Source organism: Actinacidiphila sp. bgisy167 (assembly GCF_057707665.1).
The window spans coordinates 112,237-162,516 of record NZ_JBYIQP010000002.1 but is presented as its reverse complement, the minus strand read 5'-3'; the positions used below and the strand labels follow the sequence as shown (position 1 = coordinate 162,516).

At 72.2% G+C, this 50,280-nt stretch carries 45 protein-coding genes (1 of these 45 only partly in view); 16 read left to right on the top strand and 29 right to left on the bottom strand.

The window, feature by feature from the left end:
- The first annotated feature begins 106 nt into the window (after positions 1-106).
- The 7 genes from AC3ET4_RS01785 to pssA all read left to right on the top strand — a co-directional run bounded on the left by AC3ET4_RS01785 (position 107) and on the right by pssA (position 8,299).
- On the top strand, positions 107-865 hold the full coding sequence (locus tag AC3ET4_RS01785; protein WP_431945069.1) for a TetR family transcriptional regulator: 759 nt from the start codon (positions 107-109) through the stop codon (positions 863-865).
- Between the two features lie 592 nt (positions 866-1,457).
- Positions 1,458-2,795 (top strand): crotonyl-CoA carboxylase/reductase, encoded by a 1,338-nt coding sequence (gene ccrA / locus AC3ET4_RS01780; protein ID WP_431945067.1) that lies wholly within the window; start codon positions 1,458-1,460, stop codon positions 2,793-2,795.
- 14 nt (positions 2,796-2,809) lie between these two features.
- Complete coding sequence (locus tag AC3ET4_RS01775; RefSeq protein ID WP_431945065.1) at positions 2,810-4,822, top strand: protein meaA; 2,013 nt, start codon at positions 2,810-2,812, stop codon at positions 4,820-4,822.
- 65 nt (positions 4,823-4,887) lie between these two features.
- Complete coding sequence (locus tag AC3ET4_RS01770) at positions 4,888-5,409, top strand: MaoC family dehydratase (RefSeq protein ID WP_431945063.1); 522 nt, start codon at positions 4,888-4,890, stop codon at positions 5,407-5,409.
- Between the two features lie 12 nt (positions 5,410-5,421).
- A complete protein-coding gene (locus AC3ET4_RS01765; protein WP_431945061.1) occupies positions 5,422-6,633 on the top strand; it encodes an acyl-CoA dehydrogenase family protein in 1,212 nt (403 codons plus the stop codon).
- Positions 6,634-6,804: 171 nt separating this feature from the next.
- Complete coding sequence (locus tag AC3ET4_RS01760) at positions 6,805-7,461, top strand: phosphatidylserine decarboxylase (RefSeq protein WP_431945059.1); 657 nt, start codon at positions 6,805-6,807, stop codon at positions 7,459-7,461.
- A complete protein-coding gene (gene pssA, locus AC3ET4_RS01755; RefSeq protein ID WP_431945058.1) occupies positions 7,448-8,299 on the top strand; it encodes a CDP-diacylglycerol--serine O-phosphatidyltransferase in 852 nt (283 codons plus the stop codon). Before AC3ET4_RS01760 ends, pssA begins: the two co-directional genes overlap by 14 nt.
- A gap of 71 nt (positions 8,300-8,370) precedes the next feature.
- Here pssA and AC3ET4_RS01750 read toward each other — a convergent pair whose 3' ends face one another.
- Positions 8,371-9,474 carry a glycerate kinase gene (locus AC3ET4_RS01750; protein WP_431945087.1) on the bottom strand — a complete coding sequence of 368 codons (1,104 nt, stop codon included), beginning with the start codon at positions 9,472-9,474 and terminating at the stop codon, positions 8,371-8,373.
- Positions 9,475-9,788: 314 nt separating this feature from the next.
- Between AC3ET4_RS01750 and AC3ET4_RS01745 the strand changes: the two genes are divergently transcribed.
- The gene (locus tag AC3ET4_RS01745) at positions 9,789-10,784 is read left to right on the top strand and encodes a ketopantoate reductase family protein (RefSeq protein ID WP_431945056.1); all 996 of its coding nucleotides are present in this window, start codon (positions 9,789-9,791) and stop codon (positions 10,782-10,784) included.
- A complete protein-coding gene (locus AC3ET4_RS01740; RefSeq protein ID WP_431945054.1) occupies positions 10,781-11,302 on the top strand; it encodes an NUDIX domain-containing protein in 522 nt (173 codons plus the stop codon). Before AC3ET4_RS01745 ends, AC3ET4_RS01740 begins: the two co-directional genes overlap by 4 nt.
- Before the next feature lie 98 nt (positions 11,303-11,400).
- Here AC3ET4_RS01740 and AC3ET4_RS01735 read toward each other — a convergent pair whose 3' ends face one another.
- Positions 11,401-13,200 carry a gamma-glutamyltransferase family protein gene (locus AC3ET4_RS01735; RefSeq protein WP_431945052.1) on the bottom strand — a complete coding sequence of 600 codons (1,800 nt, stop codon included), beginning with the start codon at positions 13,198-13,200 and terminating at the stop codon, positions 11,401-11,403.
- Between the two features lie 902 nt (positions 13,201-14,102).
- Here AC3ET4_RS01735 and AC3ET4_RS01730 point away from each other — a divergent pair.
- Entirely contained in the window at positions 14,103-14,849 is a 747-nt protein-coding gene (locus AC3ET4_RS01730; protein ID WP_431945050.1) for an SIR2 family NAD-dependent protein deacylase, read from the top strand.
- A gap of 61 nt (positions 14,850-14,910) precedes the next feature.
- On the opposite strand, the gene AC3ET4_RS01725 is transcribed toward AC3ET4_RS01730, so the two are convergent.
- The 6 genes from AC3ET4_RS01725 to hydA are packed head-to-tail and all read right to left on the bottom strand — an operon-like array spanning position 14,911 to position 22,263.
- Positions 14,911-15,894 carry an aldo/keto reductase gene (locus tag AC3ET4_RS01725; protein ID WP_431945048.1) on the bottom strand — a complete coding sequence of 328 codons (984 nt, stop codon included), beginning with the start codon at positions 15,892-15,894 and terminating at the stop codon, positions 14,911-14,913.
- Between the two features lie 50 nt (positions 15,895-15,944).
- Positions 15,945-17,375 carry a phytoene desaturase family protein gene (locus AC3ET4_RS01720; protein WP_431945046.1) on the bottom strand — a complete coding sequence of 477 codons (1,431 nt, stop codon included), beginning with the start codon at positions 17,373-17,375 and terminating at the stop codon, positions 15,945-15,947.
- Positions 17,372-18,208 (bottom strand): inositol monophosphatase family protein, encoded by an 837-nt coding sequence (locus tag AC3ET4_RS01715; RefSeq protein WP_431945044.1) that lies wholly within the window; start codon positions 18,206-18,208, stop codon positions 17,372-17,374. The genes AC3ET4_RS01720 and AC3ET4_RS01715 overlap by 4 nt, the downstream gene beginning before the upstream one ends.
- A 57-nt stretch (positions 18,209-18,265) precedes the next feature.
- Positions 18,266-19,804: an NCS1 family nucleobase:cation symporter-1 gene (locus tag AC3ET4_RS01710; RefSeq protein ID WP_431945042.1), complete on the bottom strand. Its 1,539-nt coding sequence runs from the start codon at positions 19,802-19,804 to the stop codon at positions 18,266-18,268.
- A 16-nt stretch (positions 19,805-19,820) separates the two neighbouring features.
- A complete protein-coding gene (locus tag AC3ET4_RS01705) occupies positions 19,821-20,840 on the bottom strand; it encodes a TIGR03842 family LLM class F420-dependent oxidoreductase (RefSeq protein ID WP_431945040.1) in 1,020 nt (339 codons plus the stop codon).
- Positions 20,841-20,856: 16 nt separating this feature from the next.
- Positions 20,857-22,263: a dihydropyrimidinase gene (gene hydA / locus AC3ET4_RS01700; protein WP_431945038.1), complete on the bottom strand. Its 1,407-nt coding sequence runs from the start codon at positions 22,261-22,263 to the stop codon at positions 20,857-20,859.
- Between the two features lie 318 nt (positions 22,264-22,581).
- Between hydA and AC3ET4_RS01695 the strand changes: the two genes are divergently transcribed.
- Positions 22,582-23,334, top strand: a complete 753-nt coding sequence (locus AC3ET4_RS01695; protein WP_431945037.1) for a hypothetical protein — start codon at positions 22,582-22,584, stop codon at positions 23,332-23,334.
- Between the two features lie 99 nt (positions 23,335-23,433).
- Here AC3ET4_RS01695 and AC3ET4_RS01690 read toward each other — a convergent pair whose 3' ends face one another.
- The 3 genes from AC3ET4_RS01690 to AC3ET4_RS01680 form a co-directional block, all read right to left on the bottom strand.
- Positions 23,434-24,741, bottom strand: a complete 1,308-nt coding sequence (locus tag AC3ET4_RS01690; RefSeq protein WP_431945035.1) for an aspartate aminotransferase family protein — start codon at positions 24,739-24,741, stop codon at positions 23,434-23,436.
- 7 nt (positions 24,742-24,748) lie between these two features.
- On the bottom strand, positions 24,749-25,594 hold the full coding sequence (locus tag AC3ET4_RS01685; RefSeq protein WP_431945033.1) for a nitrilase-related carbon-nitrogen hydrolase: 846 nt from the start codon (positions 25,592-25,594) through the stop codon (positions 24,749-24,751).
- A 424-nt stretch (positions 25,595-26,018) separates the two neighbouring features.
- Positions 26,019-26,633, bottom strand: coding sequence for an ABATE domain-containing protein (locus AC3ET4_RS01680; protein WP_431945031.1), 615 nt, complete (start codon positions 26,631-26,633; stop codon positions 26,019-26,021).
- 105 nt (positions 26,634-26,738) lie between these two features.
- Here AC3ET4_RS01680 and AC3ET4_RS01675 point away from each other — a divergent pair, with 105 nt between their 5' ends.
- A complete protein-coding gene (locus AC3ET4_RS01675) occupies positions 26,739-27,485 on the top strand; it encodes a metallophosphoesterase (RefSeq protein WP_431945029.1) in 747 nt (248 codons plus the stop codon).
- On the opposite strand, the gene ggt is transcribed toward AC3ET4_RS01675, so the two are convergent.
- Positions 27,467-29,278 (bottom strand): gamma-glutamyltransferase, encoded by a 1,812-nt coding sequence (gene ggt / locus AC3ET4_RS01670; RefSeq protein WP_431945027.1) that lies wholly within the window; start codon positions 29,276-29,278, stop codon positions 27,467-27,469. The genes AC3ET4_RS01675 and ggt overlap by 19 nt on opposite strands.
- An 88-nt stretch (positions 29,279-29,366) precedes the next feature.
- On the opposite strand from ggt, the gene AC3ET4_RS01665 reads away from it, so the two are divergent.
- Positions 29,367-30,122 carry a hypothetical protein gene (locus tag AC3ET4_RS01665; protein ID WP_431945025.1) on the top strand — a complete coding sequence of 252 codons (756 nt, stop codon included), beginning with the start codon at positions 29,367-29,369 and terminating at the stop codon, positions 30,120-30,122.
- Here the strand turns inward: AC3ET4_RS01665 and AC3ET4_RS01660 are convergent.
- From AC3ET4_RS01660 to AC3ET4_RS01650, 3 genes are all read right to left on the bottom strand, one after another.
- Positions 30,032-31,096 carry an SGNH/GDSL hydrolase family protein gene (locus AC3ET4_RS01660; protein WP_431945023.1) on the bottom strand — a complete coding sequence of 355 codons (1,065 nt, stop codon included), beginning with the start codon at positions 31,094-31,096 and terminating at the stop codon, positions 30,032-30,034. The genes AC3ET4_RS01665 and AC3ET4_RS01660 overlap by 91 nt on opposite strands.
- 792 nt (positions 31,097-31,888) lie before the next feature.
- The gene (locus tag AC3ET4_RS01655) at positions 31,889-32,173 is read right to left on the bottom strand and encodes a TfoX/Sxy family DNA transformation protein (protein ID WP_431945021.1); all 285 of its coding nucleotides are present in this window, start codon (positions 32,171-32,173) and stop codon (positions 31,889-31,891) included.
- Between the two features lie 302 nt (positions 32,174-32,475).
- Positions 32,476-32,916 (bottom strand): DUF6278 family protein, encoded by a 441-nt coding sequence (locus AC3ET4_RS01650; protein ID WP_431945019.1) that lies wholly within the window; start codon positions 32,914-32,916, stop codon positions 32,476-32,478.
- Positions 32,917-33,188: 272 nt separating this feature from the next.
- Between AC3ET4_RS01650 and AC3ET4_RS01645 the strand changes: the two genes are divergently transcribed.
- Positions 33,189-34,058 (top strand): hypothetical protein, encoded by an 870-nt coding sequence (locus AC3ET4_RS01645; protein WP_431945017.1) that lies wholly within the window; start codon positions 33,189-33,191, stop codon positions 34,056-34,058.
- Here AC3ET4_RS01645 and AC3ET4_RS01640 read toward each other — a convergent pair.
- The 10 genes from AC3ET4_RS01640 to AC3ET4_RS01595 all read right to left on the bottom strand — a co-directional run bounded on the left by AC3ET4_RS01640 (position 33,974) and on the right by AC3ET4_RS01595 (position 43,604).
- Entirely contained in the window at positions 33,974-34,762 is a 789-nt protein-coding gene (locus AC3ET4_RS01640) for an exodeoxyribonuclease III (RefSeq protein WP_431945015.1), read from the bottom strand. The two genes, AC3ET4_RS01645 and AC3ET4_RS01640, sit on opposite strands and share 85 nt — an antisense overlap.
- A gap of 81 nt (positions 34,763-34,843) precedes the next feature.
- A complete protein-coding gene (locus AC3ET4_RS01635) occupies positions 34,844-35,491 on the bottom strand; it encodes an MBL fold metallo-hydrolase (RefSeq protein ID WP_431945013.1) in 648 nt (215 codons plus the stop codon).
- A gap of 133 nt (positions 35,492-35,624) precedes the next feature.
- The gene (gene pcaDC, locus AC3ET4_RS01630; protein ID WP_431945011.1) at positions 35,625-36,923 is read right to left on the bottom strand and encodes a bifunctional 3-oxoadipate enol-lactonase/4-carboxymuconolactone decarboxylase PcaDC; all 1,299 of its coding nucleotides are present in this window, start codon (positions 36,921-36,923) and stop codon (positions 35,625-35,627) included.
- 83 nt (positions 36,924-37,006) lie between these two features.
- Positions 37,007-37,501, bottom strand: a complete 495-nt coding sequence (locus AC3ET4_RS01625; protein WP_431945009.1) for a hypothetical protein — start codon at positions 37,499-37,501, stop codon at positions 37,007-37,009.
- Positions 37,502-37,533: 32 nt separating this feature from the next.
- Entirely contained in the window at positions 37,534-38,652 is a 1,119-nt protein-coding gene (locus AC3ET4_RS01620) for an ROK family glucokinase (protein ID WP_431945007.1), read from the bottom strand.
- A 195-nt stretch (positions 38,653-38,847) separates the two neighbouring features.
- Entirely contained in the window at positions 38,848-39,627 is a 780-nt protein-coding gene (locus AC3ET4_RS01615) for an ATP-binding cassette domain-containing protein (protein ID WP_431945005.1), read from the bottom strand.
- Positions 39,624-40,646, bottom strand: a complete 1,023-nt coding sequence (locus AC3ET4_RS01610; protein ID WP_431945003.1) for an ABC transporter permease — start codon at positions 40,644-40,646, stop codon at positions 39,624-39,626. The genes AC3ET4_RS01615 and AC3ET4_RS01610 overlap by 4 nt, the downstream gene beginning before the upstream one ends.
- Positions 40,643-41,605, bottom strand: coding sequence for a sugar ABC transporter substrate-binding protein (locus AC3ET4_RS01605; protein ID WP_431945001.1), 963 nt, complete (start codon positions 41,603-41,605; stop codon positions 40,643-40,645). Before AC3ET4_RS01605 ends, AC3ET4_RS01610 begins: the two co-directional genes overlap by 4 nt.
- A gap of 133 nt (positions 41,606-41,738) precedes the next feature.
- The gene (locus AC3ET4_RS01600) at positions 41,739-42,539 is read right to left on the bottom strand and encodes a GntR family transcriptional regulator (RefSeq protein ID WP_431944999.1); all 801 of its coding nucleotides are present in this window, start codon (positions 42,537-42,539) and stop codon (positions 41,739-41,741) included.
- Positions 42,540-42,998: 459 nt separating this feature from the next.
- Positions 42,999-43,604: a helix-turn-helix domain-containing protein gene (locus AC3ET4_RS01595; protein WP_431944997.1), complete on the bottom strand. Its 606-nt coding sequence runs from the start codon at positions 43,602-43,604 to the stop codon at positions 42,999-43,001.
- A gap of 142 nt (positions 43,605-43,746) precedes the next feature.
- Here AC3ET4_RS01595 and AC3ET4_RS01590 point away from each other — a divergent pair, with 142 nt between their 5' ends.
- Positions 43,747-44,733 (top strand): alpha/beta fold hydrolase, encoded by a 987-nt coding sequence (locus AC3ET4_RS01590; RefSeq protein WP_431944995.1) that lies wholly within the window; start codon positions 43,747-43,749, stop codon positions 44,731-44,733.
- A gap of 176 nt (positions 44,734-44,909) precedes the next feature.
- Here the strand turns inward: AC3ET4_RS01590 and iolD are convergent, their stop codons facing one another.
- The 4 genes from iolD to iolC form a co-directional block, all read right to left on the bottom strand.
- Positions 44,910-46,781 carry a 3D-(3,5/4)-trihydroxycyclohexane-1,2-dione acylhydrolase (decyclizing) gene (iolD, locus tag AC3ET4_RS01585; protein WP_431944993.1) on the bottom strand — a complete coding sequence of 624 codons (1,872 nt, stop codon included), beginning with the start codon at positions 46,779-46,781 and terminating at the stop codon, positions 44,910-44,912.
- Positions 46,781-47,737 carry a 5-deoxy-glucuronate isomerase gene (gene iolB / locus AC3ET4_RS01580; protein WP_431944991.1) on the bottom strand — a complete coding sequence of 319 codons (957 nt, stop codon included), beginning with the start codon at positions 47,735-47,737 and terminating at the stop codon, positions 46,781-46,783. Before iolB ends, iolD begins: the two co-directional genes overlap by 1 nt.
- Before the next feature lie 76 nt (positions 47,738-47,813).
- Complete coding sequence (locus AC3ET4_RS01575; protein WP_431944989.1) at positions 47,814-48,692, bottom strand: Cgl0159 family (beta/alpha)8-fold protein; 879 nt, start codon at positions 48,690-48,692, stop codon at positions 47,814-47,816.
- Positions 48,693-48,724: 32 nt separating this feature from the next.
- Entirely contained in the window at positions 48,725-49,672 is a 948-nt protein-coding gene (gene iolC / locus AC3ET4_RS01570; RefSeq protein ID WP_431944987.1) for a 5-dehydro-2-deoxygluconokinase, read from the bottom strand.
- A gap of 295 nt (positions 49,673-49,967) precedes the next feature.
- Here iolC and AC3ET4_RS01565 point away from each other — a divergent pair, with 295 nt between their 5' ends.
- A protein-coding gene (locus AC3ET4_RS01565) for a sugar ABC transporter substrate-binding protein (RefSeq protein ID WP_431945085.1) crosses the window boundary here: on the top strand, positions 49,968-50,280 show its start. The gene runs 692 nt beyond the window's last position; 313 of the gene's 1,005 nt are visible here — the first part of the coding sequence; the start codon lies at positions 49,968-49,970; the stop codon falls past the right edge of the window.

The window sequence follows — 50,280 nt, the reverse complement described above, 5'->3', positions numbered from 1 at the left end:
AGGCGGGGTTGTTTTGGGGGGGGGGGGGTTCCTCTGGATCCCCCCCCAGCGCACCGGGAAACCGGGCCCGTCCCAACGTCCGGCGGGAATGCAGTACGTTCGCGGTATGCCCCAGCCCGTGAAGCCCGCCCGCGCGTCCTCCACCACCGCCCAGCGCCGTCGAGTTCGCCAGGAACTGGCCGCCGCGGCTATGCACCTCTTCGCAACCCAGGGGTACGACGAGACCACCGTCGACGAGATCGCCGGTGCCGCCGGGGTCGCGCGCCGGACGTTCTTCCGGCACTTCCGCTCCAAGGAGGAGGCGATCTTCCCCGACCACGACGACACCTTGGTGCGCGTGGGTCAGGTGCTGGACTCCGCCGAGCCCCACGAGCATCCGCTCGACACGGTGTGCCGCGGCATCACCGAAGTGCTGCGCATGTACGCCGAGGCTCCGGAGGTCTCGGTGGAGCGCTACCGCCTGACCCGCGAGATCCCGATCCTGCGGGAGCGCGAGATCGCCTCGGTGGCCCGCTACGAGCGACTGTTCACCCGCTATCTGCTGGGCCACTTCGACGAGGGCGCCCACCGCGACGGTGACGACGACCCGCTGCTGGCGGAGGTCGCCGCGTCCGCCGTCGTCGCCGCCCACAACCATGTGCTGCGGCGCTGGCTGCGCGCCGGAGGCAAGGGCGACGTCGAGGCGCAGCTGGAGCACGCCTTCGAGGTGATCAAGCAGACCTTCGGCACCGGCATCGGCCGGCGCCCCTCCCCCGCCCCGGTGATCGCCTCCACCCAGGGCGAGGTCGTCGTCGCCGTGGCGCGCACGGACGCCTCGCCGGCCGAGGTGATGCGGACGATCGAGAAGGCCCTGAAGGGCGCGTAGCCGCCCGCACCCACGCCCCGAGCACGAACCGCCGAGGCCGCACGTCCCTGGCCGCCGGTGTCGGCGGTGGGCAGCCGGCCCGTACCTCCGGAATCGCGCAGCACGGCCGCCCGGTCCCCCTCACCCAGGGCCGCAGACCCCGGGCGGGCCTGAGGCCGGCCGCGTGCCTGAGCGGCGCCCCGGCACCCCTCGGCGCCCCAGGGCCCGCCACAGCAGCACCCCGGCCCCGCACCCCGGGTCCGTCGTACCGCGCCCCTGGCCACAGCGTCGGGACGCCTTTTTGTGATGCTCAAATGTGCGGCCGTGATGTCATCTGAGAAGAATTGTTGGCACGCAGTGTCTTGCGGGATGGCACGCGGTGCCATACTGTGAGTTAAGTCCGGGCGGGCGGCGTGCCGGCTTGGTCGTTCGCCGTCTGTCCCCAAGGCCCGGGCGCCTGCGTCACAGGCACCGACCGCGTCACTCGCGCTCCGCACCATCCGCCGCAACCGCCACGGACAGCCGCAGCACCGCCGAACCGACGGCGCCACCCCCAGCACTCCTCCCGACGTCCCCCAAGCGTTCCTACGTCGCGCTTCGCCGGAGGCATCTCGTGAAGGACATCCTCGACGCCATCATGGCGTCCGAAAACACGGCCGCGGACCTCGCGGCGCTGCCGCTGCCCGAGTCGTATCGCGCCATCACCGTCCACAAGGACGAGGCCGGCATGTTCGAGGGCCTCGACACCCGCGAGAAGGACCCGCGCAAGTCCCTGCACCTGGACGAGGTGCCCGTACCCGAGCTCGGCCCGGGCGAGGCCCTGGTGGCCGTCATGGCCAGCTCGGTCAACTACAACTCGGTGTGGACCTCGATCTTCGAGCCGCTGCCCACCTTCGGCTTCCTGGAGCGCTACGGCCGGCTCTCCCCACTGGCCAGGCGGCACGACCTGCCGTACCACGTCATCGGTTCCGACCTGGCGGGCGTCGTGCTGCGCACCGGGCCCGGAGTGAACCTCTGGAAGCCCGGCGACGAGGTCGTCGCGCACTGCCTGTCCGTCGAACTGGAGTCCGCGGACGGCCACAACGACACGATGCTCGACCCCGAGCAGCGCATCTGGGGCTTCGAGACCAATTTCGGCGGCCTCGCCGAGATAGCGCTGGTCAAGTCCAACCAGCTGATGCCCAAACCCAGGCACCTCACCTGGGAGGAGGCCGCGGCCCCGGGTCTGGTCAACTCCACCGCCTACCGCCAGCTGGTCTCCCGCAACGGCGCCGACATGAAGCAGGGCGACAACGTGCTGATCTGGGGCGCAAGCGGCGGCCTGGGCAGCTACGCGACACAGTTCGCCCTGGCCGGCGGCGCCAACCCGATCTGCGTGGTGTCCTCGCCGCGGAAGGCGGAGATCTGCCGCCGCATGGGCGCCGAGGCCATCATCGACCGCACCGCCGAGGACTACCGGTTCTGGAAGGACGAGCACACCCAGGACCCGAAGGAGTGGAAGCGCTTCGGCAAGCGCATCCGCGAGCTGACCGGCGGCGAGGACGTCGACATCGTCTTCGAGCACCCGGGGCGCGAGACCTTCGGCGCCTCGGTCTACGTCACGCGCAAGGGCGGCACCGTCGTCACCTGCGCCTCGACCTCGGGCTACAACCACACATACGACAACCGCTACCTGTGGATGTCGCTCAAGCGCATCGTCGGCTCGCACTTCGCGAACTACCGTGAGGCGTGGGAGGCCAACCGCCTCGTCGCCAAGGGCAGGATCCACCCCACGCTGTCGAAGACCTACCGCCTGGAGGAGACCGGCCAGGCCGCCCGCGACGTGCACCGCAACGTGCACCAGGGCAAGGTCGGCGTGCTGGCGCTCGCCCCCGAGGAGGGCCTCGGCGTCCGCGACGAGCAACTGCGGGCCAGGCACATCGACGCCATCAACCGCTTCCGGAACGTCTGAGACCGGGAGGGACCATGAACGAGCGTCGCAAGGACCGTCCGTGGCTGATGCGGACGTACGCGGGGCACTCCACCGCCGAGGCGTCCAACGCCCTGTACCGGCGCAACCTCGCCAAGGGCCAGACCGGCCTGTCGGTCGCGTTCGACCTCCCGACGCAGACGGGGTACGACCCCGACCACGTGCTGGCCCGCGGCGAGGTGGGCCGGGTCGGGGTCCCGGTCGCCCACCTCGGCGACATGCGCCGGCTCTTCCAGGACATCCCCCTGGAGGAGACGAACACGTCGATGACCATCAACGCCACCGCCATGTGGCTGCTCGCGCTCTACCAGGTCGTCGCCGAGGAGCAGGGCGCCGACGTCACCCGGCTCCAGGGGACGACCCAGAACGACATCGTCAAGGAGTACCTGTCGCGCGGGACGTACGTCTTCCCCCCCGGCCCCTCGCTCCGGCTGACGACGGACATGATCGCGTACACGGTCCACCACATGCCCAAGTGGAACCCGATCAACATCTGCAGCTACCACCTGCAGGAGGCCGGGGCCACACCGGTGCAGGAGATCGCCTACGCGATGTCCACCGCGATCGCCGTGCTCGACGCGGTCCGCGAGCGCGGCCAGGTGCCGCAGGAGCGCATGGGCGACGTCGTCGCGCGCATATCCTTCTTCGTCAACGCGGGGGTCCGCTTCGTCGAGGAGATGTGCAAGATGCGGGCCTTCACCCGCGTCTGGGACACGATCACCCGCGAGCGCTACGGCATCGAGGACCCCCGGCAGCGCCGCTTCCGGTACGGGGTGCAGGTCAACTCGCTCGGGTTGACGGAGGCGCAGCCGGAGAACAACGTCCAGCGCATCGTGCTGGAGATGCTGGCCGTGACCCTGTCCAAGGACGCCCGGGCCCGCGCCGTGCAGCTGCCCGCCTGGAACGAGGCGCTCGGCCTGCCGCGCCCCTGGGACCAGCAGTGGTCCCTGCGCATCCAGCAGGTCCTGGCCCACGAGAGCGACCTGCTGGAGTACGGCGACATCTTCGACGGCAGCCACGTCGTCGAGGCGAAGGTCGGCGAGCTCGTCGAACGGTCCCTCTCCGAGATCGCGCACATCCAGGAGATGGGCGGCGCCATGGCCGCCGTCGAGTCCGGCTACCTGAAGGCGCAGCTGGTCTCCTCGCACGCCGAGCGCCGGGCACGGATCGAGTCCGGCGAGGAGAAGGTCGTCGGTGTCAACTGCTACGAGGCGACCGAGCCCAGCCCCCTCACCGCCGACCTGGGCGGCGCCGTCATGACCGTCGACCCGCAGAACGAGGCAAGGGTCGTCGCCGCCCTCCACGACTGGCGCGACCGGCGGGACGAAGTGCGGGCGCAGCGGTCGCTGGAGGCGCTCAAGGCGGCGGCTGCCGGCACCGGCAACCTCATGGAGGCCACCGTGCAGTGCGCCCGGGCCGGCGTCACCACGGGAGAGTGGTCCTGGGCGCTGCGCGACGTCTTCGGCGAGTTCCGCGCCCCGACCGGCGTGGGCGGCGCCCCTGTCGCGGTCACCGCCGAGCCCGGCACACCGCTGGCCGAGGTCCGCCGCAAGGTGGCGCTCACCGCCGGCGAGCTGGGCGCCGGCAAGCTGCGCCTGCTGGTGGGCAAGCCCGGGCTGGACGGCCATTCCAACGGCGCCGAGCAGATAGCGGTACGGGCCCGCGACGCCGGCTTCGAGGTCGTATACCAGGGCATCCGGCTGACCCCCGAGCAGATCGTCTCGGCGGCGGTCGCCGAGGACGTCCACTGCGTCGGGCTGTCGGTCCTCTCCGGCTCGCACGCCGAGCTCGTGCCGGACGTGCTGGACCGGCTGCGCAGGGCGGGAGCGGGCGACGTGCCGGTCGTCGTGGGCGGCATCATCCCACCCGCGGACGCGGCCAAGCTGGTCGAGTCCGGCGTCGCGGCCGTGTTCACGCCGAAGGACTTCGCGATCACCGGGATCATCGGCAGGATCGTGGACGAGATCCGCAGGGCCGGCAAGCTGGACCCGCTGGAGGTCGCCGCCTGAACACGGCGGCGAACATCCGTACGGAGCCGTACGAACCCGTTCGACACCCCGGAGGCGCAGCAAAGATGCAGTTCGGCCGTACGTATGAAGAGTTCGAGGTAGGAGCCGTCTACCGGCACTGGCCCGGGAAGACGGTCACCGAGTACGACGACCACCTCTTCTGCCTCCTGACCATGAACCACCATCCGCTCCACATGGACGCGAACTACGCCGAGAAGACCACCGACTTCGGGAAGAACGTGGTCGTGGGGAACTACGTCTACTCCCTGCTCCTCGGCATGTCGGTGCCGGACGTCTCCGGCAAGGCGATCGCCAACCTGGAGGTCGAGTCGCTCAAGCACGTGGCGCCGACCTTCCACGGCGACACCATCTACGGCGAGACGACCGTGCTGGACAAGTGGCCGTCGAAGTCGAAGGACGACCGCGGGATCGTCCAGGTGGAGACCAGGGGCCACAAGCAGGACGGCACCCTGGTGTGCGTCTTCCGCCGCAAGGTGCTGGTCCCCACCGCCGGCTACGTCAAGGAACGCGGCGGCGAGCAGCCCGGCCGCCCGTCCGTCTCCCCCCGTCCCGACGTGAACGCCTAGGAGGCAGCAGACATGAGCCGACTCGCTCAGACCGACGGGCTGACCGACGTCCAGCAGGAGATCCTCTCCACGGTGCGCAGCTTCGTCGACAAGGAGATCATCCCGGTCGCGAACGAGCTGGAGCACCGGGACGAGTACCCCACCGACATCGTCGAGGGCCTCAAGGATCTCGGCATCTTCGGGCTGATGATCCCGGAGGAGTACGGCGGGCTCGGCGAGTCCCTGCTCACCTACGCCCTGACGGTCGAGGAGATCGCCCGCGGCTGGATGAGCGTGTCGGGCATCATCAACACGCACTTCATCGTCGCCTACATGCTCAAGCAGCACGGCACCGACGAGCAGAAGGAGTACTTCCTGCCCCGTATGGCCACCGGCGAGGTGCGCGGCGCCTTCTCGATGTCCGAGCCCGGCCTGGGCTCCGATGTCTCGGCGATCCGCACCAAGGCCGTCCGGGACGGCGACGACTACGTCATCAACGGCCAGAAGATGTGGCTGACCAACGGCGCCACGTCCAACCTCGTCGCGGTGCTGTGCCGGACGGACGAGGGCCTGCCGGAGAGCGCGGCCCCGCACAAGTCGATGACGACCTTCCTCATCGAGAAGGAGCCCGGTTTTGGGCCCAACCCGACGGTGAAGGGCCTCACCGTCCCCGGCAAGATCGAGAAGATGGGCTACAAGGGCGTCGACACGACCGAGCTCGTCCTCGAGGATGTGAAGGTTCCGTCACATCGCGTCCTGGGCGGCCGCAGCGGCCGCGGCTTCTACCAGATGATGGACGGCGTCGAGGTCGGCCGGGTCAACGTGGCCGCCCGCGGCTGCGGTGTCGCACAGCGCGCCTTCGAACTGGGGATCGCCTACGCCCAGCAGCGGCACACCTTCGGCAAGCCGATCGTGCAGCACCAGGCCATCCAGTTCAAGCTTTCCGAGATGGCCACCAAGGTCGAGGCGGCCCACGCCCTGATGGTGAACGCGGCCCGCAAGAAGGACTCCGGCCAGCGCAACGACCTCGAGGCCGGCATGGCGAAATATCTCGCCTCCGAGTACTGCAAGGAGGTCGTGGAGGACGCGTTCCGCATCCACGGGGGCTACGGCTTCTCCAAGGAGTACGAGATCGAGCGCCTCTACCGCGAGGCGCCGATGCTGCTCATCGGCGAGGGCACCGCCGAGATCCAGAAAATGATCATCGGACGCCGACTGCTCGAGGAGTACCGAATCCAGGGATGAATGTCTGAGTTGCACTACTTTGCGCGACCCCAAGGTCACGCCCAGTCATCAAATATCGGCCACTGACTCGGCTGCTGGCTTGCCCAGTTGCCGGTCCCTGCCGATACCATTCACGGAAAGCCGCCGTCCCCAGCACCATCTTTGCGGCACCCTCCGCTACGAAGGTCTTCCATGCCCCACAGCCATTCCTCTGCACCACGCGACAGCCGGGCCGGCGTACGCCTCGCGCGCGGAGCGTCGCCGTGGCTCCTCCCGACCGTCGCCACCGCGGCGGTCAGCCTGGTCCGCGCCCGCCGTTCCGGGCGCTGGGCGGCCGTGGCCGTCCCCACCACCGCCCTCGCGGCGGGCATGCTGTGGTTCTTCCGCGACCCCGAGCGCGAGATCGCGCAGGGCCGCGTCATCTCGCCGGCCGACGGCGTGGTGCAGAGCATCATGCCGTGGAAGGACGGGCGCACCCGCGTCGCGATCTTCATGAGCCCGCTGAACGTCCACGTGAACCGCGCGCCGCTGGCCGGCACGGTCACGTCCGTGGAGCACATCCCCGGCGGGTTCGTTCCAGCGTTCAACAAAGAGAGCGAGAACAACGAGCGCGTCGTCTGGCACTTCGAGACCGAGCTCGGCGACATCGAGATGGTCCAGATCGCCGGAGCCGTGGCGCGCCGCATCGTTCCCTACGTGCCGCAGGGCACCAAGGTGGAGCAGGGCGAGCGCATCGGCCTGATCCGCTTCGGCTCCCGTGTGGACATCTACCTGCCGGAGGGCGTCGAGCCCGCCGTCGAGGTCGGCCAGACCACCGTGGCTGGGGTGACGCGCCTTGACCGTGATTGATCCCGACACCCAGGCACCGTGGGTCGCCTCGGTGGACGATGACGACGACGATGACATGCCGCTGTCGACGCGGCTGTCGATAGCGGACGGCCTCACCCTCGGTAACGCGATCTGCGGATTCATGGCGGTGTACTTCACCACCACCGGGGTGCTCGTCCCGCATCTGATGGGCAACACCGACGGCGGCATGACCCGGCACAGCGCCGCCACCGCCGTGCTGCTGATGCTCATGGCCTCGGTCTTCGACCTCTTCGACGGGCTCGTCGCGCGCAAGCTGCGCAGCTCTGCGATGGGCGCGGAACTGGACAACCTGTCGGACCTGATCAGCTTCGGCCTGGCCCCGGCCTACTTCGTGGTCGTCTGGGGCCTGATCTCGAACGACGCGTACGGCAAGGTCTCGGCGGTGGCGGCGGTCGTGGTGCTGCTCGCGGTCGTTCTGCGCCTGGCCCGCTTCTCCTGCACGACGGTGCGGGCGGGCATCTTCCAGGGCATGCCGAGCCCCTTCGGGGCGATGACCGTCATTTCGGTCGTCCTGCTGAACCTCCCCTTCATCCCGACGGTGCTGGCCATCGTCGGAGTGGCGTGGCTGATGGTCAGCCGGGTCGAGTACCCGAAGCCGCGCGGCCGGCTCGCGACGATCACGCTCTCCTGGATCGTGCTGAGCATGGGCTGCCTGGTGTGCTGGGCGTTCGCCGTCCCCGGCGGCGACATGCTGCTGCAGACGGGCGCCGCGCTGCAGATCTGCGCGGCGGCGGTGATCCCGCTCTTCGCGACGACCCGCCGGGTCAACATGATCCGCAACAACCGCCGTGAGGCGCGTGCGGCGCAGCTTCCGTAGCCGTACGAAGTCCAGCGGGGCCCCGAGCCGGGAACGGCTCGGGGCCTCTGGCTTTCCCGGCCGGATTCCGGTCAGGCCGCAAGGTCGCGCGCGATGTCCCCGGCGAGGCGTTCCAGCAGCGGCCCGGCCTCCGCCATGCAGCGCGCCGGGTCCGGCTCGAGGCCGGTCAGGGCGTACGCCCGGCGGATACCCGCCGCCGCCAGGGCGGCGGCGGGCAGCGTGAGGCGGCCGCAGACGGCGACCACGTCCACGTCCCGGGCCCGGGCGGCGGCCGCCACACCGGCCGGGGCCTTGCCGTGCAGAGTCTGCTCGTCGAGGGAGCCCTCGCCGGTGATCACCAGGTCGGCCCGCGCCAGGGCCTCCGCGAAGCCGAGCATGTCCAGGAGCACCTGGACGCCGGGGCGGAAGGAGGCACGCAGGCCCACCAGCGCCCCGAACCCGACCCCGCCGGCCGCGCCCGCGCCCGGGGCCTCGGCGGCCGCACCGGCCCCCAGCACCCGCGCGTAGTGGGCGAGCGCGGCGTCCAGCGTCGTGACGTCCTCCCGCGTGGCGCCCTTCTGAGGGCCGTAGACGGCGGCGGCGCCCTTGGGGCCGAGCAGCGGATTGTCGACGTCGCTGGCGAGGACGATCTCGGTCGAGGCGAGCCTCGGGTCGAGGCCGGACAGGTCCGCCGAGGCCAGCCCCGCGAGCGCCGCACCGCCGGGGCGGACGGGCTCACCCCGGCCGTCGAGCAGGCGGGCGCCGAGCGCGACGAGCATGCCGGCGCCCCCGTCGTTGGTCGCGCTGCCGCCGACGCCGAGCACGATGGTGCGCGCCCCCGCGTCGAGCGCCGCCCGCAGCATCTCGCCCGTGCCGAAGGTGGTCGCCGTCAGCGGAGCGAAGACACCCGGCGCCAGGTGCCGCAGGCCCGAGGCCTCGGCCATCTCGACCACCGCGGTGCCGTCGCGCAGCGCGTACGCGGCGGTGACGGGCTCCCCCAGCGGACCGGTGACCCGCACCAGCCGCCGGTCGAACCCCGCGGCGACGGCGGCGTCCACCGTGCCGTCCCCGCCGTCGGCCACCGGCACCGACTCGACGACGAGCCCCGGGGCAGCCTTCCGAAGCCCCGCCTCGAGCCGCTCCGCCACCTCGACGGCGGTCAGCGACCCCTTGAACTTGTCCGCTGCGATGAGCACCCGCACTGGACGTGCGTCCGTCACGTTGATCTCCCTTATGGCCGGTCGCGCCGCCTGAACCCTATCCAGGGCGGCCGGGCGGTACACCGGGGGTACGGGCCTTGCCGTCCTCACCCTCGAAGAAGCTGGATCGCGGCGGGCTCCGCGTACTGCGGCTCTCCCGCCGACAAACGCCCGAAAGGCGCGGGACGAACCCGCACCCGGGCACCGGCAGCCCCCCCAGCACCCACGTGCGCAGCGCAGGCGCTTCGACGGGACGGCGATCAGCGAACTGGCCCGCCGTCCTGTGTCTTTGGTGCCGTAGGGTTTCACGTGTGCGATACATCATTGTGGGAGCGGGCGCCGTCGGCGCGACGATAGGCGGCCGGCTGTACGAGAGCGGTCACGAGGTCGTCCTGGTCGCGCGCGGCGTGCACCTGGAGGCGCTGCGCGAGCGCGGGCTGACTCTGCGGACGCCGGACGGGACGTCGCAGCTGCCCGTCCCGGTGGCCGGCGGCCCCGACGAACTGGCGCTCGGTGAAGGCGACGTCCTGGTACTCGCCGTGAAGACACAGGACACCCAGGCCGCGCTGGACGCCTGGGCACCGGTGGCGGACCGGCTGCCGCTGATCTGCGCCCAGAACGGCGTCGCCAACGAACGCATGGCGCTGCGCCGGTTCCGCGAGGTGTACGGCATGTGCGTGTGGCTGCCGTCGACCCACCTGGAACCCGGCGAGGTGGTGGCCCCCTGCGGGCCGCTGCCCGGCATCCTGCATCTCGGCCGCTACCCCCACGGCACGGACGACCTCGCGCGGGCCGTCTCCGCGGACCTGGAGAAGTCCTCCTTCGGGGCCCCCGTGGTGCCCGATGTGATGCGCTGGAAGTACGCCAAGCTGCTGTCGAACCTCGGCAACGCCGTCGAGGCGCTGTGCGGCGGCGGCTGGGACGACACGGCGGCCGACCTGCTCGACCGGGCGAGGGCCGAGGGCGGCGCGGTGCTCGACGCCGCCGGCATCCCGTACGCGAGCGTGGAGGAGCAGGCGGCGGTCCGCGGAGACCGGGTGAGCCTGCGCGCGGTGGACGGTTTCGCCCGGGGCGGCGGCTCGTCCTGGCAGAGCCTGACCCGGGGCACCGGAAGCGTCGAGGCGGACTGGCTCAACGGGGAGATCGTGCTGCTGGGGCGGCTCCACGGGGTGCCCGCGCCGGTCAACGAGACGCTGCGCCGGCTCACGAACCGCGCGGCACGCGACCGCCGCGCCCCCGGAAGCCTCACGTCGGCGCAGGTGGCCGCCGCCGTCGAGGGCCGCGAGCCCGTAGGTTGGGGCGCGTGACGACTGCTGACTACGCCGCGTACATCGCCGGCCTGCCCAAGATCCTCGCCGGGGCGAGCACGCTCTTCCGCGACGCCGAGGGCCGCATCCTGATCGCCGAGACCACCTACCGCGACGACGGCAGATGGGTGCTGCCGGGAGGCACGATCGAGTCCGCCGACGGGGAGACGCCCCGCGAGGCGGCGCGCCGGGAGACCCTGGAGGAGATCGGGCTGGACGTCGAGCCCGGCGTCCTGCTCGCCGTCGACTGGGTGCACGGGTCCTCGGAGCGGCCGCCGCTGGCCTCGTACATGTATGACGGCGGCGTGCTCGACGCGGCCGCGCTCGGCGCGATCGTGCTGCAGGAGGAGGAGCTGTCCGCCTGGCGGACGGCGACCCCCGACGAGGCCGGGGAGTACCTCTCCCCCGGCCTCCACCGCCGTGTCCTCGCGGCCCTGGCCGCGCTGGAGAACGGCGCCTGGCCCGTCGAGCTGGTCGATGGCCACCCCGCGGCGGCCGCCCAGCGGTCCACCGCGTGATCCGGCGTCCGTCACGGGTTTTCCGCCGGACGGCCCGTCAAGCCGGCTGACGACCGCGGTGGCCGCGAGCCGCCTGACGACCCCGGTGGCCGTCGCGCTCAGCGACCCACCGCGTACCCCTGCATCCCGCGGGGGTTGGCGGCCGCGGACAGCACGCCCGTCTCCGGGTCGCGGGCGACGGCGCACATACGGCCCTCGGACCAGGGCGCGGCGACGGTGACGTCGTGGCCGCGGCCGCGCAGCCCGGCGATGACGGACTCCTCGAGGCGGCTCTCCACGGTGAGGCTGCCCGGCCGCATCTGACGGGGGTGGAAGGAGCTCGGGAAGCTGTCGTTGTGCCAGTTGGGCGCGTCGATGGCGCCCTGGAGGTCGAGGCCGCCCCGGACGGGGGCGCGCAGGGCGACGCCCAGGAAGAAGTGCAGCGACCACTGGTCCTGCTGGTCGCCTCCGGGGGTGCCGAAGGCCATCACCGGCACCCCGTCGCGCAGCGCGAGCGACGGGGTGAGCGTGGTGCGCGGACGGCGGCCCGGGGTGAGGGAGTTCGGCAGCCCGGGCTCCAGCCACGTCATCTGCAGGCGGGTGCCGAGCGGGAAGCCGAGCTCGGGGATGACGGGGTTGGACTGCAGCCAGCCGCCGCTCGGGGTGGCGGCGACCATGTTGCCCCAGCGGTCGACGACGTCGAGATGGCAGGTGTCGCCGCGGGTCGCGCCGTTGTGGGCGACGGTCGGCTCCCCGACGCCCATGGCGTCGAACTCGTCCTCCGCGGCGGGGTCGTGGAGCGGGAAGTGAGGCAGCTGCGGAGTGCGGCCGCCGGGGCTCCCGGGGCGCAGTTCGTGGGAGGCCTTGGCCGGGTCGATCAGGCGGCGCCGCTCGTCGTTGTAGGCGGGCGAGAGCAGCTCGGCGAGGGGCACGTCGTCCTGAGCGTCGCCGTACCAGGCCTCGCGGTCCGCCATCGCGAGCTTGGTGCCCTCGACCAGGGTGTGCACATAGTCGGCGGAGCCGTACTCCAGGTACGGGAGGTCGGGCGGCAGCAGGGCCAGTTGCTGCAGGAAGACCGGACCCTGACTCCAGGGGCCCGCCTTGCAGACCGTCCAGCCGTTCCAATCGAGGGACACCGGGTCCTCGTGGCGGGCCTCATAGGCAACGAGGTCGTCCCCGGTCAGTGTGGCGGCGTGGCGCTCACCGGTGGTGTCCATCGCGGGACGGGCGGCGAAGGCGGCCAGCGCCTCGCCAATGAAGCCCTCGCGCCACGCCCTGCGGGCCGCCTCGATCTGCGCCTCCCGGTCGCTGCCCGCGGCCTCCGCCTCCCGCAGCAGCCGCCGCCAGGTGGCGGCGAGAGCGGGGTTGCGCAGCATCGCGCCGGGCCGGGGCGGACGCCCGTCGGCCAGGTACAGCTCGGCCGAGGTCGTCCACTCCGTCTCGAACAGTTCCCGCACGTTGCCGACCGTGGCGCCGACGGCCTCCACCGCGGGGTGGCCCTGCTCGGCGTAGCCGATGGCGAAGGAGAGCACCTCCGCGAGCGGCTTGGTGCCGTGGTCGCGCAGCAGCACCATCCACGCGTCGAAGGCGCCGGGCACGGCGGCCGCGAGCGGACCGGTGCCGGGGACGAAGTCCAGGCCCAGAGCACGGTAGTGGTCGATGGTCGCCCCGGCTGGGGCGGGGCCCTGGCCGCTGAGCACGCGGACGGCACCGCCCGCCGGCGCGATGATGATCGGCACCTCGCCGGCGGGACCGTTGAGGTGCGGCTCCACCACGTGCAGCACGAATCCGGCGGCGACCGCCGCGTCATAGGCGTTGCCGCCGTTCTCGAGCACGGCCATCGCCGACTGGGAGGCGAGCCAGTGCGTGGACGAGACCATGCCGAAGGTGCCCTGCAGGGTGGGCCGGGTCGTGAACAATTTCCCTACTCCTCGCGCCGGGGACACTCCTACACTCGCACGGCGCTCGACGAAACCGAACACATACCCCCGTCCCGTCCACGGCGCGCTCGCTCGCGCGGGTTCCCGGTGTGGTCGGGAATGATGCTCGGCGGCAGCCGGGCGCGTGGGACCCACCGCCCTGATTCCGACTGAGGCTTTCGGCCTCCACTCCCGCGGTGACCCGGACCTGGAGGCGCTCGCCGCGCTCGCCGCCCCCGAGGCGACCGGCGGCCGGTGGAGACCGCCGGCCCCGGCGGTGGGGGCCCCGGGGTGACCGGCGGGGTGTGGCTGCACGTCGACAGGGTGGCGCAGGTCGACTGGTCCTGCGGGACCTGCACCGGGAGCGGCAGGTGTGGGGCGACTGCCGGGCCGGCCGCTACGAGGTGGGCGTCCAGGCCGGCCATCCTCTGGGCTTCTGGTCCCCGGTGTACGCCTGTGGAGTCGCCGCCGGCCGGGTCCTGGCCGACCTCGCGGGCGAGCCGACCGCGCTGCGTGAGGAGACGCCGGCCTGTCCCGGGCCGCTGTGCGAGGCGCTCGTCGCGGCTTCCTGGGAGCCGGACTTCCTGGTCGTGAAAGCCCGCAGGTCCGCGACTGCCGGTGACGTCCTGCACGTCGCGCCGTGCCTTTCGCGGTCGGGGTGCTGTCGCAGTCGCTGCACGCCCATCACCATGTGCGGTACCGGGGCCCTCGCCGCCGCGGGTGTTTTTTACGGCACCCCGCCCGGTTTCCGTGCCCGCGCCGAGAGGTGCCGGCCGGCCGGGCTCCCCCATGGCAGCGGTGGAGGCTGCCTCGACCCTGGTAGCGCAGGTGCGTGCGGCGCTGGGCTGACGGGTCGGAAAACCCGATGGCCGCGCCCCGCACGGTCTGCGTACCCTCACGCCATGAGCGCGAAGAAGCCGCTTGTCGCGATCCTCAGCGGCGCGGGGATCTCCACTGACTCCGGCATTCCGGACTACCGAGGCCCGAACGGGCTGTGGCGGCGCGACCCGGGGGCCGAGAAACTCGTCACGTACGAGCACTACATGGCCGATCCCGAGGTGCGCCGCAGGTCGTGGCGGATGCGCATGGAGAGCCCGGCACTGGACGTGCGGCCCAACGGGGCGCACGACGCCATCGTCCGGCTGGAGCGGTCCGGAGTGCCGGTGCGCGTGATCACGCAGAACGTCGACGGGCTGCACCAGATGGCGGGGCTGCCCGAGCGCAAGGTGCTCGAGCTGCACGGCACCGCCCGTTCCGTCGTGTGCACGCGGTGCCACGACCGGACACACATGGACGAGGCCCTGGCGCGGGTCCGGGCGGGCGAGCCGGATCCGGCGTGCGGGAAGTGCGGCGGGATCCTGAAGTCGGCGACCGTCATGTTCGGTGAGCGGCTGGACCCGGTGGTGCTGGGCAACGCCATGGCCATCGCCAAGGGGTGCACGGTGTTCGTCGCGGTCGGAACGAGCCTGCAGGTGCAGCCGGCCGCGTCGCTCGCCGGGATGGCGGCGGAGCACGGCGCGCGGCTGGTGATCGTCAACGCCGAGCCGACGCCGTACGACGCGTTCGCGGACGAACTGGTGCGCGAGCCGATCGGGAGCGCGCTGCCCGCGCTCCTGGACGGCATCGCCGAGCAGGCGACCGCTGGCTGACGCGCGTGCCCCCGGACGGATTCCGTCCGGGGGCACGGGTCACGGCGGGTCCGCCGCGGCGCTACCAGCGGTGGTGCACCTGGGCGCGGATGCTTCGGTCGTACAGCTCCCGCACCGCGTCCAGCGTGCTCTGCGGCAGCGCCGGCAAGGCGGCGGCCTCGGCGTTGGCGCGGGCCTGCTCGACGGAGCGGGCGCCGGGGATCACGGTGGTGACGCCGGGCTGCTGGATGATCCAGCGCAGCGCCGTCTGCGCCGGGGTCGCACCCTCGGGCGCGAGGGCGGCGAACTCGGCCGCGGCCTCGAGGCCCGTCGCGTAGTCCACGCCGGAGAAGGTCTCGCCCTGGTCGAAGGCCTCACCCTGCCGGTTGTAGGTGCGGTGGTCGTCGGCCGAGAAGACCGTGTCCTTGGTGTAGCGGCCGGACAGCAGACCGGAGGCGAGCGGCACGCGGGCGATGATCCCCACCCCGGCCTCGGCGGCGGCCGGCAGCACCTGCTCCAGCGGCTTGAGCCGGAAGGCGTTGAGGATGATCTGCACGCTCGCGACACCGGGACGGGCGATGGCGGTCAGCGCCTCCTCGCAGGTCTCGACGCTGACGGCGTAGGCCGCGATGCGCTGCTCCTCGACGAGGGTGTCGAGGGCGTCGAAGACGGCGTCCGAGGAGTAGACGGCCGTGGGCGGGCAGTGCAGCTGCACGAGGTCGAGGGTGTCGACGCCCAGGTTCGCCCGGGACCGGTCGTTCCAGGTGCGGAAGTTGTCCAGGACGTAGTTCTCGGGGACCTGGTCGACCCGGCGGCCCATCTTCGTGGCGACGAAGATCCCGGCGTCCGGGCGCTCCCGCAGATAGCGGCCGATCAGCTGCTCGCTGCGTCCGTCGCCGTAGACGTCCGCCGTGTCGAAGAGGGTCACGCCCTCCTCGACCGCCGCGTCCAGGACGGCGAGAGCGTCCTCCTCACGGACCTCGCCCCAGTCGGCGCCCAGCTGCCAGGTGCCGAGACCCACGACGGACACCTTGCGGCCCGTCCTGCCCAATACGCGCTGCTCCATGACCTCGATGCTAGCCGCTGCCCTGACGGCCGCCGCCGACGGGGCAGCCGCTACCGGCGGGCGGCCCGCTCCAGGTGGCGGCGCACTTCGCGGGCCGCGTGGTGGCCGGACATGCCGTGGACACCGGGGCCGGGAGGGCTGGCGGAGGAGCAGAGGAAGACCCCGGGGCGCGCGGTGGTGTAGGGGTTCCACTTCAGCTTGGGGCGGAAGGCCGTCTGCAGTCCGGCGAAGGCCCCGCTTCCGATGTCGCCCCCGACGTAGTTGGCGTTGCGGGCCGCGAGTTCGGCCGGTCCGCTGACCGCCCGGGCGAGGACGAGGTCCCGGAAGCCCGGGGCGAAGCGCTCGATCTGCCGCTCGACGGCTTCGGTGGCGTCGCCGCGCCAGCCGTTGGGCACGTGCCCGTACGCCCAGAAGACGTGCTTGCCCTCAGGGGCGCGCCCCGGGTCGACGACGGTCGGCTGGGCGGTGATCAGGAACGGGGTCTGCGGCGGGCGGCCGCGCACCGCGCGGTTCAGGGCGTCGCCGATCTCGCCGATGGTCGGCCCCAGGTGCACGGTGCCGGCCCGCCGGGCCTCGTCCGCGGTCCAGGGCACCGGACCGTCCAGGGCGTAGTCGATCTTCCAGACGGCCGGTCCGTAGCGGTAGTTGCGGTAGGTGTCACCGAGGCCGGCGATACGGGCCAGTGCGGTCGGCGAGGTGTCGAAGACGTACGCGCGCGCCGGCGGCAGCTCGTCGAGCTTGCGGACCGTGACGCCGGTGTGGACGGTGCCGCCGAGCAGCCGCAGGTAGGACGCGAGGGCGTCGGCGAGCGACTGGGAACCGCCGCGCGGGACCGGCCAGCCGACCTCGTGGCCTGCGACAGCGAACATCAGCGCCGTCGCACCGGTGAGCGGGCTGGTGAGGGGGGCGATGGCATGGGCGGCGAGCCCGGCCAGCAGCCCGCGGGCCTTCTCGCCGCGGAAGAGCCGGGCGAGCACGGCCACCGGCGGCAACCCGGTCAGCCCGAAACCCGCGAAACGCAGCGGGTCGCGCGGCAGTCCCCGCCACTGGGGGCGCAGGAAGTCGTGGGCGAAGGTGTGCCAGCGGCCGACATAGGGAGCCAGCAGCCGGCGGTAGGTACCCGCGTCGCGTGGTCCCAGTGAGGCGGCGGTCGCGCCGACGGTGCGGTCCAGCACCGCGGCCGTGCCGTCGTCGAAGGGATGCGCGAGGGGCAGTTCCGGGTGGAGCCACCGCAACCCGTGCTCGGCCAGCGGCATCGCGTCGAACGCCGGTGAGCCGGCGCCGAACGGGTGCACCGCCGAGCAGGGGTCGTGGCGGAAGCCCGGCAGGGTCAGTTCCTCGGTGCGCGCGCCACCGCCCACGCGGTCGCCGGCCTCGAAGAGCTCCACCGAGTGGCCTGCTCGGGCGAGTTCGACCGCGGCGGTCAGGCCGTTGGGCCCGGCGCCGACGACGATGACGTCCGTGACGTGTGCCCTGCTCACCGGCCACCTGCCATCAGGTCGACGACCCGTCGCGCGGTCGCCTCGTCGCGCGCCACGGAGAAGGGGAAGGTGTTGCCGCCGCCGATCCGGAAGGGCACGCCCGCGGCGGTGACGCTGGCGCCGCCGGCCTCGGTGACCAGCAGCAGGCCGGCCGCGTGGTCCCAGGGCGACTCCCAGGTGAAGGCGACGGCGTCGAGCACGCCCCGGGCGACCTCCACGTAGTCCAGTCCGGCGCAGGTGCACTGGCGGGCTTCGACGCCGTCACCCCCGTCGTCCCTGTCGCCCCCGAGCCTTTCGAACCGGCTCCGGTCGTGCGCGTCGAGGAAGGCGAACTGCGAGGTGGCGATCCTCAGCGGGCCTTCGCCGACGCCGCGGGCGGTGCGGATCGGCTCGCCGCCCAGCAGGGCGCCCCTGCCGCGCCTCGCGGTGGCCATCAGCCCGAGGCACGGCACATAGGTCCAGGAGGCCTGCACCTCACCGCCGGAGGCCAGGGCGACCAGCGTGCCGAACTCGGGTCTGCCCGCGACGAAGTTGGCGGTCCCGTCGACGGGATCGACGATCCACACCGGGTCGTCGCCGCCTATGCGCCGCAGGATGCCGGGATCGGCGTGCACGGCCTCCTCGCCCACGACGACGGATCCGGGCAGCAGCGCCGGCAGCTCCTCGGCCAGCCGCAGTTCCGCCTCGCGGTCGGCGACAGTGACCAGATCCCCCGGCCTGGACTTGTGGCTGATGTCGGCGGCGCCCAGTCGTCGCCAGCGCGGCACGACTTCCGCATCGGCGGCCGCGCGCACCGTGTCCTCGACCGCCTTGAAGAGTGCGTCATCGATCACCCCTCCATCAGACCAGATCGGCCGCGGCCCCGCGCACCCCCTTGGGCTTTGGCGGATTCACGCCGTCCGTGCGGCTGCCGCCGCCTTCCTCATCAGGGCGGTGTACAGGAGGAACGAGGTGATCAGGCCGACCGCCCAGCCGTAGTCCGCGAACGGCTTGAGCAGCGGGATCAGTCCGTCGACGGGGAACGGGCCCTGCTTGCGGCCCGCGGCGTCGACGGTCGAGTAGGAACCGCCGACCGCCAGCAGGCCGCCCACGAGGAGGGCGAGCACCGCCCGCCAGTTCCAGCCGCGGTGGTACCAGTAGCGGCCGGCCCCCGCCTCGTACAGCTCCCGGAGCGCGAGATGGGTGCGCCGGACGACCCAGTAGTCGGCGATGAGGACCCCGGCCACGGTGCCCAGGACACCGCCGACCACACCCAGCCAGGTGAAGATGTACAGCTCGGGGGTCGAGGTCAGCTTCCAGGGGAGAATCAGCACCCCGACGACGCCGGTGATCAGCGCGCCGGTGCGGAAGTCCACGTGCCGGGGCACGAGGTTGGACAGGTCGTACGCCGGGGAAACCACGTTGGCCGCGATGTTGACGCTGATCGTGGCCACCAGCACCGTGACCAGGGCGTAGAGCAGGCCGACGACGTTGTCGGTCTTGCCGGCCAGCTCGACCGGATCCCAGATCGCCTTGCCGTACACCGCGTGCGAGCCGGAGGTCACGAGCACCGACAGGACGGCGAAGAGGGTCATCGTGGTCGGCAGACCGAGTGTCTGGCCCCATACCTGGGCACGCTGACCCGCACCGAAGCGGGTGAAGTCGGGGATGTTGAGGGAGAGCGTCGACCAGAACCCGATCATGCCCATGAGGGCGGGGAAGAAGACCTTCCAGAAATCCGCCCCCCAGCCGAGTTCCGAGGGCTGGTCGAGCAGCGGTCCGAAGCCGCCCGCCTTGTCCGTCATCCAGACCAGCAGGACGACGGCGCCGACGAGGACGAAGGGCGCGGCCCAGTTCTCGAAGCGGCGGAGCGTCTCCATGCCCCGGTAGATGATCGCGAGTTCCAGCGCCCAGAAGGCGAGGAAGCAGACCCACAACGTCCACGGGTAGCCCGCCACGTGCGCGGCGCCGGCCCAGCCGCCCCAGATCTTGCCGAGCAGGACGAAGATGCCCTGACCGCCGATCCAGGTCTGGATGCCGAACCAGGCGCAGGCGACGGCGGCGCGCAGCATCGCCGGCAGGTTGGCGCCGCGCACCCCGAAGGAGGAGCGCGCCAGCACCGGGAAGGGGATGCCGTACTTGGGTCCGGCGTGGCCGGTGAGCAGCATCGGCACCAGGACGATGACATTGGCGAGGGCGATGGTGAGCACCGCCTGCCTCCAGTCCATGCCGAGGGCGACCAGACCGGAGGCCAAGGTCCACGAGGGGATGTTGTGCGCCATCCCGATCCACAGCGCGGTGAAGTTGTAGGTCGTCCAGTGCCGGTCGGCGACGGGGATCGGCAGCAGATCCGGGTTGGCGTACGGCCCGTGCGGCACGGCCGCGTCGAGGCGGAGCTCGACGCGGCCGTCGGGGTGCGTGATCTGGGCGGGCGGCGTGGCAGCCGGCATGGGCGCGGTGTTCTCCTCAGCCGCGGAGTGCGGGGATGACGGTGGAGCCGTAGGCGTCGACGACCGACTCCTTGGCGTCGTGCATGGCATAGAGCGCGAACTGGTCCACGCCCAGCGCCTTCAGCGCGCCCAGCTTCTCGATGTGCCGCTCCGGCGTGCCCAGCAGGCAGAAGCGGTCGACGATCTCGTCCGGAACGAACGCGGTGTCCGGGTTCCCCGAACGACCGTGGTGCGCGTAGTCATAGCCACGACGCGCCGCGATGTACGAGGTGAGCTCCCCGGGCACGGCGTCCGAGTGCTCGCCGTACCGGGACACCAGGTCGGCGACGTGGTTCCCGACCATCCCCCCGAACCAGCGGCACTGCTCCCGCGCATGGGCCAGCGCCCGCGGCGAGTCGTCCTCGGTCACATACGCCGGCGCCGCCACACACACCCGCACGTCCCCCGGATCACGCCCGGCGGCCACCGCCGCGTCCCGGACCGCCCTCACCATCCACTCCGTCAGATACACGTCCGCCAACTGCAGGATGAACCCGTCCGCCTTCGCCCCGGCGACCGCCAGCGCCTTCGGCCCGTACGCCGCCATCCACACCGGCAACCGCGCCCCCTGCCCGATCCACGGGATCCGCACCACCGTGCCGCCCAGATCGGCCTCACGGCCCTCCGCCAGCTCGCGGATGACGTGCATCGCCTCCTCGATCCGGGCCAGCGTGTTCGGCTTGCGGCCCGCCACCCGCATCGCCGAGTCACCCCGACCGATCCCGCAGATCGTGCGGTTGCCGAACATCTCGTTCAGCGTCGCGAACGCCGACGCGGTCACCTCCCACGCCCGCGTCCCCGGATTGGTCACCATCGAACCGACCACCAACCGCTCCGTCCGCGCCAGGATCTGGCTGTAGATCACGAACGGCTCCTGCCACAGCACCGTCGAGTCGAACGTCCAGCCGTGGCTGAAACCGCTCCGCTCGGCACGCCGCATCAGCTCCACGACCTGCGCGGCAGGCGGGTCCGTCTGCAGAACGAGTCCGAAGTCCATGGCTCCAACGCCTTTCTCACACGAGGTACTGACACGTTCCGCGCGGGATGTACTGGCCGTGGCCCGCCCGCCCGACGTACTCCCGGCCGTCGAGGACGAGCTCGCCGCGGGACAGCACCGTCTTGACCTGCCCGGTGATCCGCTTGCCCTCGTAGGCCGAGTAGTCGACGTTCATGTGATGCGTCCGCGCGGACAGCACCTGCTCCGCGGCCGGGTCGTAGACCACGATGTCCGCGTCCGCACCCGGCGCGATCGTCCCCTTGCGCGGATACAACCCGAACATCCGCGCCGGCGCCGCACAGGCGATCTCCACCCACCGCCGACGGCTGATACGCCCCTCCACCACCGCCTGATGCAGCAGATCCATCCGGTTCTCCACCCCCGGCAGCCCATTGGGAATCTTCGAGAAGTCACCCCGCCCCAACTCTTTCTGCCCCAGAAAACAGAACGGGCAGTGATCCGTCGACACCACCTGCAGATCATTCGTGCGCAGGCCCCTCCACAGCACCGCCTGATGCTCCCTCGGCCGCAACGGCGTCGAGCACACGTACTTCGCACCCTCGAAACCCGGCTCGGCGAGGTTGTCGGTGGACAGGAACAGATACTGCGGACACGTCTCCCCGAACACGTTCAGCCCCTCGTCCCGGGCCAGCGCGATCTGCTCCACCGCCTGCCGCGCCGAGACATGCACCACATACAGCGGGCACCCCGCCACCTGCGCCAGCCGAATCGCCCGATGCGTCGCCTCCGCCTCCAACAAGGCATGCCGCACCTCACCGTGGTACCGCGGATCGGTCCGGCCCGCGGCCAACGCCTGCTCCACCAGCACATCGATCGCGATCCCGTTTTCCGCATGCATCATGATCAGCCCACCATCGGCCGCACCACGCTGCATCGCCCGCAGAATCCTGCCGTCATCGCTGTAGAACACACCCGGATACGCCATGAACAGCTTGAAGGACGTCACACCCTCCTCCACCAGGACGTCCATCTCCTCCAGTGTGTCCTCGGTGACGTCCGAAAGAATCATGTGGAAGCCGTAGTCGATCGCACACCGGCCATCCGCCTTCGCATGCCACGCGTCCAGCCCCGCACGCAACGACTCCCCCACCGACTGCACGGCGAAATCCACAACCGTCGTCGTCCCACCCCACGCCGCCGCCCGCGTACCGCTCTCGAAGGAATCCGACGCAAAGGTGCCGCCGAACGGCAACTCCATATGGGTGTGCGCGTCCACACCACCCGGCAGCACATACATCCCGCCCGCGTCGATCACACGATCAGCGGACCCCGCCCACCCCTCGGCCGGATCCGAGCCGCGCGCGGCGAGGGCGGCGATCCTTCCACCCTGGACAAGGACGTCGGCGTGGACTTCCTCGGCCGCGGTGACGACCAGTCCGCCCCGGATGACGATGCGGCTCATGCTCCCACTCCTTCCCATGGCCGAGCGCGGGGTCCCTGAGACCTCGTTGCCATGCCGGAACGGCTCTGCGCCCGCAGGCCCCTCCATGGCGGGGAACGCACGACCGGTCACCCACGGTGGCGACACCACCGCTCTCTGCCAGGGCCTCACGGGAAGCCCGGACTCGACGGGGGCGATCCGCTCCTTTCGCGCCCGCCGAATGGCGAATGCTCACAATATGCCATGAATCAGGCATATGAGCTGGTATGCGGCGTGCGGGGAAATCGCGTTGCCCGGGCCGCGGCGACGCGGCGACGATGGGCGGATGGAGGATCCCGCGTGCGAATGAGACTGCGTCAGTTCCGGCCGCGAACCGGGCCCGTCGAGCACCGGGTCGTGCAACCATGGCACCCCCCGCGCCACACGGCGCTCACCGACCCGGCCGCCTACGGCTTCCTGGTCGGCGACCACGCGGGGCTCTCGACTCTCGCCGGAATGTTCTCCTTCGCGGCCTGCTCCCGGCGCACCATCGTCCACGTCCCGCTGCGCGGCGGAGTGCCCCTGCGGGAGGAGGGGTATCTGGAGGCGTGCGGCGGCCGGGTCGACCTCGTCCTGATCCACCACTCACTCGGCCTGCGGGCGAGCGCATGGCCCGGATTGCGCCGCCGGCTCACCGGCGGCGTACCGCTGACGGTCCGCACGGACGAGGCGCGCACGGCACGCGACGCCGACGCCTGGTGGAAACGGTACGGCCGCGCGGAATCCCGCGACCGGCTGCGGCCCGTCGGACACGCCCGGACCCTCATCCTCGTCGGCAGCCGCGGCACGTTCTCCTTCGCGGCCACGCAGTTGGCGTGGGCAGCCGGCCAGGGGCCGTGTCAGAAGGGCGTGGTGAAGGGGCACATGGCCCTGGTCGAGTCGCTCACGCCGCTGCTGCACCCCGGCGACGGATGGCGCGGGCCCGAGCTCGACATCGCTTTCGCGGCATATCCGCCGTACACCCACTTCCGCAGACCGGGCCGCCCGCAGCACCCGGACCGCCCGGCGTCGCCCACCCCGGCGGCCGCAGCATCGCGTGCGGCGCGCCGATGACCCGCCCGACGTTCCACGCGCCACACGGGAACCGGTGAGCAACGGCGGCGGCGCGGGCGGGGCGAGGCCCCTGCCCGCGCTTGAGGCGGTGCCGCGGCGTCAGGTTGAACCGTCGCCCAGCTCGCTCTGGGCCTGCTTGAGTGCCGACTCCAGGATGGACGCCCCTTCCTCCGCCTCCGCGACGGTCAGGGAGAGCGGCGGGGCGATGCGCAGCGCGTCGCCGGCCCGGCCGCCCTTGCCGATGAGCAGGCCGCCCTCACGCGCCGCCTCCAGGACGAGGCCCGCGGCAGCCGGCGAGGCCAGCTCGACGCCGAGCATCAGCCCGCGTCCGCGCACCTCGCGCACCACCGGGAGCCCGGAGCAGATGGCCTCCAGTCGCGACCTGAGCAGACCGCCCACGCGCCGGGCGTTGCCCTGCAGATCGTGGTCGAGGAGGTATTGCAGGTTGGCCAGCGCGCCGGCCGTGGTGATGGGGCTGCCGCCAAAGGTGGAGATGGAGTTGGCGGTGAGGCAGTTCATCACCTCGGCGCGGGCGACGACCCCGCCCATGGAAAGGCCGTTGCCGACGCCCTTGGCGAAGGTCAAGACGTCCGGCGGGCCGGAGCCCTCGTGCGCCTGCCAGCCCCAGAAGTGCTCACCGGTGCGGCCCCAGCCGGTCTGCACCTCGTCGGTGATCCACAGGATGCCATGCCGGTCCAGGACCTGCTTGAACGCGGCCAGCAGCCCGTCAGGACCCGAGGTGAAGCCCCCGACGCCCTGGACCGGCTCGGCGATCAGGGCGGCGACCTGGCCGTTGGCCTGGCCGAGCACGTCCTCCAGATCCGCCACGCAGGCAGCCGTGAACTCGGCGTCGGACAGGTGCGCGTACGGGCCGCGGTGTCGGACGCCGCCGTGCACGTAGAGCGTCTGGAGCGGCGACAGGCTCGTCGGCGACCAGGAGGTGTTGCCGGTGATGCCGATCGCCGAGAAGGAGCGCCCGTGGTAGCTGTTGCGCAGCGCCAGGATCTGGTTGGACTTCCGGTACGTGGTGGCGAGCAGCAGCGCTGTGTCGTTCGCCTCCGTGCCGGAGGTGGTGAAGAAGACCCGGGCGTCGGGGACGCCCGACAGGCGGGCGATGCGCTCGGCGAGCTCGACGGCCTGCGAGCTCAGATAGAGCGTGGAGGAGTGCAGGATCCGCCCCGCCTGTTCGCGGATCGCGGCGGTCACCTCGGGCAGGGCGTGGGCGGTCATGGTGGTGAGGATGCCGCCGAAGAAGTCCAGGTACTGCCGGCCCTCGGCGTCCCAGACGTGGCGGCCCTCGCCGTGGGTGATCTCGATGGGCTGCCGGTAGTAGGTCACGAGCCACTGCGGCATCACGGCCTGGTGGCGGGAGTGGAGCGCGGCGTGCGGGTTCTCGGTGATGGTCATGGACGTTTCACGCCTCCGTCAGGGTGCTGTAGGCGTCAGGGCGGCGGTCCCGGTAGAAGGCCCACTGCTGGCGCACCGCGGGGATCAGGTCGAAGTCCAGGTCACGCACGATCAGCTGTTCCTCCTTGTCGGAGGCCACGTCACCCACGAACTGGCCGCGGGGGTCGACGAAGTACGAGGTGCCGTAGAAGTCGTTGTCGCCGTAGTCCGGTTCCTGGCCGACCCGGTTGATGGCGGCGACGAAGTACTCGTTGGCGACGGCCGCGGCCGGCTGCTCCAGCTGCCACAGGTACGAGGAGAGCCCGCGATGCGTCGCCGAGGGGTTGTAGACCAGTTGCGCGCCGGCGAGGCCGAGCGCCCGCCAGCCCTCGGGGAAGTGGCGGTCGTAGCAGATGTAGACGCCGATCTTGCCGACGGCCGTGTCGAAGACGGGCCACCCCAGGTTGCCGGGCTTGAAGTAGAACTTCTCCCAGAAGCCCTTGACCTGCGGGATGTGGTGCTTCCGGTATTTGCCGAGGTAGCTGCCGTCGGCGTCGATCACGGCGGCGGTGTTGTAGTAGAAGCCGTCCTGTTCGATCTCGTGGACCGGCACCACCGTCACCATGCCCGTCTCCCGGGCGAGCGCCTGCATACGCCGCACGGTCGGACCGTCCGGCACCCGCTCGGCCCACCGGTGGTTCTCGGCCTCCTGGACCTGGCAGAAGTAGGGGGAGTTGAACACCTCCTGGAAGCCGATCACCTGGGCACCCTGCGCGGCTGCCTCGCGGGCGTGCTCCTCGTGCTTCGCGATCATCGACTCGGTGTCACCGGTCCACGTCGCCTGGACGAGCGCGGCGCGTACGACATTGGGCATGACAGCTCCTTTGACGCAAGGGCACGCCGGAACGGCAGGCTGGTCTACGCACGTAGATCCGGCGTTGGGACGAACGTAAGAGCCCACTGCCCACTGTGGCAATACCAGCGCCGTTACTCAACGAAGCCGATCAGGTTTCGGGGTCGGGCAGACCCGCCCGGCGCAGTGCGGCCGCCACGCCGCGGCGCTCACGGGCGGGCACCGGCCGCGGCGGCAAGACCGGGCCGACGCGCCTGCCCGCCTTCCCGGGCGAGGGCGGCCCGGCGGGCTGCCCCTCCTGCGAGGGCGGCCCGGCAGTGTGTCGGTGAGGCATACGGTGGCCGGCACACGCACACAGCCCGACGCCGGCGGCGCCATGGGGCACGACGAGCGCCCGGCGGGCGGAGGCGTCAGCGGCGCTCCCCCACCGCTGCGCCCACGGGCCTCAGCCCTCAGCTTCGGTCCCTCGCCCCTGAACCTGCTCCGCATGGTGACGTCGGTAATGGCGGGCGACACGGGCGCGGTTGCCGCAGGACGGCTTGCACCACTCCTGGCGGCCGTGGGACTTGACGAAATACCGGACACACCTGGGCGCGCCGCAGGACCGCAGCCGGTCGCGCCGGGGTCCGGCAAGGAAATCCACGGCCGCCCGGGCGAGTGCCGCGACGACGCGGGCCACCGGCTCGGCCGGCTGCGCCGTCGACACGAGCGTGGCGACGGGAGCCTGCTGCACCGGCCACACGAGCCGAGGGGCGACGGGGAGCAGCGCCGCGGCGGCGTTGAGGTGCGTGAGAGCCTCCTCGGCGGGCATCAGGCGCCGGGCGTCGGCGGCACTGGGCGGCCCGGGCGCCACGGCGCGGGCGAACAGGGCGCGCAGGGCGCGGCGCAGGGCGAGCACATCGGCGAGCGCCGCGTCGTCCGCGGCGAAGCCGTCGGCCTCGGGAAGGTGCGCGCGAACCCAGGCCGTCAGCGCGGTCGGGTCGCCGAGGTCGTCGGCGACCCCTCCGTCACCGTCGTGGCGGAGGGTGTTCGCCAGTTCTATGGCGAGGTCCCGCTCCATGACGTCCTCCTCTCGATGGCCCGCCGACGGCACTCTACCGCCTACCCTTCTGCCGTTCTAATGGCATAGAATCCATTTAACGTTAGCCCAGGAGGGGAGCGGCCCATGCTGCTGGCTCATATCAGCGATCTGCATCTCGACGGCACCGAGCGCTCGTCGGAGCGCGCCGACCGCGTCATGGCGTACCTGCGCGGACTCCCCCGGCAACCGGACGCACTGCTGGTCACCGGGGACATCGCCGACCACGGCGCCCCCGCCGAGTACGAGGACGCCGCCCGGATCCTCCAGGCGCCCTTCCCCGTGCTCTGCTGCCCGGGCAACCATGATCGCCGCGCCGCCTACCGCAAGGCGCTGCTGGGCGAGGCGGAGGGGGCAGGGCCGGTGAACCGGGCGCACCTCGTCGCCGGGACGGCCATCCTAATGTGCGATTCGACGATCCCTGGTGAGGACGACGGCCTCCTGGACGAGGACACCCTGCGGTGGCTGTCCGCGACGCTGAACGGCCTCGCGCCGGGGACTCCCGCGCTGGTGGCCTTCCACCACCCGCCCGTGCCGCTGCACCATCCGCTGCCCGACGGCTACCGGCTGGGACGCCCCGAGGCCTTGGCGGAACTGCTGGCGGCGCACCCGGAGGTGGTGGCCGTCCTGACCGGGCACGCGCACACGCCCGCCGCCACGAGCTTCGCCGGGCGGCCGCTGATCGCCGCGCCGGGGGTGACGTGGACGCTGCGCATGCCGTGGGAATCGGGGCAGGACGGCGCGGTGGCCGACCGTTCGGCGCCGCCCGGCGTCGCCTTCCATGTGCTCGACGGCGAACGGCGCCTGACGACTCATTACCGCATCGTGCTCTGAACCACCATCGCCGAGCCGCCACCGCGGCGCACCTTCTCTGCGGCGGCCAGCCAGCGTCCGTCCGGCAGTCGCTGCACACCGGTCACGGCGCCGATCTCGCCCGCGTCCGCGAAGCTGTGCCCGATGTCCTTCAGCTCCGCCGCCACATCGCTGGCGAGGAAGGCGGGCTCCACCTGCGTCGTCGCGGCGTTGCGCTGGCTGGCGCGGGGCACGGCGATCGCATCCACCAGCGGCATGCCGCGGTCGACATGCTCGGTCAGCACCTGCAGCACCGTGGTGATGATCGTGGCGCCGCCGGGCGAGCCGAGCGCGAAGTCCACCCGGCCGTCCTTCAGCACGATCGTCGGGGACATCGACGAACGCGGCCGCTTCCCGGGGCCGGGCAGGTTGGGGTCGTGGACGGAGGGGCTCGCCGGGGCGAAGGAGAAGTCGGTCAGCTCGTTGTTGAGCAGGAAGCCACGCCCGGGGACGGTGATCGCGCTGCCCCCGGTCTGCTCGATGGTCAAGGTGTACGCGACGACGTTGCCCCACTTGTCGGCGACCGTGAGGTGCGTGGTGCTCTCGCCCTCGTACGTGGTCGGGGCGGCCTTGCCACCGCGGTCGCAGCGCGCCGGACGGGACGGGTCCCCTGGGGCGACCGGGCTGGCCAGCACCGCGTCGTCCTTGATCAGGCAGGCGCGGGAGTCGGCGAACCTCTGCGACAGCAGCCCCGCGGTCGGGACCTTCTCGAAAGCGGGGTCGCCGACCCAGCGCCCGCGGTCGGCGAAGGAGATCCGGCTCGCCTCGAGGAAGCGGTGCAGGTACTGCGCTTCGGACAGCCGGGAGAGACGGCCCGTCCGCTCGAGGATGTTCAGCGCCTCGCCGACGGTGGTGCCGCCGGAGGAGGACGGGGCCATCCCGTAGACGTCCAGGCCGCGGTACGAGACGCGGGTGGGGTTCTGCGGCTTGGCCTTGTATGCCTTCAGGTCGGCGGTCGTGAGGTCGCCGGGGCGGACGACCCGGGTGGCGGCCGGGTCCACCGGCGGCTTGCGCACGGTGTTGACGATGTCCTTGCCTATGCCGCCGCCGTAGACGGCAAAGACCCCTTCGCGGCCGAGCTCGGAGTAGGTGCGGGCAAGGTCCGGGTTCTTGAGGGTGGAGCCGACGACGGGCAGTTGCCCGCCGGGCAGGAAGAGCGCGGCCGTGGCCGGGAAGTCCTGGAAGCGCGCCTGGTTGGCCTCGGTCTGGCTGCGGAAGGTGGCGTCCACGGTGAAGCCGTCGTGCGCGAGGCGCTCGGCCGGCCGCAGCACGTCCCGCAGGCTCCGGCTGCCCCAGGACTTCAACGCGGTGTCCCAGGTGGCGGGGGTGCCGGGGACGCCGACGCTCAGACCGCTGGTGACGGCGTCGTTGAAGGGCAGCGGCTGGCCGTTCTCGACGAAGAGCTTGTCGGTGGCGCTCCTCGGGGCCGTCTCCCGGCCGTCGATGGTGTGCACCTTGCGCTGCTTGGCGTCGTAGTACACGAAGTAGCCACCGCCGCCGATGCCCGCCGAATAGGGCTCGGTGACGCCGAGAGCCGCCGCGGTGGCGACCGCGGCGTCCACGGCGTTCCCGCCGCGCCGCAGCACCTCGATGCCGGCGGCGGAGGCGTCGGCGTCGACGCTGGAGACCGCGCCCCCGTAGCCGACGGCGAGGGGGACCTTGGCGGGTCCGGCGTCCCGGACCGGTACCTCGGCCCCCGGCGGGGCCGCGGCCACCGAGAACGCGGCGGCGGTTACGGTGAGCAGCGACAGTATCCGTACAGCGTGACGACGCATACGTGGACCTCCACTGGGACGACCGTCCGGGCAGCCTAACCCCACCCTGCCTTTCTCGTCAGGAACGCCTCAACTACGATCGCGGCCCATGAGCGACGACGTGCGCAATATCGTCCTGGGACTGGTCGCGAGCGGCGTCAGCGCCGCGCTGGGCTGGTTCGTCCGCACGTACCTGTGGCGGCGCAAACTGCGGCGCAAACAGCGATTCTTCGGGCTCCCCACTGGTTCGGAATGCCTCCTGGTCGTCAACCGCGATCCGGGCTCGACCCGCGGCTGGAGCGTCGCGCGCCACGACGTCTTCGCGCTGATCGAACTGTCCGCCCTGATCAAGGAGTGCGGGGCGCACGCCGAGATACTGCCCCACGACACCGCCTGGCAGGGTTTCGGGGCGCGCACGGAGTTCTGCATCGGCGGCCCGATATCGAACCACCGCATGGCGGCGCACCTGCGTTCCATGCTCCCAGGTTTTCGGGTCCACGACTTCACCGGACCCGCCGAGGATCAGGGCGCCCTGACCGTGGGCGGCGAGACCTACCGCATGGAGAAGGGCGCGGTGGAGTACGTCTTCCTGGCCCGGCTGGCCGCCGACGAGAACACCGGGAACAATCGCCCGGTCTTCCTCGCCTCCGGCCAGCGCGGGGTGACCAACCAGGCCGCCGTGCGCTACCTCGCCCGCCACTACCAGCGACTTTCCCGCACCTATGGTGTCGACGGCACCTTCTGCCTGCTGCTGAAGGTGGTCAACTCCGAGGCCTACGGGCCCGATGTGGTGGAGGTCGTCGCTGACGTCACCCGCGAAGCCAGCGCACCCGCCAGTCGCCCGGTGGCCGTCGCCGCGGAGTGACGGCCGCGAGGGCACGGGCGGCCGCGAGGGCACGAGACCCTCGCGGCTCCGTCATATGCGGCCGCGTACGCAGAGCGCCTTGAGGACGGCGGCGCCATGGCTTGTTCTCCCAGGGCGTTCGGGTGCGCGGGGGCGGCCTGGGCGGCGGGCGTGAGCGGCTCTATCCAGCGGACGCCGGGAGCCGCACACATGTCGTGCCCGACGGTCGGGGTGTAGGTGTCGACGTAGGTGGCGTGGGCGGCCTTGGCCCGCCGGGCCAGCATGGCGTTGAGCCGCTTACCGGTGTCCCGGAGGTAGGCGAAGTCCCCGTCGGCGAAAGGCACCGCCGGACGGCAGCCGGCGCCGCTGTCGGGGAGCAGGGCGGGGTAGCCGACGACCACGACGCGGGCCCGCGGCGCGCGGTGGCGGATGGCGTCCAGCACCGCGTCGACCTTGGGCGCCGCCGCCTCGACCGCGGCCCGCAGCCGGTCGGTGCCGCCCGCCGAGTAGTGCTTCTCGCAGGGATTGCCGGTCGGGTCGGAGACCGCCGCGCCGGCGCAGGTGCTGATGATGCTGCCGAAGCCGATGTCGTTGCCGCCGATCTGCACGGTGACCAGGGAGGTGCGCCTGCTGAGCGCGTCCAACTGCGGGGGGTTGCCGCCCTGCGCCTTCCACATCTCGGCCGTGGTGGCCCCGCCGCAGCTCACGTCGGTCAGCTCGGTGCCTCTCAGACGCTGTGCCACCAGCGAGGGATAGTTCCGGTTCGACCGGCCGCACGCGGCGTCCACCTGGTCGGGGATGAGTGGCCCCGATGTGTAGGAGTCCCCGAGCGCGACGTAGGCGCCCCGGTGGCCGCTGCCATGACCGTGACCGTGGGTGTGGACGTGATGCCGGCCGTCGCTCGGGTACGCGACGGCCGGAACCGTGCTCACCGCGGCGAACACGAGCGCGGCAGCCGCGGCCGCTCCCAGGATCGACGCACGTCCGCAACCCATCGGGTCCTCCCCCTGTCGACGCTGACGGTTTCAGACTCCGCGCGCGCCGTGGCCGACGTCAATGGGTATGTCGCAAGTTCGCTCGATGGACTGATGTTCCCTCAGAAACCCGACTCGCCACCTCACCGGTCGCCGTCCGGGCCGGGGGAAGCGCGGCCGAGGGCCGCCCCGGACTCGCCTTCGGTCCCGAACTGCCGTCGGCGGAGGACGGCGAAACGCGGTCGCCGGCCGGGCGCTGAGACCCCGTCGTCGTTTCCTTGCCGGCCTCCGGCCGCGCGGCGGGCCGGCCGTTCGCCGCCGACGGCACGCGCATCGCACAGGCCGGGCCCGGCTTCCGTGCCCGACGCGGGGCCGGGTACGGCATGGCGCTGGACAGTCCGTTCGCTCCAGCCCGGGGCGCGGCTTGCGACCCACCGGCGCCAGGACGGCGGCGGCCCATCTGGACAGCGCCGGCACGCACACGCCGATGGGCGGCCGGTCCACGCCGCTGCTGCGGCGGCGGCCCGCGGTCCCAGGCCTGTCCCCACCACCAGGGCGGCGACAGCTGCGGCAGGCCGCGACCGGGGAGCGCGGGCAGTACGGGCCCAGGCAGCCCTGGCTGAGGCGGGCCGTCGGCGCGGCTGCACACGAACGGTCCGCGTGGCCGGAACGTATGTGACGTCGGCTCAGCGGACGTGCGTCAGCGCGACGAACGCGCCGCCTGATCACCGACGCGGTGTCCTCCACCGACCGCCGACGCATGGCTGCGGCGGCGGGGCCGCCCCTCGGCGGCCGGTCGAGCGGACCGGGACGCTACCGTCCCGCCGCGGGCGCGCCCGCATGGCCCTCACCGAGCACCCGGCCGACCAGCGCATCGCGGTCGGCCTTGGGGATGGCGGTCCAGCGGGTACCGCGGATAGCTCCCTCGAGGGCGAGCAGGGTGTGGGTGCAGGCGTCCTCGGGGAGCCCGTCGCGGATCATCGCGAAGGCCCCTCCGGCCCCGAGGCGGCGCAGCTCGTCGGCGTCCGGCACACCGGCACTGCGGAGGCGCTCGGCCAGGACCGCGCCGATGTTGGGCATCTGCTGCAGGGAGTCCATGCCCCCATCATGCACCTCCCGACGCCCCGTCAGACGGTGATCCCGGCCCAGACACGCTCGCCGTCCGGGCGGAGTCGTCTCTGGCGAAGCCGAACCGGGGCCGGAAGGACCGGAGGAACGCGGCGCCCCCGGCCGTGTCGGGACCGGGCGGGTCGGTGCCGGGCGGGTCGGTGCCGGCGCTCCGCCGCCCGCCCGTCCGCTTCGGTGCAGGCGAGACCGCACGCGGCCGAACGTGCAGGGTCGCGGCCCGACACGGGCCCGGCACGGCCCCGGCCGCGGCCACGGTGGGTCCCGCTGCGGGCTCAGATCTCGGAGGCCTCGGCGTAGACCTGGGACAGCTCCGGGGTGCCGCTCTGCGCCCACTCGTGGCCCGCCTCGACGACGTCGAGTTCACGGCCGCAGGCCAGCAGGATGACGGGCCGTCCGTTCGGCCAGATCTGCCAGCTCGCACCCGGCACATTGCGCACCACGACCGTCCCGAGGTAGAGCCCGGCGTCGTTGCCCAGCCAGGACTGCTCGTCCGGGTCGTCGCGCCAGCGCGGCACCAGCTGGTCCAGACGCTCCAACGAGGCGGCGGTGTCGTCCAGTTCCACCCCCTCGGTCTCCGCCCTGGCGCGCAGCAGCTCGCACTCCGAGAGCAGTCCGGCGACTCCCTCCCGGTCCTCCGCGAGAGACTGCGGCACGGTCGCACCGCGAACCTCGCCGTACCTTTTGCGCAATCTATCCAGAAAGGAGATGCCCATGCCGCCAGAGTAGGGCGTCGATCTTCGGCTGGGTCCCGCGAACGGTCCATGTCGTGCGTTCACCCTCACGACGGACGCAACGGCCGCACGCGCCGCGCTCAGGACGGCCCGCCTCACACGTCGTCGGCGGCTCCCCCGCCGACCTCCACGAGCACGGCGGCGTGCCGCGGGAGCGCGAGCGCGGACGCGGCCCATCGACATCCGCCCGTTGTATACGTTCCGTTGCCGCACAATACGGTACGTAAGGCTCCCGGAGCGAGAAGGGCCATGCGATGCGGGACGAACGGGAAGCCGGGACGAGGGCGGCGGACCGCGCCTGGCGGCTGCTGGAGGAGCTCGGGGCGCGGGCACCGGGCACGGTCCGGCTGGCCCCCGGCGCGGACGACGCCGAGATCGCGGCATGGGGAGTGCCGCTGCCCCACGAGGTGCGGCACCTGGTCGGCAGGGTGCGGTCGATCCGGCTCGGCGGGCTGGAGGAGTACTGGCTGGGACCCGAGCGCGGCCTGCACCCCGGGGGCTGGGCCGTGGGGCCGGCCGGCTCCGCGCATCTGCTGCACGAGTCCGGCGGCGACACCCTCTTCGTCGACGTGGACGAGGTCACCGGCGCCTGGGGCCGGGTGTTCGCCGCGACCGGCGTCTTCCTCGACACCTGGGCGTATGTCGCCCCCTCACTGGTCGACTGGGTCACCCGGCTGGCCCGGGCTGGGCTGGCGGCCCTGGACCGCACAGCGCCGCGTCCCGGGCCGGAAGGGATGGCCGGGGCCGCGGACCACACCGTGGTGCTGGAACGGCTCGCCGAGACCACGCACGTGTTCTCCTACCGGCCCGACCTGCGGGGCACCCCGGTGGGGCATGCCCGGCCGGGGGCCGACCCCGAGCTGGCCGCCGCGCTGGCAGGGTTGCCGGACGACGCCGTGGTGGTGGACCTGCGCGAGGTGGCGCACCCGGCCACCCTGCACCTGCCCGGTCCGCCCGGGCTGCGCGGCCACGTCGAGTTCCGACGCAGGGCCGGCGGGCGCTTCGCGGTGGGCCTGCCCGTCGGGGCGAGGTGGACCGGTCAGGCGGCGGGGACGTCGAGGTCGACCACGACGGGTGCGTGGTCGGACGCGCCCTTGCCCTTGCGTTCCTCGCGGTCGACGTAGGCGTCGGTGACCGCCTCGCCGAAGGCCTTGTTCGCGTAGACGAGGTCGATCCGCATGCCGCGGTTCTTGGGGAAGGCCAGCTGGCGGTAGTCCCAGTAGGTGTAGGGGCGGTCGTATTTCAGCGGGCGGGGCACCACGTCGTCGAGCCCGGCCTGGCGCAGGTGCTCCAGCGCCTCACGCTCGGCCGGGGTGACATGGGTCATCCCCTCGAAGACCGACGGATCCCACACGTCGTCGTCGGTGGGGGCCACGTTGTAGTCGCCGAGGACGGCGAAGGGGCGCTCGCCCGCCGCGTCCTCGGCGACCGCCGCCCGCAGCGCCTCGAACCAGCGCAGCTTGTACGCGTAGTGCTCGTGGCCGACCTCGCGGCCGTTGGGGACGTACACCGACCAGACCCGGACCGGGCCGCAGGTCGCCGAGAGCGCGCGGGGCTCGTCGACCTCCTCGTACAGCGGGCCGCCGGGCAGGCCGACGACGACGTCCTCGAGACCCGCCTTGGACAGCAGGGCCACGCCGTTCCACCGGCCGGTGGCGTTGACGGCGGTCTCGTAGCCGAGGGCGCGCAGGTCGTCGAACGGGAACTGCTCCTCGGCGCACTTGGTCTCCTGGATGCACAGCACATCGGGGCTGTTCTTCTCCAGCCAGGCCAGCAGCCGCGGCAGGCGGGCGGTGATCGAGTTGACGTTCCAGGTGGCGATGCGCATGGACCCGAATGTACCGCCCGCCTCCGACAAGCGGTCCCGGGGCGGTCCCGGGGCGGTCCGCGGCAGGCCGCCGGCCGGGCGTCAGCCCAGGTCGGCGCTGTCGCCGGGGGCCATCCTGCTGTGCCCGGCGCCGCCGACACCCGGACCGTCGGGTCCGAGCAGCCGGTCGTAGACGGTCCGGGCCAGGTCGCTGAGCAGTCCGTCGTGGACGTCGATGGCGCGCGCCGGCTTCACCTCGCGGAGGTAGTCGATGACCTCGGAGACCTTGCTCCAGGGGGCGTGCACGGGCAGCAGCAGCGTCTCGACGGGCCGGCCGGGGACGGTGAACGCGTCGCCGGGGTGGAAGACGGAGCCGTCGAGGAGGTACCCGACGTTGGTGATGCGCGGGATGTCGGGGTGGATCACGGCGTGCATCTGGCCGTGCACCTCGACGTCGAAGCCGGCGGCGCTGAAGGTGTCGCCCTCGCCGACGGTGTGGACCCGGCCCGGGAAGGCGGCGGCGACCTGGTCGGCGACGCTCTTCAGGGCCCAGATCTCCGCCGCCGGATCGGCCTCCAGCGCGGCGCGCAGCTGCTGCTCGCCGAAGTGGTCCGCGTGCTCGTGCGTGACGAGGATCGCCTCCGCCCCCACGGCCGCGCCCGGCTCGGTGAAGGCTCCGGGGTCGATGACGAGCACGCGCCCGTCCTTCTCCAGGCGGACGCAGGCGTGGCCCTTCTTCGTCAGCTTCATGACTCTCCTCCGGAGCGGTGATCTTTGGCACGGCCATCATGGCCGACGAGGTGCGGGCCGCACACGCCGCACCCTGGGAGATGCCGACGGGCGGACGGCTACCGGGCCGGGGACCGTGCCGAGCCGCGCGGGCTCACTCCCGGGGCCGAGTCTCCTCCCGGATGACGCGCCGTGCCACCGCGAAGGCGGAGGTGGCGGCGGGCACCCCGCAGTAGACGGCGGTGTGCAGCAGCACCTCCTCGATCTCGGCGGGGGTGAGGCCGGAGCGCAGCGCGGCCCTGGTGTGCGCGGCGAGTTCGGTGTGGTGGCCGCCGGCGACGAGCGCCGTCAGGGTGATGGCGCTGCGGGTCCGCCGGTCGAGGCCGGGGCGGTTCCAGACCTCGCCCCAGGCGTAGCGGGTGACGAACTCCTCGAAGTCCCCGCCGTACTCGCCGGCCGGCTCGGCCGCCCCGGGCCGGTCGGCGCGCGCGTCGCCCTGGAGCTCGCGCCGGATGCGGTCCCCCTCGGCGTACGGGTCCGGGCGGCCGGCCGCCGCGGTGTCGCCGTGGAGCTGCGGCGCGGGCCGCAGGGGGGCCGGCGGTTCAGGATCGAAAGCGCTGGGCGCGGGCGGCGCGGGCGACTGGGGGACGGGCGCGGCGGCGGGCTGCGCGGTCCAGGTGGCCTCGAAGTGGCGTACCAGGAGCTCGCTCACGGCGGCCGGCTGCTCGACCGGCACCAGGTGCGCGGCTCCGGGGACGACCGCGAGCCGCGCGTCCGGTATCCCGGCGATCAGGGCCCGGGCGTCGGCGGGCGGTGTCACCTGGTCCTCGGCTCCGACCAGGACCAGCGTCGGCACGGTGATCAGGCCCAGCCCGGTGTTCACGTCATGGGTCGCCAGCGCCTCGCAGGCGGCGCTGTAGCACTCGGGGTGCACGGCCCGGGCCATCTGGACGGACCAGTCCACGATGGCGGCCTGGGCGGCGCGGAAGGCGGGGGCGAACCAACGCTCGGGGGCGCTCAGGGCGAGCTGGTCCAGGCCGTTGGCGCGGACCAGCAGACCCAGCTGCCGCCACGCGTCGGGTGTGCCGAAGCGGGCCGCCGAGGAGATCAGGGCGAGGGAGGCGACGCGCTGCGGGGCGCGCAGCGCGAGGTGGGTGCCTATGGCGCCGCCGAGGTCGCAGCCCGCGTAGCCGAAGCGCTCGACGCCGGCCTCGTCCAGGGTGCGCAGCAGGCGGTCGGCGAGCTCGACGGTGGAGACCGAGGGGTCGGCGGGGGCGCCGCCGTGGCCGGGGAGGTCGTACCGCAGCACCCGCCACTGCCGGGTCAGCTCGGGAATCTGCCGGTCCCACATGTGCCATGTGGTGCCCAGTGAGGGGCCGAGGACGAGGACCGGCGCGTCCTGCGGGCCGTCGATGCGGTGCTGGAGGGTCTTGGGGCTCTGCTCGTCGCTCACTCGCGCCACGCTATCGAAGCGTCCCCGGACGGCGACGGCCGGCCCCGTCAGAGCGCTGCTGCCTTGCGGCGCTTGGCCTGCGATCACCGGAAGTTTATCGTGGACACGACATAGACCACGGGGTGGTCGCTGTTGGAGAAGTCGACCGTGATGTTGTGGTCCGGCTTGTCGCCGTGCTGCTTCAGCTTGAGTCCGGCCCACGTGCGGTCCTGGCCGAAGCTCCAGCGTACGGTGCGGGCCTGCTTCGGGCTCACGGTGACGACGCCGTCCCTGAGGGCGGAGCGGGTCTTGCCGTACTGGGAGAGGAAGACGTCCAGGCCGATCTGGTTGGTGCGGAACTGCACATAGAAGGAGCTCGCCGCCCAGTCGTTGGTCTCCAGGTACGCCACCGGCCGGGAACCGGACGGGATCGTCACCTGGTAGATGCGCCGCTGCAGCTTGGTGGGCCACAGGTGGGTGAGCGTGGTGGCGGCGGCCTGCTGCTGCTTCTCCTCGCCGCTGTCCCGGCTCTGCTCGGCGGAGATGATCACATAGCCGATCGGCACCAGGATCAGCAGGGGGACGACCGTCCACTGCACCCAGCGCGGCGGCCTCCTCGGGGGCGCGGCACTCACTTGCCGACGGCCTTCGCGTAGCGCTCGTACCGCTCGACCCGCCGCCGGTTGGCCCGCCGGAAGCGGCGCGCGACGAGCCGCGCCAGATCCGCGGCGCCGACCATGCCGGCCTCCGGACCGAGCTGCGCCTTGACGATACGGGCCTCCGGCCGGTAGCCGCGGCCGGTCAGATGGCGCCGGAAGGCGTCGCGGGCAGGGCCGATCAGCAGGTCGTCGGCCGCGCTGACGCCGCCGCCGATGACGAAGCAGGAGGGGTCCAGGGCGGCGGCGAGGTTGGCGATGCCGACGCCCAGCCACTGGCCGATGTCCTGGAAGAGCTCCACGCACATCGCGTCGCCCTCACGGGCGAGCTCCGTGATGAGCGGGCCGGTGATCTCCCGCACCTGGCCGTCGACCCGGTCGATGATCCCGTACGCGACCGGGGACTCGGCCGCCGCCAGCTCACGGGCCTCGCGCACCAGGGCGTTGCCCGAGCTGTACTGCTCCCAGCAGCCGCGATTGCCGCAGGGGCAGCGGTGGCCGCCGGGCACCACCTGCATATGGCCGAACTCGCCGGCCACGCCGTAGCGACCCCGTTTGACCTGGCCGTCCTCCAGGATGGCGCCGCCGATGCCGGTGCCGAGCGTGATCATGACGAGATCGTTCTCGCCGCGGCCGGCGCCGAAGCGCCATTCGGCCCAGGCGGCGGTGTTCGCGTCGTTGTCCACCATGACGGGGACCCGCAGACGCTCGGTGAGACGGGCCTTCAGCGGCTCGTCGCGCCAGGACAGGTGGGGTGCGAACAGCACCCGGGAGCGGTCGGCGTCGACCCAGCCGGCCGCGCCGATGCCGACGGCGTGGACGTCGTGCCGTTCGGACAGATCGAGGACCAGCTCGGTGATGGTGTCCTCCACCACCTTCGGGCTCTTGCTCTTGTCCGGCGTCTCGGTGCGCAGCTTCTCCAGGATGTTGCCGTCCGCGTCGACGACACCGGCCATCACCTTGGTGCCGCCGATGTCGATGCCGACCGTGGGGACGCGAGGCGCGGTCAAGTGCGAGCGGCGCTCGCGGCGGCCCACCGTGCTCAGGAGGGTGGAGCTGCTGGAGGAGCGGGCGGCACCGCGGTACATGCTCATCGGTTCACCCCCGTGGATCCGATCCCAGACTCGGTCCCGAACTGCTGCTCGGTCGTCGCTCGCAAAGCTCGTCTCTCCGGGGTCGGGGGCGTTTCTCGTGGTGATTCTAAGTGTTGCCGGGGGGCGCGGTGGCTGGCCGCGGCCCGGGGCGGCGGGCGGATCGGCCGCGCGGGCCGCCGGGCCGCCCGCCCGCCGTCACTGCGTCGGGCGGCGCAGCTCGTGGGCCAGGGACTCCAGGTCGGTGCCGCCCGCCATCTCCCGGGTGAGCTCGTCGACCGTGATGTCCTCCCTGGCGTAGGAGCCCGTCATCGTGCCGCGGCGCAGCAGGACGAAGCGGTCGCCGACGAGGTGGGCGTGGTGGGGGTTGTGGGTGATGAGGACCACGCCGAGGCCGGCGTCCCGAGCGGCGGCGACGTACTTCAGGACGACGCCGGACTGCCGGACGCCGAGCGCGGCCGTGGGCTCGTCGAGGACGAGCACCTTGGCCCCGAAGTGCACGGCCCGGGCGATGGCGACGCATTGGCGCTGCCCGCCCGACAGGGTGCCGATGGGCCGGTCCACGTCGCTCAGGTCGATGCCCATGTCACGCAGAGCGGTGCGCGTGGTCTCCCGCATCATGGCGACGTCCAGGCGCTTGAAGGGCCCGCGGCCCTTGCGCGGCTCGGAGCCGAGGAAGAAGTTCCGCCACACCGGCATCAGCGGGACGACGGCCAGGTCCTGGTAGACGGTGGCTATGCCGTGGTCGAGCGCCTCGCGGGGGGACGTGTGCCGCGCGGGCACGCCCTCGATCTCATACGTGCCCCGGTCGTGCTGGTGCAGCCCCGCGATGATCTTGATCAGGGTGGACTTCCCGGCGCCGTTGTCTCCGAGGACGCAGGTGATCTGCCCCGCGTGCACCTCCAGGGAGACGTCCTCCAGGGCGCGCACGTGCCCGTACGCCTTGCTGACCTCGGTCAGCTTCACCAGGGCCGTCACTTCGCCGCCTCCGCCCGCTTGCGCACCCAGGCGTTGAGCAGCGTCGCCAGCAGCAGCATGGCGCCCAGGAAGAACTTGAACCAGTCCGGGTTCCACTCGGCGTAGACGATGCCCTTGCTGGTCATGCCGAAGATGAACGCGCCGACCGCCGAGCCGATCGCGGAGCCGTAACCGCCGGTCATCAGACAGCCGCCGATCACGGCGGCGATGATGTAGAGGAACTCGTTGCCGATGCCCTCTCCCGACTGCACGACGTCGAAGGAGAACAGCAGGTGCTGTCCGGAGATCCAGGCGCAGAAGGCGACGGCCATGTAGAGGCCCGTCTTCGTACGGGTGACGGGGACGCCGACCGCGCGCGCCGCGTCGGGGCCGCCGCCGGACGCGAAGATCCAGTTGCCGGCGCGCGTGCGCAGCAGCACCCAGGTGCCGACCGCGACCAGGGCGATCCACCACAGGACGGTGACCTGGAGGTCGACGTCTCCGATGGTCAGGTGGGAGGCGAACAGCGCTCGCGCGGAGGCGAAACCCTCCATGTCGGCGATGGACTTGGTGCTGACCGTGCCGTCGATGAGCTTGGTGAGGCCCAGGTTGAGGCCGGTGAGCATGAGGAAGGTGCCGAGGGTGATGATGAAGCTCGGCAGCTTCGTGCGGGCCAGCATGATGCCGTTGAGGAAGCCGATGGCAAGGGTGACGAGCAGCGAGACGCCGACGCCGACCCAGACGTTGGCCGTCATCTGGTAGCTGAACATCGACGACACCAGGGCGGAGGACGTGACCAGGACACCCGCCGACAGATCGAACTCGCCGCCGATCATCAGCAGCGCCACCGGCACCGCCATGATCCCGATGGTGGACGCCGCGTAGAGGACCGTCCCGAGGCTCGCCGGCCGCAGGAAGGAGTCGGCCACCACGGAGAAGAAGACGAAGACGGCCACGGCGCCGACGACAGCGCCCAGCTCGGGGCGGCTGAACAGGCGACGCCCGAGCCGCCGCGGGGGCACCAAGCTGTCCGCGGTCATCGGGTGCCCCGCTTCGCGTAGTCCTTCAGCGCGGCCGCGTCGTCCTTGGTGACGATCTGCGGGCCCGTGAGCACGGGCCTGCCGCCGCCGAGCACGTCGGCGTTGTAGCGGTAGAGCCACAGCAGGTCGACGGCTTCGTAGCCCTGCAGGTAGGGCTGCTGGTCGACAGCGAAGCCTATGGTGCCGGCCTCCAGCGCCCCCGCGACCTGGCCGTTGAGGTCGAAGGTGTCGACCTCGGCCTGGCTGCCCGCCTGCTCCTTCGCCTTGACGGCGGTGGCGGCGTAGGGCGCGCCCAGGGTCACGACGGCGTCGATGGAGCGGTCGGCCGCGAGTTTGGCCTGCAGGGCGGCCTGGACGTCCGGCATGTTGGTGCCGTTGACGTAGAGGTTCTCCGTCGTGCCGTCGAAGGTGTTCCTCACGCCCGCGCAGCGCTGCTCGTGGCCGACGTTGCCCTGCTCGTGCAGCACGCACAGGGCGTGCTTCTTGCCGCGCGCCGAGAGCTCGTCGCCGACGGCCTCGCCGGCGATGGTCTCGTCCTGGCCGATGTGGGCCAGGGCGCCGAACTCCTTGGACTGGGCGGAGCCGGAGTTGATCGTGATGACGGGGATGCCGGCCTTCTCAGCCTTCTCGACGACGTCCTTCATGGCCTCGGGCTTGGCGAGTGTGACGACGAGGCCGTCGACCTTCTGGTCGATGGCCGTCTGCACCAGCTGTGCCTGGTCCTTGCCCTGGTCGCTGTTGGAGTACAGGAACTTGATGTTGTCCTTGGCCGCGGCCTGCCGGGCGCCCTTCTGGACGATGTCCCAGAAGCTGTCGCCGGCACCGGCGTGGGTGACCATGGCGACCGTCCACTTCGGGGTGTCGACGGCCGAACCATTGGCCTGAGCTTCCTTGGCCCGCTGCTCCGCGCGCAGGCCTCCGGTGCTGCTGCAGCCCGCCAGCGCCACACCGATGACCACTGTCAGTAGCGCACCGAGCGCATGCCTTCCCCTGTTCGCGCTCTCCACGTCGTGCCTTTCCCTGCGGGTCCTGGAACCGACCAAGTATCCGTCACAGGGTGCGATGGTTGCGGAGGGGGGTGTTCCGGGACCCTCAGGAGCGCACGAGCAGCTGGAACTCGAAGGCGTAGCGGGAGGCGCGGTAGATATGCGTGCCGTATTCGACGGCACGCCCCGTGTCGTCGTACGTCGTCCGGCTCATGGTGAGCAGCGCGGCCCCGGACTCCTCGGCGAGCAGCACGGCCTCCTCCTCGGTGGCGCAGCGTGCCCCGACCGACTGGCGGGCGCTGTGCAGGGTGATCCCGGCGGAACGCATCATGCGGTACAGGCCGGTGGCCTCGAGCCTGGCGTCGTCCAGGGGGAGGAGTCCGGTCGGCAGGTAGTTGCACAGGTGGGCCATCGGCTCGCCATGGGTGAGGCGCAGCCGCTGGAGGACGACGACCTCGCTGCCCTCGGCGACTCCCAGGGCGGCGGCGACCCGGGCGGAGGCCGGCTCGGTCTCGTTGCGCAGCACGCGGGTGGCGGGACTCTGCCCGGCCGCCTGGAGGTCGTCGAAGAGGCTGCTCAGCTCCAGGGGCCGCCTGACCTGGCTGTGGACCACCTGGGTGCCCACGCCGCGCCGGCGCACCAGCAGCCCCTTGTCCACCAGGGACTGGATGGCCTGCCGAACGGTCGGCCGGGACAGGCCGAGCCGTCCGGCGAGGTCGATCTCATTGCCCAGGAGGCTTCCGGGGGCGAGCCTGCCGTGCTCGATGGCGCTCTCCAGCTGCTGGGCGAGCTGGTAGTACAGCGGCACCGGGCTGGAGCGGTCCACCTCGAATTCGAGCGGCGCGGACTCTGCTTTGGACACAGGGGGAGCGTATCCGCCGGTCTCGGCCTCAGGGAACTCTGACATCAGATTGTCCGAACATGCGGTCGCCATGCCTTCTCGGATTCTCGGATTCTCGGGTTCTCGGATTCTCGGGTTCTCGGGTTCTGGGCGCACTCGTGGGTGTGCGGGGGCCGGCGCAGGTCGGCAGGACCGGCGGCCCGGTGCCGGGAGGGCCGGGTGTGCGAGTCGAGGTACAGGAAATCCCGAACGCGGCGTGACCTGGCTACTCGATGCGGTGAACGACCAGATGGCGGAGATCGGCGCGATGGTGGTGCGCGGCACGCCGCGCGACAGCCTGTACACGCTGGACACCCGGCTGGACCTCGACGGCGGGGTGGAGCCGAGGATGTCGCGACCGTCAAGGCCGGCGGCCCCGGCCAGGGCCTGCGCCCCTTCCGCGACCCCGACGCCGCTGAGGACGACGAGGAAGAGGCCTGACATCCCGGGCGTATCCGGGACGCCATGCCGTTCGTTCGCTGCTCGCTACCGGGCCCTGGGGCCGGGGGCGGGCGGGGTGCGCGGTCGCAGGCGCTCTCCCTGCGGCCCGTACATGATCAGGTACTCGACCGGGCCTTTGTGGCCGGCGTTCGCGACCCCATGGGGACTGCGGGTGTCGAACTCGGCGACGTCCCCGGCACTCAGGACGAGGTCCTGGTCGCCGAGCGCGAGCCACAGCCGCCCGTACAGGACGCACAGCCATTCCCAGCCGTCATGGGAGACCTGCCGGGGCCGCGCGGGCGGCTCCTGGACGGCGGGGAGGACGTGTTTATGGGCGTGCAGGCCCCCGACGTACCGGGTCAGCGGCAGCACCGCCTTGTCGTCGCCGAAACGCTGGAGCGCGGAGGCGCGGGGCTCGGCGGCGGGAGCGGTGCCTGCCAGCTCGTCCAGACGGACGCCGTACTCCTTCGCCAACCGCAGCACCACTTCCAGAGTGGGCTTGCGTCGGCTGGTCTCGATCCGCGACAGCGTGCTCGGGGAGATGCCGGTCGCGCAGCTGACGCCGGTGAGCGTGGAGCCGCGGAGTTCGCGTGCGGCCCGCAGGCGGGGGCCCATCGCCGCCAGCGTGTCGGCCACGTCGTCGCCTGTCACCCGCTCTGCCCCCTTCCGGACGCCGCTTCGCCTTCTGGCCTGCAAGTTTGCCAGATTGGCACAGGAAATCGCGGTCGACGGTCGCTGCGCCGCATGATCGATGCGTACCTGCGTCCGCCCGCGAACCGAGAGAAGACCCCCCATGCAGCCCAAGCCGTCCGCCGCGCTCCGCCACCGCACCGTCGAGGCCCCTGCCGGGCGCCTGCACCTGGTCGAGCAGGGCACCGGCCCGCTGGTCCTGCTCGTGCACGGCTTCCCCGAGTCCTGGTACTCCTGGCGCCGCCAGCTCCCGGCCCTCGCCGCGGCCGGCTACCGGGCGGTGGCGCTCGACGTACGCGGCTACGGCCGCTCCTCCAAGCCCGCGAGGACCGATGCCTACCGGATGCTGGACCTGGTGGAGGACAACGTCGCCCTCGTGCACGCCCTCGGCGAGGAGAACGCGGTGGTCGTCGGCCACGACTGGGGCTCCACCATCGCCGCCACCTCCGCCCTGCTCCACCCCGAGGTCTTCCGGGCCGTCGCCCTGCTGAGCGTCCCGTACGCGCCACCCGGCGGCCCCCGCCCCACCGACGTCTTCGGCCGGATCGGCGGCCCCGAGCAGGAGTTCTACGTCTCCTACTTCCAGGAGCCCGGCCGCGCCGAGACGGAGATCGAGCCTGACGTGCGGGGCTGGCTCGCGGGCTTCTACGCCGCCCTGTCCGCCGACACCATGCCCGCCCAGGGCGAGCCCGACCCGCACTTCGTCGCCCACGGCGGCCGGCTGCGTGACCGTTTTCCCGTCGGCGTCCTCCCGGCCTGGCTGGCCGAGGACGACCTCGACGTCTACGCCGGAGAGTTCGAGCGCACCGGTCTGACGGGCGCCCTCAACCGCTACCGCAACGTGGACCGCGACTGGGAGGACCTCGCCCCCTACCGCGGAGCCCCGATCACGCAGCCGTCCCTGTTCATCGGCGGCGCCCTGGATGCCTCCACCACCTGGATGTCGGACGCCATCGACGCCTTCCCCACCACCCTCCCCGGCCTGACCGCCTCCCACCTCGTAGAGGGCTGCGGCCACTGGATCCAGCAGGAACGCCCCGAGGAGACCAACCGACTTCTGACCGGCTGGCTCAACACCCTCACGGGCTGAACCGCCAGGCGCGACCGGGGCTTCTGTACACAGTCGGCCCGCGTACCCGAGCGCAGCGGCCTCGGCCGCGGGCTGCGTGATTCTCGCAAACGACCAGGTGAGAGAGTTCCAACACACCGGCGCTGCTCACGAATGCGCAGGTGGCCGTTGGCAGAACCCCTCTCAGAACCAGCGCTTCACAGGTGGCGGCGGCGGTCCGCCAGGTGCCGCTCGTAGGACTTGCGGGCCTCGACGGCCGCTTCGCGCGAGGCGGTCTCGGCGACCGGCACGTCCCACCAGGCCTGAGCGGCGGGAGCCGTCGGGGCGGGGTCGGTCTCGACGTACACGCAGGTCGGACGGTCGGAGGCGCGGGCGGCGGCCAGTGCGTCGCGCAGCTCGCGCACCGTCTCGGCCCGCAGCACGTCCATCCCGAGGCTGGCGGCGTTGGCCGCGAGGTCCACCGGGAGCGGGTCGCCGGTGAAGGAGCCGTCCGCCGCGCGGTAGCGGTAGGCGGTGCCGAAGCGCTCGGCGCCGACCTCGGCGGACAGCCCGCCGATGGAGGCGTAGCCGTGGTTCTGGATGAGGAGGAGGTTGATGTTCACACCCTCCTGGACGGCGGTGACGATCTCCGTCGGCATCATCAGATAGGTGCCGTCGCCTACGAGCGCCCAGACCGGCCGGTCGGGCGCCGCCATGCGCACACCGATGGAGGCCGGGATCTCGTAACCCATGCAGGAGTAGCCGTACTCCAGGTGGTACTGGCGCGGGGATCGGGCTCGCCACAGTTTGTGCAGGTCGCCGGGGAGGGAACCGGCGGCGTTGATCAGCACGTCGTCGTCGCCGACCACCGCGTCGAGGGCCCCGAGCACCTGCGTCTGGGTGGGGCGGTCGGCGTCGGCCGCGGCGTAGGCGGCGTCCACGACGCGCTCCCAGCGCTCCTTCCCGGCGCGGTACTCGGCCTCGTACTCCGGCGCGACGCGGTGCCCCGCCACGGCCCGGGCGAGGGCTTCGAGGCTCGCGCGGGCGTCGCCGACCAGGGTGCGGGCGCCGAGCTTGTGGGCGTCGAAGCCGGTGACGTTGAGACCCAGGAAGCGCACCCCGGGGGCGGCGAAGAGGGTGGAGGAGGCGGTGGTGAAGTCGGTGTAGCGGGTGCCCACGCCGATGACGAGGTCGGCGGTGCGTGCGATGTCGTCGGCGACGGCGGTCCCGGTGTGGCCGATTCCGCCGAGGTCGGCCGGGTGGTCGTGGCGCAGCGAGCCCTTGCCGGCCTGGGTGGAGGCGACGGGGATGCCGGTCGCCTCGACGAGTGCGCGCAGGGCCGGCTCGGCCTCGCTGTGGTGGACGCCGCCGCCCGCGATGATCAGCGGGCGCCGCGCGGCGCGCACGGCCTCGGCGGCGGCGGCGAGTTCGGCGGCCTCGGGGGCCGGGCGGCGTACGTGCCAGACGCGCTCGGCGAAGAACTCCTCGGGCCAGTCGTACGCCTCGGCCTGGACGTCCTGCGGCAGGGCGAGCGTGACGGCGCCGGTCTCGGCGGGGTCGGCGAGCACGCGCATCGCGTGCAGCGCGGACGGGATCAGGGCCTCGGGCCGGGTGACCCGGTCGAACCAGCGCGAGACCGGCCGCAGCGCGTCGTTGACGGAGACGTCGCCGTACTGGGTGTGCTCCAGCTGCTGGAGCACCGGGTCGGGCACGCGGTTGGCGAAGGAGTCGCCGGGCAGCAGGAGCACCGGCAGCCGGTTGACGGTGGCGAGCGCGGCGCCGGTGACGAGGTTGGTCGCGCCGGGGCCGATGGAGGTGGTGACGGCCTGCGCGGACAGCCGGTTGAGCTGCCGGGCGTAGCCGACGGCGGCGTGCACCATCGCCTGCTCGTTGCGGCCCTGGTGGAACGGCATCTCCTGCCGGTACTCCACCAGCGCCTGGCCGATGCCGGCGACGTTGCCGTGGCCGAAGACGCCCCAGGTGCCGGCGACCAGCCGGCGGCGGACCCCGTCGCGCTCGGTGTACTGCGCGGACAGGAACCGCACCAGCGCCTGGGCGACCGTGAGGCGGCGTACGGACTGGCTGCTCATCAGGACCTCTCGTGGGCGTCGTCGGGGGCGGAGGGGGTGTGGGAGGCGGAGGGGCCGGCGGGGGCGGAGGGGCCGGAGGGGCCGGAGGGGGCGGTGTACAGGGGCAGCCGCGGATCGACCGGCTGGTCCTGCCAGGTGGACCGGATCCAGGCGTGGTCGGGGTGGTCGCAGATCAGCCAGGCGCGCTCCCCCGGGCCGGCCATGACGTTGAGGTAGTACATGTCGTGGCCGGGGGCGGCCATCGAGGGGCCGTGCCAGCCGTCGGGGACGAGGACGACGTCGCCGTCCCGCACCTCGGTGAGCACGTCCGTGCGGCGTCCGTTGCCGGAGGGCGAGATCCGCTGGTAGCCGATGCCCTCCGTGCCGTGCGCCGGGGCGATCTCGAAGTAGTAGATCTCCTCCAGCCGCGACTCGCCCTCGCGCTCCTCGTCGTGCTTGTGCGGCGGGAAGGACGACCAGTTGCCCGCCGGGGTGAGCACCTCGACCGCGATCAGGCGGTCGCAGGCGAAGACCCCGGCGGCGCCGAAGTTGTTGACCTGGCGGCTGCAGCCGCCGGCGCCCCGCAGCTCGACGGGGACGGCGGAGGCCGGGCCGTAGCGGGCGGGCAGCCGCCGTTCGCAGCGGGCCCCGGCCAGGGCGAAGCGGCCGCCGGAGGCGGTGGTGAGGGTGACCGTCTCGTCGCGCGGCACATACGCGAAGTCGCTGACCGCCGTGAAGACGCTCTCGCGCCCGGTGAGCCGGAAGCACTCGCCTTGGGCTGCGACCTCGCATCCGCCCGAGAGCGGCAGCACGATCCACTCGCTGTCGCCGGTGGCGAACTCGTGCCGTCCGCCGGGCGGGAGTTCCAGGATCCGCAGGGAGGAGTGGTCCCAGCCGACCCGGCCGGGGTCGACGTCGACGGCGTACGGGCCGGCGGCGGCCTTCCCGGCCGCCAGGTGCTCCTCGTAGCTGGTCATGCAAGGGCCTCGCACTTCTCACGGTTCGACGGGGGTGTCGCAACGGCATGTCGCGGCGGCTTGTCGCAACGGGCTGTCACAGCAGACCGACGGCGGTGTCGACGGCGGTCTCCACGCTGCCCTCCGCCGGATAGAGCAGGCTGCGGCCGGCGACCAGGCCCTGGACCGTGGGCAGGCGCAGCGCCTTGCGCCACTTCTCGTAGACCGCGTCCTGTTCCCTGCCCGCCTCGCCCCCCAGCAGCACGGCGGGGAGGGTGGAGGTCTCCATGACGGTGGCCATGTCGTCGACGTCCTCGGTGACGGGCACCTTGAGCCAGGTGTAGGCGGAGGTTCCCGCGAGCCCCGAGGCGATGGCGATGGACGTGGTGACGGCCTCCGCGCTGAGGTCGTTGCGCACCCGCCCGGCGACGCGCCGGGATATGAAGGGCTCGACGAAGACCGGCAGCTGGTGCTCGGCCATCTCGTCGATGGCGCGGGCGGTGGCGACCATGGTGCTCAGCGAACCGCTGTCGTCGTAGCTGATGCGCAGCAGCAGCTTGCCCGCGTCGAAGCCGAGCCGGGCTATGTCCTGGGCGCGGTGGCCTGTGAAGCGGTCGTCGAGCTCGAAGGAGGCGCCGGCCAGGCCGCCGCGGTTCATCGACCCCATGACGACCTTTCCCTCCAGCGCGCCGAGCAGCAGCAGGTCCTCCAGGATGTCCGCGGTGCCGAGGACCCCGTCCACCCCGGGGCGGGCGAGCGCCGTGCACAGCCGCTCCAGCAGGTCGACGCGGTTGGCCATCGCGAACTCGCGGTCCCCCACGGCGAAGGCGCCGCGCGCGGGATGGTCCGCGGCGAGGATCATCAGCCGGCCGCCGTCGCCGACGAGCGGGCGGCGGGCGCGGCGGGCGGCGGCCTCGGCGATCGCCTCGGGGTGGTGGGTCCGCACGTTCACCAGGTCGGAGATGCTGATGCTCATCAGGAGCTCGCTTTCGGGCAGAGGACGGGCCGTCAGCCGCGGCCGAGGAGGTCCTGGACCTCCGCCGCGGTGGGCATCGCGGAGGAGCAGGCCAGCCGGGAGGCCACGAGCGCGCCCGCCGCGTTGGCGTGGCGCATGATCCGCTCCAGGTCCCAGCCGGCGAGCAGGCCGTGGCACAGCGAGCCGCCGAAGGCGTCGCCCGCGCCGAGCCCGTTGACCACCTCGACGGGCACCGGCGGCACTTCGGCGGTGCTGCCGTCGCGGTGGACGGCCAGGACGCCCTTCGGGCCCTGCTTGACGACGGCGAGTTCGACGCCGGCGTCGAGCAGTGCCTGGGCGGCGGCCCGCGGCTGCCGTACCCCGGTGGCGACCTCGCACTCGTCGAGGTTCCCGACAGCGACGGTGGCCGACGACAGGGCCCGCGCGTAGTGGGGCCGGGCCTCCTCGGGGTCGTTCCAGAACATGGGGCGCCAGTCGAGGTCGAAGACCGTGGTGCCGCGCCATCCCCGGGCCTCGAGGGCGGCGAGGGTGGCGGTGCGGCTGGGCTCCGCGCACAGCCCGGTCCCCGTCGTCCAGAAGACCCGGGCGGCCCGCACGGCGTCGAGGTCCAGTTCGCCGGCGTGGATCTCGAGGTCGGGGGCCTTGGGGAGCCGGTAGAAGTAGAGCGGGAAGTCGTCCGGCGGGAAGATCTCGCAGAAGGTGACCGGCGTCGGGTACGCGGCCACCGTGCCGACGTAGCGGTCGTCGACCCCGAACTCCCCCAGCGCCTGGCGGCAGTAGGCGCCGAAGGGGTCGTCGCCGGTTCGGGTGATGACGGCGGTGGTACGGCCGAGGCGCGCCGCGGCGACCGCGACGTTGGTGGCCGAGCCGCCGAGGAACTTGCCGAACGTCTCGACCTGGGGCAGCGGGACTCCGGTCTGCAGCGGGTAGAGGTCCACGCCGATCCGGCCCATGGTGATCAGGTCGTACGGCTCGGTCATGGGTGTGACTCCTCGTCGCGTGTCACCGGGGCCCCGCTCTGCGGCCCTGTCAGGTCTAGCCCTCCCGGTCGCGGGATGTCAACGCTATGTCCTTACATACGAACCAACGGTCCGTCAGGCAGGGCCGGCGTCGGAGCGGACGCCCCCTCTGCCGTCATGTCCATATGCATTGATGTCTTGACAAAACCTTGACAGGGGACCCCGCGAGGGGTTTGCTCCCGTGCAGCACCGGCCATGTGAACACGTCCGTCCCCTTCTCCCTCCCACCGCAATGAGGTGTTGGAACGTGGAACGCATTCGCATAAACCGTCGGACCCTTGCCGTCGCCGCCCTCTCCACCGCGGCGCTCCTCCTCACAGCCGGCTGTTCCAGCAGCTCAGGCGGGAAGAAGTCCGAGGAGTCGGCGGACGCCCCCGCCGCGGGAAAGGCCGGAACCCCCCGGATCAAGATCGCGATGGTCACCCACGCCGCCCCCGGCGACACCTTCTGGGACCTGATCCGCAAGGGCGCGCAGGCCGCCGCCGCCAAGGACAACGTGGAGCTGGTCTACTCCAACGACCCCAACGCCGCGACCCAGGCCAACCTGATCCAGAACGCGATCGACCAGA

Coding starts and splice junctions, on each gene's coding strand:
- AC3ET4_RS01785 (WP_431945069.1), top strand. CDS start 107: ATGCCCCAGCCCGTGAAGCCCGCCCGCGCGTCCTCCACCACCGCCCAG.
- AC3ET4_RS01775 (WP_431945065.1), top strand. CDS start 2,810: ATGAACGAGCGTCGCAAGGACCGTCCGTGGCTGATGCGGACGTACGCG.
- AC3ET4_RS01770 (WP_431945063.1), top strand. CDS start 4,888: ATGCAGTTCGGCCGTACGTATGAAGAGTTCGAGGTAGGAGCCGTCTAC.
- AC3ET4_RS01765 (WP_431945061.1), top strand. CDS start 5,422: ATGAGCCGACTCGCTCAGACCGACGGGCTGACCGACGTCCAGCAGGAG.
- AC3ET4_RS01760 (WP_431945059.1), top strand. CDS start 6,805: ATGCCCCACAGCCATTCCTCTGCACCACGCGACAGCCGGGCCGGCGTA.
- AC3ET4_RS01730 (WP_431945050.1), top strand. CDS start 14,103: ATGAGCGCGAAGAAGCCGCTTGTCGCGATCCTCAGCGGCGCGGGGATC.
- AC3ET4_RS01725 (WP_431945048.1), bottom strand. CDS start 15,894: ATGGAGCAGCGCGTATTGGGCAGGACGGGCCGCAAGGTGTCCGTCGTG.
- AC3ET4_RS01710 (WP_431945042.1), bottom strand. CDS start 19,804: ATGCCGGCTGCCACGCCGCCCGCCCAGATCACGCACCCCGACGGCCGC.
- AC3ET4_RS01705 (WP_431945040.1), bottom strand. CDS start 20,840: ATGGACTTCGGACTCGTTCTGCAGACGGACCCGCCTGCCGCGCAGGTC.
- hydA (WP_431945038.1), bottom strand. CDS start 22,263: ATGAGCCGCATCGTCATCCGGGGCGGACTGGTCGTCACCGCGGCCGAG.
- AC3ET4_RS01690 (WP_431945035.1), bottom strand. CDS start 24,741: ATGACCATCACCGAGAACCCGCACGCCGCGCTCCACTCCCGCCACCAG.
- AC3ET4_RS01685 (WP_431945033.1), bottom strand. CDS start 25,594: ATGCCCAATGTCGTACGCGCCGCGCTCGTCCAGGCGACGTGGACCGGT.
- AC3ET4_RS01680 (WP_431945031.1), bottom strand. CDS start 26,633: ATGGAGCGGGACCTCGCCATAGAACTGGCGAACACCCTCCGCCACGAC.
- AC3ET4_RS01675 (WP_431945029.1), top strand. CDS start 26,739: ATGCTGCTGGCTCATATCAGCGATCTGCATCTCGACGGCACCGAGCGC.
- ggt (WP_431945027.1), bottom strand. CDS start 29,278: ATGCGTCGTCACGCTGTACGGATACTGTCGCTGCTCACCGTAACCGCC.
- AC3ET4_RS01665 (WP_431945025.1), top strand. CDS start 29,367: ATGAGCGACGACGTGCGCAATATCGTCCTGGGACTGGTCGCGAGCGGC.
- AC3ET4_RS01660 (WP_431945023.1), bottom strand. CDS start 31,096: ATGGGTTGCGGACGTGCGTCGATCCTGGGAGCGGCCGCGGCTGCCGCG.
- AC3ET4_RS01655 (WP_431945021.1), bottom strand. CDS start 32,173: ATGGACTCCCTGCAGCAGATGCCCAACATCGGCGCGGTCCTGGCCGAG.
- AC3ET4_RS01650 (WP_431945019.1), bottom strand. CDS start 32,916: ATGGGCATCTCCTTTCTGGATAGATTGCGCAAAAGGTACGGCGAGGTT.
- AC3ET4_RS01645 (WP_431945017.1), top strand. CDS start 33,189: ATGCGGGACGAACGGGAAGCCGGGACGAGGGCGGCGGACCGCGCCTGG.
- AC3ET4_RS01640 (WP_431945015.1), bottom strand. CDS start 34,762: ATGCGCATCGCCACCTGGAACGTCAACTCGATCACCGCCCGCCTGCCG.
- AC3ET4_RS01635 (WP_431945013.1), bottom strand. CDS start 35,491: ATGAAGCTGACGAAGAAGGGCCACGCCTGCGTCCGCCTGGAGAAGGAC.
- AC3ET4_RS01620 (WP_431945007.1), bottom strand. CDS start 38,652: ATGAGCATGTACCGCGGTGCCGCCCGCTCCTCCAGCAGCTCCACCCTC.
- AC3ET4_RS01610 (WP_431945003.1), bottom strand. CDS start 40,646: ATGACCGCGGACAGCTTGGTGCCCCCGCGGCGGCTCGGGCGTCGCCTG.
- AC3ET4_RS01600 (WP_431944999.1), bottom strand. CDS start 42,539: ATGTCAGAGTTCCCTGAGGCCGAGACCGGCGGATACGCTCCCCCTGTG.
- AC3ET4_RS01590 (WP_431944995.1), top strand. CDS start 43,747: ATGCAGCCCAAGCCGTCCGCCGCGCTCCGCCACCGCACCGTCGAGGCC.
- iolD (WP_431944993.1), bottom strand. CDS start 46,781: ATGAGCAGCCAGTCCGTACGCCGCCTCACGGTCGCCCAGGCGCTGGTG.
- iolB (WP_431944991.1), bottom strand. CDS start 47,737: ATGACCAGCTACGAGGAGCACCTGGCGGCCGGGAAGGCCGCCGCCGGC.
- AC3ET4_RS01575 (WP_431944989.1), bottom strand. CDS start 48,692: ATGAGCATCAGCATCTCCGACCTGGTGAACGTGCGGACCCACCACCCC.
- iolC (WP_431944987.1), bottom strand. CDS start 49,672: ATGACCGAGCCGTACGACCTGATCACCATGGGCCGGATCGGCGTGGAC.